Annotated in this window: 43 protein-coding genes, 2 pseudogenes and 2 riboswitches (1 of these 47 running past the window's edge); of the genes and pseudogenes, 39 read left to right on the top strand and 6 right to left on the bottom strand. The window is 45.5% G+C overall.

Annotated features, from left to right (window positions below; translation table 11 throughout):
* The 6 genes from U2P91_RS12675 to U2P91_RS12650 all read left to right on the top strand — a co-directional run.
* A protein-coding gene (locus tag U2P91_RS12675; RefSeq protein WP_322519767.1) for a 4-hydroxybutyrate dehydrogenase crosses the window boundary here: on the top strand, positions 1-1,076 show its 3' portion. Its footprint begins 43 nt before the window's first position; the window shows 1,076 of its 1,119 coding nt (coding positions 44-1,119); its start codon lies beyond the left edge, outside the window; it ends in the stop codon at positions 1,074-1,076.
* Between the two features lie 234 nt (positions 1,077-1,310).
* Positions 1,311-1,865: an XRE family transcriptional regulator gene (locus U2P91_RS12670; protein ID WP_322519766.1), complete on the top strand. Its 555-nt coding sequence runs from the start codon at positions 1,311-1,313 to the stop codon at positions 1,863-1,865.
* Positions 1,866-2,183: 318 nt separating this feature from the next.
* Entirely contained in the window at positions 2,184-3,401 is a 1,218-nt protein-coding gene (locus tag U2P91_RS12665; RefSeq protein ID WP_322519765.1) for an acetylornithine/succinylornithine family transaminase, read from the top strand.
* A 191-nt stretch (positions 3,402-3,592) separates the two neighbouring features.
* Positions 3,593-5,077: an APC family permease gene (locus U2P91_RS12660; RefSeq protein ID WP_322519764.1), complete on the top strand. Its 1,485-nt coding sequence runs from the start codon at positions 3,593-3,595 to the stop codon at positions 5,075-5,077.
* A 29-nt stretch (positions 5,078-5,106) separates the two neighbouring features.
* Positions 5,107-6,252 carry an iron-containing alcohol dehydrogenase gene (locus U2P91_RS12655; RefSeq protein WP_322519763.1) on the top strand — a complete coding sequence of 382 codons (1,146 nt, stop codon included), beginning with the start codon at positions 5,107-5,109 and terminating at the stop codon, positions 6,250-6,252.
* 12 nt (positions 6,253-6,264) lie between these two features.
* A complete protein-coding gene (locus tag U2P91_RS12650) occupies positions 6,265-6,513 on the top strand; it encodes a TIGR04076 family protein (RefSeq protein ID WP_111887069.1) in 249 nt (82 codons plus the stop codon).
* A 73-nt stretch (positions 6,514-6,586) separates the two neighbouring features.
* On the opposite strand, the gene U2P91_RS12645 is transcribed toward U2P91_RS12650, so the two are convergent.
* Positions 6,587-7,528, bottom strand: coding sequence for a LysR family transcriptional regulator (locus U2P91_RS12645; RefSeq protein ID WP_111887068.1), 942 nt, complete (start codon positions 7,526-7,528; stop codon positions 6,587-6,589).
* A 102-nt stretch (positions 7,529-7,630) separates the two neighbouring features.
* Positions 7,631-7,811: riboswitch (cobalamin riboswitch) on the top strand.
* A gap of 88 nt (positions 7,812-7,899) precedes the next feature.
* On the opposite strand from U2P91_RS12645, the gene U2P91_RS12640 reads away from it, so the two are divergent.
* The 9 genes and pseudogenes from U2P91_RS12640 to U2P91_RS12595 all read left to right on the top strand — a co-directional run bounded on the left by U2P91_RS12640 (position 7,900) and on the right by U2P91_RS12595 (position 17,004).
* The gene (locus U2P91_RS12640; RefSeq protein ID WP_322519762.1) at positions 7,900-8,742 is read left to right on the top strand and encodes a nitrogenase iron protein NifH; all 843 of its coding nucleotides are present in this window, start codon (positions 7,900-7,902) and stop codon (positions 8,740-8,742) included.
* Complete coding sequence (locus U2P91_RS12635; protein ID WP_322519761.1) at positions 8,739-10,325, top strand: nitrogenase component 1; 1,587 nt, start codon at positions 8,739-8,741, stop codon at positions 10,323-10,325. The genes U2P91_RS12640 and U2P91_RS12635 overlap by 4 nt, the downstream gene beginning before the upstream one ends.
* Positions 10,326-10,359: 34 nt before the next feature.
* A complete protein-coding gene (locus U2P91_RS12630; RefSeq protein ID WP_322519760.1) occupies positions 10,360-11,448 on the top strand; it encodes an ABC transporter substrate-binding protein in 1,089 nt (362 codons plus the stop codon).
* A 36-nt stretch (positions 11,449-11,484) separates the two neighbouring features.
* A complete protein-coding gene (locus tag U2P91_RS12625; RefSeq protein ID WP_111887064.1) occupies positions 11,485-12,522 on the top strand; it encodes a FecCD family ABC transporter permease in 1,038 nt (345 codons plus the stop codon).
* Positions 12,519-13,292 carry an ABC transporter ATP-binding protein gene (locus U2P91_RS12620; RefSeq protein ID WP_111887063.1) on the top strand — a complete coding sequence of 258 codons (774 nt, stop codon included), beginning with the start codon at positions 12,519-12,521 and terminating at the stop codon, positions 13,290-13,292. Before U2P91_RS12625 ends, U2P91_RS12620 begins: the two co-directional genes overlap by 4 nt.
* A 96-nt stretch (positions 13,293-13,388) precedes the next feature.
* Positions 13,389-13,688, top strand: a pseudogene (locus tag U2P91_RS12615) (CGGC domain-containing protein); the annotation flags it as partial.
* A 53-nt stretch (positions 13,689-13,741) separates the two neighbouring features.
* Positions 13,742-14,416 (top strand): TsoY family (seleno)protein, encoded by a 675-nt coding sequence (locus tag U2P91_RS12610; RefSeq protein ID WP_111887062.1) that lies wholly within the window; start codon positions 13,742-13,744, stop codon positions 14,414-14,416.
* 384 nt (positions 14,417-14,800) lie between these two features.
* A pseudogene (locus U2P91_RS17980) lies at positions 14,801-16,003 on the top strand (YeeE/YedE family protein).
* Between the two features lie 107 nt (positions 16,004-16,110).
* Entirely contained in the window at positions 16,111-17,004 is an 894-nt protein-coding gene (locus U2P91_RS12595) for a LysR family transcriptional regulator (protein WP_111887060.1), read from the top strand.
* 42 nt (positions 17,005-17,046) lie between these two features.
* Here the strand turns inward: U2P91_RS12595 and U2P91_RS12590 are convergent, their stop codons facing one another.
* Positions 17,047-17,259: a sulfurtransferase TusA family protein gene (locus U2P91_RS12590; protein ID WP_111887059.1), complete on the bottom strand. Its 213-nt coding sequence runs from the start codon at positions 17,257-17,259 to the stop codon at positions 17,047-17,049.
* A gap of 86 nt (positions 17,260-17,345) precedes the next feature.
* Here U2P91_RS12590 and U2P91_RS12585 point away from each other — a divergent pair, with 86 nt between their 5' ends.
* Genes U2P91_RS12585 through U2P91_RS12565 form a run of 5 tightly spaced genes read left to right on the top strand, consistent with a single transcriptional unit; the run spans position 17,346 to position 21,871 of the window.
* Positions 17,346-18,065, top strand: a complete 720-nt coding sequence (locus U2P91_RS12585) for a glycosyltransferase family 2 protein (protein ID WP_162624402.1) — start codon at positions 17,346-17,348, stop codon at positions 18,063-18,065.
* 38 nt (positions 18,066-18,103) lie between these two features.
* On the top strand, positions 18,104-19,363 hold the full coding sequence (locus U2P91_RS12580) for an ATP-grasp domain-containing protein (protein ID WP_111889671.1): 1,260 nt from the start codon (positions 18,104-18,106) through the stop codon (positions 19,361-19,363).
* Positions 19,364-19,423: 60 nt separating this feature from the next.
* A complete protein-coding gene (locus U2P91_RS12575) occupies positions 19,424-20,386 on the top strand; it encodes an ABC transporter substrate-binding protein (protein WP_242988597.1) in 963 nt (320 codons plus the stop codon).
* A complete protein-coding gene (locus U2P91_RS12570; RefSeq protein ID WP_111887057.1) occupies positions 20,376-21,158 on the top strand; it encodes an ABC transporter permease in 783 nt (260 codons plus the stop codon). Before U2P91_RS12575 ends, U2P91_RS12570 begins: the two co-directional genes overlap by 11 nt.
* The gene (locus tag U2P91_RS12565) at positions 21,155-21,871 is read left to right on the top strand and encodes an ABC transporter ATP-binding protein (protein WP_242988596.1); all 717 of its coding nucleotides are present in this window, start codon (positions 21,155-21,157) and stop codon (positions 21,869-21,871) included. Before U2P91_RS12570 ends, U2P91_RS12565 begins: the two co-directional genes overlap by 4 nt.
* Here U2P91_RS12565 and U2P91_RS12560 read toward each other — a convergent pair.
* Complete coding sequence (locus U2P91_RS12560; RefSeq protein ID WP_111887055.1) at positions 21,849-23,501, bottom strand: ArnT family glycosyltransferase; 1,653 nt, start codon at positions 23,499-23,501, stop codon at positions 21,849-21,851. The two genes, U2P91_RS12565 and U2P91_RS12560, sit on opposite strands and share 23 nt — an antisense overlap.
* A gap of 258 nt (positions 23,502-23,759) precedes the next feature.
* Between U2P91_RS12560 and U2P91_RS12555 the strand changes: the two genes are divergently transcribed.
* From U2P91_RS12555 to U2P91_RS12475, 17 genes are all read left to right on the top strand, one after another.
* Positions 23,760-24,698, top strand: a complete 939-nt coding sequence (locus tag U2P91_RS12555; RefSeq protein WP_111887054.1) for a rhodanese-like domain-containing protein — start codon at positions 23,760-23,762, stop codon at positions 24,696-24,698.
* Between the two features lie 76 nt (positions 24,699-24,774).
* Positions 24,775-26,064, top strand: coding sequence for a YeeE/YedE family protein (locus tag U2P91_RS12550; protein ID WP_322519759.1), 1,290 nt, complete (start codon positions 24,775-24,777; stop codon positions 26,062-26,064).
* Positions 26,065-26,127: 63 nt separating this feature from the next.
* Positions 26,128-27,825 (top strand): FAD-dependent oxidoreductase, encoded by a 1,698-nt coding sequence (locus U2P91_RS12545; RefSeq protein WP_111887051.1) that lies wholly within the window; start codon positions 26,128-26,130, stop codon positions 27,823-27,825.
* Between the two features lie 51 nt (positions 27,826-27,876).
* Positions 27,877-28,662: an ABC transporter permease gene (locus U2P91_RS12540; protein WP_111887050.1), complete on the top strand. Its 786-nt coding sequence runs from the start codon at positions 27,877-27,879 to the stop codon at positions 28,660-28,662.
* An 11-nt stretch (positions 28,663-28,673) separates the two neighbouring features.
* Positions 28,674-29,717, top strand: coding sequence for an ABC transporter substrate-binding protein (locus U2P91_RS12535; protein WP_111887049.1), 1,044 nt, complete (start codon positions 28,674-28,676; stop codon positions 29,715-29,717).
* Between the two features lie 12 nt (positions 29,718-29,729).
* The gene (locus tag U2P91_RS12530) at positions 29,730-30,500 is read left to right on the top strand and encodes an ABC transporter ATP-binding protein (RefSeq protein ID WP_111887048.1); all 771 of its coding nucleotides are present in this window, start codon (positions 29,730-29,732) and stop codon (positions 30,498-30,500) included.
* Positions 30,501-30,555: 55 nt separating this feature from the next.
* Positions 30,556-31,689, top strand: a complete 1,134-nt coding sequence (gene rffA, locus U2P91_RS12525; protein WP_111889669.1) for a dTDP-4-amino-4,6-dideoxygalactose transaminase — start codon at positions 30,556-30,558, stop codon at positions 31,687-31,689.
* A 107-nt stretch (positions 31,690-31,796) separates the two neighbouring features.
* Positions 31,797-31,981, top strand: a riboswitch (cobalamin riboswitch).
* A gap of 146 nt (positions 31,982-32,127) precedes the next feature.
* Positions 32,128-32,907 (top strand): AAA family ATPase, encoded by a 780-nt coding sequence (locus tag U2P91_RS12520; RefSeq protein WP_111887047.1) that lies wholly within the window; start codon positions 32,128-32,130, stop codon positions 32,905-32,907.
* Positions 32,898-34,187: a nitrogenase component 1 gene (locus tag U2P91_RS12515; RefSeq protein ID WP_111887046.1), complete on the top strand. Its 1,290-nt coding sequence runs from the start codon at positions 32,898-32,900 to the stop codon at positions 34,185-34,187. The genes U2P91_RS12520 and U2P91_RS12515 overlap by 10 nt, the downstream gene beginning before the upstream one ends.
* Positions 34,174-35,346 carry a nitrogenase component 1 gene (locus tag U2P91_RS12510; RefSeq protein ID WP_111887045.1) on the top strand — a complete coding sequence of 391 codons (1,173 nt, stop codon included), beginning with the start codon at positions 34,174-34,176 and terminating at the stop codon, positions 35,344-35,346. Before U2P91_RS12515 ends, U2P91_RS12510 begins: the two co-directional genes overlap by 14 nt.
* Positions 35,347-35,376: 30 nt before the next feature.
* Positions 35,377-36,477 (top strand): ABC transporter substrate-binding protein, encoded by a 1,101-nt coding sequence (locus U2P91_RS12505; RefSeq protein ID WP_111887044.1) that lies wholly within the window; start codon positions 35,377-35,379, stop codon positions 36,475-36,477.
* Positions 36,478-36,484: 7 nt separating this feature from the next.
* Positions 36,485-37,495: a FecCD family ABC transporter permease gene (locus U2P91_RS12500; RefSeq protein WP_111887043.1), complete on the top strand. Its 1,011-nt coding sequence runs from the start codon at positions 36,485-36,487 to the stop codon at positions 37,493-37,495.
* Between the two features lies 1 nt (position 37,496).
* Positions 37,497-38,267, top strand: a complete 771-nt coding sequence (locus U2P91_RS12495) for an ABC transporter ATP-binding protein (RefSeq protein WP_111887042.1) — start codon at positions 37,497-37,499, stop codon at positions 38,265-38,267.
* A 23-nt stretch (positions 38,268-38,290) separates the two neighbouring features.
* The gene (locus U2P91_RS12490; RefSeq protein WP_111887041.1) at positions 38,291-38,950 is read left to right on the top strand and encodes a class I SAM-dependent methyltransferase; all 660 of its coding nucleotides are present in this window, start codon (positions 38,291-38,293) and stop codon (positions 38,948-38,950) included.
* A 31-nt stretch (positions 38,951-38,981) separates the two neighbouring features.
* On the top strand, positions 38,982-39,431 hold the full coding sequence (locus U2P91_RS12485) for a MarR family winged helix-turn-helix transcriptional regulator (RefSeq protein ID WP_111887040.1): 450 nt from the start codon (positions 38,982-38,984) through the stop codon (positions 39,429-39,431).
* 200 nt (positions 39,432-39,631) lie between these two features.
* Complete coding sequence (locus tag U2P91_RS12480) at positions 39,632-42,010, top strand: ABC transporter substrate-binding protein (protein ID WP_111887039.1); 2,379 nt, start codon at positions 39,632-39,634, stop codon at positions 42,008-42,010.
* A 5-nt stretch (positions 42,011-42,015) separates the two neighbouring features.
* A complete protein-coding gene (locus tag U2P91_RS12475) occupies positions 42,016-45,480 on the top strand; it encodes an EAL domain-containing protein (RefSeq protein ID WP_111887038.1) in 3,465 nt (1,154 codons plus the stop codon).
* Positions 45,481-45,508: 28 nt separating this feature from the next.
* On the opposite strand, the gene U2P91_RS12470 is transcribed toward U2P91_RS12475, so the two are convergent.
* Positions 45,509-46,780: an EAL domain-containing protein gene (locus U2P91_RS12470; protein WP_111887037.1), complete on the bottom strand. Its 1,272-nt coding sequence runs from the start codon at positions 46,778-46,780 to the stop codon at positions 45,509-45,511.
* 224 nt (positions 46,781-47,004) lie between these two features.
* Positions 47,005-47,790 (bottom strand): hypothetical protein, encoded by a 786-nt coding sequence (locus tag U2P91_RS12465; RefSeq protein WP_111887036.1) that lies wholly within the window; start codon positions 47,788-47,790, stop codon positions 47,005-47,007.
* A 422-nt stretch (positions 47,791-48,212) separates the two neighbouring features.
* On the opposite strand from U2P91_RS12465, the gene U2P91_RS12460 reads away from it, so the two are divergent.
* Together U2P91_RS12460 and U2P91_RS12455 are read left to right on the top strand one after the other, a co-directional pair.
* Complete coding sequence (locus tag U2P91_RS12460) at positions 48,213-51,797, top strand: MBG domain-containing protein (RefSeq protein WP_322519758.1); 3,585 nt, start codon at positions 48,213-48,215, stop codon at positions 51,795-51,797.
* A 249-nt stretch (positions 51,798-52,046) separates the two neighbouring features.
* A complete protein-coding gene (locus U2P91_RS12455) occupies positions 52,047-55,280 on the top strand; it encodes a leucine-rich repeat protein (protein WP_111887034.1) in 3,234 nt (1,077 codons plus the stop codon).
* 57 nt (positions 55,281-55,337) lie between these two features.
* Here U2P91_RS12455 and U2P91_RS12450 read toward each other — a convergent pair whose 3' ends face one another.
* On the bottom strand, positions 55,338-57,497 hold the full coding sequence (locus tag U2P91_RS12450) for a lectin like domain-containing protein (protein ID WP_111887033.1): 2,160 nt from the start codon (positions 57,495-57,497) through the stop codon (positions 55,338-55,340).
* Positions 57,498-57,671 lie beyond the last annotated feature (174 nt).

Genomic DNA, 57,671 nt, shown 5'->3' with positions numbered 1-57,671 from the left:
ACTGCCACGAAGTGGGGGCGCATTTTCAGATCGGTAAAGGGGATCTGGTTTTTATCAGTGATCGAACCGATGAACACTATTTTAAGGATACCATCAGTAATGAAGCTTATCGTGTCAATTACCGAAAATATGTAAGTGGCGAACCCACCGATGTAATGGTGGAAAAGATTTACGCAGATATAAAAGACTATCAGTATACCCGGGTATTTGGTATCGGCGGCGGTACCATCCTCGATGTTGCTAAGCTGTTTGCGCTTAAAAATACTGTGCCGGTGGTGGACCTGTTTAACAAAGAACTGGAAATTATCAAAGACAAGGAATTAATCTTAATTCCCACTACCTGTGGCACTGGTAGTGAGGTCACTAATATTTCTATTCTGGAACTCACCGCCATTTCTTCAAAATTTGGTCTGGCGGTGGATGAACTCTATGCTGACTACGCCGTGTTAGTGCCGGAACTGCTTAATGATTTGCCGATGAGCGTTTTTGCTACTAGTTCCATTGATGCCTTTATTCATGCCATCGAATCTTACACCTCCCCCAAGGCCAACGCCTTTACTCGGCTGTATTCGAAAAAGGCCATGGAAATGATTCTCACCGGCTATCAGACTATTGTAGAACAGGGACCAGAAGCCCGAAAATCCCTGCAGAAAGACTTTATGATCGCTTCAACCTTCGCCGGGATCGCCTTCGGTAACGCGGGTTGTGCTGCGGTTCATGCCATGAGTTACCCCCTGGGGGCAGTTTACCATATCGCTCATGGCGAAGCGAACTACGCGATGTTTACCGAGGTTTTCAAAACCTATGCTGCCATTGATCCCAACGGCAGCATCAAAGAACTCAATCTTTTTCTGGCTGGATTTCTGGGCTGTGAACCCGCCTTTGTTTACGAAGAAATTGAGAAGCTGCTTAATCATATTTTGTTAAAAAAAGCACTCCGGGACTACGGCGTGACCAAAGTAGATCTGGAAACTTTTACCGAAGCAGTAATGACCAAACAAACCCGGCTGATGGCCAACAATTACGTCCCCCTCGCCCGAGAACAGGTGCTAGGAATCTATACGAAACTCTATTAGTTACCTTTAGTGCGATACAGCCGTACCGACCAATTATTAATCTGTTTTTCGCTGCGGGATCGAACAGTTTATCAACTGTTTGCCCCGATGCGTACAACATGATGTAATAATTATCGGTACTGGGTCAGTGCTGATCTATATTCATATGACCGCAACACAAAGATTTATGGTATCCATTGATTTTAGCTTTCTGTTAAGTTAAACTTAGCCTTAAAGAAAGACGAGGCGAAGAGGATGGATTACTTAAATAAAAATATATCAATTAATTTAAAAGCAATACGCCGCGAAAAAGGCATGAGTATGGATGAGGTGGCCGAACAAACCGGGGTTAGCAAAAGTATGTTGGGGCAAATTGAACGGGGGGAAGCCAATCCTACAATCGGGACCCTGGGAAAGATCGTCAGCGGACTCCGGGTGGATCTTTCAGATCTGACCCGAACCCCGGGGATTGGTGTCTATGAGGTCAACCGACAAAAACTGATTCCCTCCAAAGAGGTGCCCGGTCACTACGCGGTTTACACCTATTTTCCCTATGAAAAGAACCGATTGTTTGAAATCTATGAAATTGAAATTGAACCCGGTGCCTGTTATGTCAGCGGCGCTCATGGGCAGGGAACCAACGAGTACATCGTCGTGCACGTGGGTGAATTGACCTTAGAAATTGATAATTCCTTTTATCAGATTAAAAAAGAAGATGCTATCTGTTTTGGCACAGCGATGAAACATACCTATTGGAATAAGGGAAGTGAGCTGCTGAAATTTATTACGGTATTCGTCTTTAAACAGTAGAATATGCTCACTGTTTAATCACAAAACAACTTTCGGGTCAATGTTGAAAAAGTACAATATACTGCACAAATTATTATCTTTTAATGCCTTATAACCCTTTAAATAGCGATTTTTAAAAAATATTTAAATAAAATCACTGTGTGTATTGACATTATAATGCACACATGTTATATTGTACTTGTCAATTGACAGAACGAAGGCGTTCGAAACATGATGGTTCATGTTCCGGCGTTTTTTTTGTTTATCCGACAAACGAAGATGTTTGTCAGAAATAAAGTACTTATGTAGCGTTAATGGAAAAGGGAAAGGAAAATTGGAATGAAACTTAAAGACACCGGACTTACAAAAGAGGAATTAAAGCAAAAAGTTAACACCTATATGATTGAAACCTATGAACGGTTTGATTTTATCGCCGAAACAGCAAAAGATATGTATATTTATGATGAAAATGGCGAGGCCTACCTGGATTTTTATGCCGGTATCGCCGTCAACAGCGCTGGCAACTGCAATGATAAAGTAGTTGCAGCGGTTCAGGATCAGGTGGCTGATGTGATTCACACCTTCAACTATCCTTATACCATCCCCCAGGTGCTGCTGGCCGAAAAAATCTGTACCAGCATTGGTATGGATAAGATCTTTTTCCAGAACTCCGGAGCTGAATCGAATGAAGCGATGATTAAAATGGCCCGCAAATATGGGGTCGAAACTTATGGCCCAGAGCGCTATAACATCGTTACTGCCAAGATGTCCTTTCATGGTCGAACCTTCGGTGCTATGAGTGCCACCGGGCAGCCGGACAACGCTTGTCAAATCGGCTTTGGGGATATGACTCCCGGTTTTAGCTATGCTGAATTTAATAATCTAGCGTCATTTAAAGATGCTGTCAACGACAATACCATTGCCATTCTCATTGAACCGGTCCAGGGGGAAGGGGGAGTCCATCCGGCAACAACGGAGTTTATGGAAGGACTTCGGGCCCTCTGTGATGAAAAAGGTTTGCTTTTATTACTGGATGAGGTTCAGACAGGCTGGTGCCGAACCGGAGCGATTATGTCATATATGAATTATGGAATTAAGCCTGACATTGTCTCAATGGCAAAAGCCATGGGCGGAGGTATGCCAATCGGTGCGATCTGTGCGACTGCTGAAGTGGCCAAAGCCTTTACCATGGGCTCTCACGGGACTACCTATGGTGGACATCCGGTTTCTACCGCCGCTTCTCTGGCCCAGATCACCGAACTACTCGATCGTGACCTGGCCGGCAATGCCCGGGAAATGGGGTACTACTTTATGGAACAATTAAAGGGACTGCCAAAGGTTAAAGAAGTCCGAGGACAAGGTCTTTTAATCGGGGTAGAATTTGAAGACGGCGTTTCGGGCGTGGCTATCAAACATGGCGTGCTGGAGAAAAAACTGCTAATTACCGCCATTGGAAAAAACATCATCCGCATGATTCCACCGCTGATTGTATCAAAAGAAGACTGTGACAAGGCTTACAGCATCATCGAAGCGACGGTCAAGGAATTGGTCAACTAATTTTAATCAAATTAACTAAATAAAGTTTTAAACAATGGGGTTTTTACAGCTTTCTAGTATCGGTCTAAATGAGACCGACACCAGAAAGCTTGTGAAGATCCTATTTTTTTATTGACAACCACGCAATTATCTTAACAAATCAAATTTGAAAGGGGTGTATGATCCAGAATTGCGATCATACGAAAAGAAAAATGAGTGGAAAAACAAACAAGTCGAAATTTGACAAGGTTTTAAGTACCAAAGATATCTTTGTGCTGGCCTTTGGTGCCATGATTGGCTGGGGCTGGGTAGTGAATACCGGTATCTGGATAGAAACCGCTGGCGCTCTGGGAGCGGCCCTGGCTTTTTTAATCGGGGGGATTATGGTCGTCTTTGTGGGACTGACCTATGCAGAACTTACAGCTGCGATGCCTCAATGCGGCGGTGAACATGTCTTTAGCTATAAGGCCATGGGACCCACGGGTTCCTTTATCTGTACCTGGGCTATTATTCTGGGGTACGTCAGCGTTGTGGCTTTTGAAGCTTGTGCCTTTCCGACGGTCATCCAATATTTGAGCCCTAATTTTTTACAAGGGTATATGTATACAGTGGCTGGATTTGACATTTATGCTTCATGGGTGGCCGTTGGGGTGATTACCGCTATTATTATTACCGCCATTAATATTCTCGGAGCTAAAACAGCAGCCAAACTCCAAACTATTTTTACTGCATTAATTGCCGGGGCTGGACTCCTTTTAATCGCTGGATCAGTGATTAATGGTGATCCTTCTAATATTGCCGGAAACATGTTTGGTGGCAGTATTGAACTGGGCACCACCGCTCTGGGGAGTGTGCTTACGGTAGCGGTTATGACGCCTTTTCTCTTTGTCGGTTTTGATGTAATTCCGCAGGCAGCTGAAGAAATAAATGCCGGATTTAAGAAAATTGGCGGGATTATGATTCTTTCGATTCTGATGGCAGTCGCCTTTTATGCCCTGATCATTCTGGCCGTGGCTTATGTGATGCCTGCTAGTGCAATGGCAGATTCAACGCTCGTAACGGCCGATGCGATGGGATTGGCTTTTAACAGTGAAATCATGACCAAGGTATTGATTGTTGGTGGAATGGCCGGGATTATTACCAGCTGGAACTCCTTTTTAATCGGGGGCAGTCGGGCGATGTATTCCATGGCTGAATCCAATATGATTCCAAAAGTATTTGCTAAACTTCACCCTAAGTATAAAACTCCAGTGTTAGCAATCGGCCTAATTGGCGTATTATCGGTAATTGCTCCTTTCTTTGGACGAAAAATGCTGGTCTGGATTGTTGATGCCGGAAGTTTCGGGGTCTGCCTGGCCTATGCCATGGTATCCTTGTCCTTCCTGATTTTAAGAAAAAAAGAACCGGATATGAAACGACCATACAAGGTCCGATTTGGCACCTTCGTGGGAATTGTGGCAGTTGCTTTATCGGGTATGATGACCCTGTTATATGTGATTCCGTTGCCTTTTGCTTCCACTGCACTGGTAGCAGAAGAATGGATCATGGCTGGTGGCTGGGCCGTATTGGGCGTACTCTTTTATGGCTACTGTAAATTCAAATATGGTGATGAGTTTGGCGCTCATATTGATGTAGAGTATGTCGATGTCGATGAAAAGCCTGCCTTTGCCGCTCGCGTTGGTAGTGTAACTGAATAGTCTTGTCGGGAGTTATGAAAGGAAAAGAGATGAATAGTTTTAGTTTTAAAATACCGCAAGAAATAATCTGCGGGGTGAATAGTATTGAGAAATTACCGGAGCTTTTAAATAAGCAGGAATTAAAAAAAGCGATGGTGATTTCGGGACCGCATCTGAATAAGATGGGGGTGGTTAAGAAGATTACGGATATTTTAGAGCGGGCCGGGCTAACTTTTGACAGTTTTACCCAAACGGAGGCCAATCCTTCAGTAGAAACCGTCGATAAGGCCACCAAGGTGTTTGTTGACAGTGGGGCAGACTGTATTATTGCTTTGGGTGGCGGTTCCCCCATGGATGTAGCTAAGGCGGTGGGGATACTGGCGAAGTTCGGTGGCTCCATTGGTGCCTATGAGGGGGCTGACAAGGTCCCCGGTGCGATTGTGCCGCTAATTGCCATTCCCACCACTGCTGGCACCGGTTCTGAGGTAACAGCTTTTGCGGTGATTACGGACCGTTCCCGGAATTATAAGCTGACGGTCTTTAGTTATGAACTGATTCCGGCCTATGCAGTACTGGACCCAACCTTAGTTATGACAACCCCGGAAAAAACGGCGGCAGCCTGCGGAATTGATGCTCTGGTTCATGCCATTGAGGCTTATCTATCGAAGGCCGCTTCACCTTTTTCTGATGCAATGGCTGAAAAAGCCTTGGAATTGATCGGTAATAATATCCGTTTGTTTGTGGCAGATCGAACCAATCCAGAAGCAGCAGCCAATATGCTTTATGGTAGCATGTTTGCCGGGATCGCCTTTGCCTGGGCGCGGCTGGGTAATGTCCATGCGATGGCCCATCCCCTGGGCGGTTATTTTGATGTCCCTCATGGGGTTGCCAATGCGATACTGCTGCCAACGGTGCTGGAATATAACGCCCTAGCCGATACCGGACGTTATCAAAAAATTTATGACGCGATTAAATGCGGTGAAGGATGGGAGGATTTTACGTCTCAGACTTTGGTCGATGAGATCCGTAGCTTAACTTGTGCACTGGGGATTCCCAAAACCCTGGGTGAGGTGGGCGTCACGGTCGATAAGATCCCTGCGATGGCTGTAGATGCCATGAAAAGTGGTAATATTCTGGTTAATCCCAGAAGTACAACCCTGGAACAGATTGAAGCGCTGTATCGACTGGCGTTATAGAGGAAGGACAACATGGAAGTAATTGAACAGAAAATAAAACTGGTGGTTGAGGAATCGGGTTGCCCGATATATTCGGCGGGGGATGAAGTCATTTTTGACGGACCCCAGCTGGATAAGGACAAGAGTGGAAATTTCTGCATGATGGCACTCAGTGCAGTGTTTCCCTTTGTCTATGCGGCTCGCAAAGGTGTGATTACCGATGCGCCGCTCCAATGCCCGGACTGTGGAGAAAAAGTGGTGTTTAGAATTAGAAAAGCCTGAAGAACTCAAAGTGTATAAAAAAAGATCAAAGGGATCAAGTATCTGTCCTTTTGATCTTTTTAGTTATTTTGCATCAGTAAGAATTGCATTCTAGTCCATTGATTTTCGCTTTTAAAGTCGTAATATAGCGTATTCCAATATCACTTAAGGTATGTTCCCTGCGCATAATATAACCTGCGTGTAAAATTTGATCACTTTCGCAAAACTCGATCGTCTGAATCTCATTTAGTTTTGAGTGCATCTTATCGCCATCGCTGTTAGTCAGATCCGGACCGATGCTAAAACAATCAGTGCCACGAACCAGGGCGATTTTTGTGCAACGGTCAATGACATGAATGTTTTTATCCAGGATTTCATTAAATAAAATTTCTTCAGAAAAATGAAGCAGATTGTCATCACCCTGATCATAGGTGACAAAAGGGTATGGTTTTAAGTCATCAAGGGTTAGCAATTCTTTCTTAGCGAGGGGATGTAGTTTTCTTATAAAAACATAGGATTTAATTTTTCCCAGAATATGAAAGGAGAGATTGCTGGTATCTAAAAGTTTTTGCATCGTATTCAGGTAATGATCATTAATGCACATAACGCCGATTTCGCTGCGACGGGTGGCCACGTCGTGGATGACCTCATGGGTTGGACATTCCCGAATGGCAATATCATAGCGATCCAAGCCGATTTCATCAACGATTTTGATAAAAGACATGGTCGAAAAGGGCAGTCGCTGGGTGGAGACAGAAAAGCGCATCGGGATCGATTTCTGATGCTGATAACGTCGTTCCAGATAGTCGGCTTGCTCAACGATATCTCTGGCATGGTTTAGATAATCTTGTCCTTCATAAGTTAATTCAATCCCACGGCTGTTTCGCTTGAACAGGAGAATTCCGAGACTCTGTTCGACTTCTTTGATTGCAGTGGATAAAGTGGATTGGGAAATATAGAGGGCCTTAGCCGCCGCCGAAATTGATTGATGCCTTGAAATTTCGATCATATATTTCATATTTTGTAGTGAAATCATTGGTTTCCTCCTTGTTTGTTTAGCCCTATACTATCAAAAATATTGATAGCTGGCAATTGGAAATTAGAAGAACCGCTGAATTGTTTGCTCCTCTTTCTTGTGATATAATACGACTTAATTGAATAACAAAGTGTAGTATGAAAATCGGTTAAAGTCCGATGCGGTACCGCCACTGTAAAAGTGAGCCGCTGTAAATTGATCAACACTGGAAAGAAATTTCTGGGAAGTTGTTACAGCAGGCGATGATCTTAAGCCAGGATGCTTCTATATTTTGTGATAACCAAGCCTAACGGATTATTGGGTGAGGGATTTATTTTTATAATAAACTCTTCTGTCTAATAATTCAGAAGAGTTTTTTTATTGGAGGAAAAATGAAGATAAAACTAAAACGGATCGCATTTTATGGCAAGGGAGGGATTGGTAAATCGACGATTGCCGCCAATGTATCGGCAGCGCTTTCAAAAGCTGGGAAAAAGGTTCTCCATATCGGCTGTGACCCGAAATCGGATTCGACCCGGATTCTGATGAAGCGACGGATTCCCACCGTCTTGAAAACACTCAAGGAAAAAGGAGATCAGCTGAATAAAGCAGATATTTTATATAAAGGAGTTTATGGCGTTACTTGCGTTGAAGCTGGCGGCCCGGAACCGGGGGTCGGTTGTGCCGGGATGGGCATTTCGGCGGTGATCGAGACCCTGGAAAAGCTGGAAGTCTTTGCGATGGACTGGGATCTGATTGTCTATGATGTGCTGGGTGATGTGGTCTGTGGTGGTTTTTCCATCCCCATGCGCAAGCAATGTGTTGATGCGGTTTATATTGTGACCTCATCAGAATTTATGTCGTTGTACGCTGCCAATAATATTTTAAAGGGCATCACGCACTACGAAACCCCGAAGCAAAAACTATTTGGCGGCTTTATTCATAATCGCTACTCGTCCCAAACCGATAAAGATGTGGTTGATCATTTTATCAAAATGACCGAAAGTCGTCTGATAGCCTCTATTGAACAAAACCAGGCGATCAAGCTGGCCGAGTATCAAAGAAATACCATGATTGAGGCCGATCCCCAGGCCCCTCTTTCACAGGTAATTAAGACCTTGGGGAAGGATCTGTTTTGCGAAGTTCCTGCCAGTGACTCTCGTTCCCTTGATGATGACGCAATGGAAGCCCTCTTTGATTTTGTTTCCGCAAAGAACCAGGAAATCAGCAGATGAGTAGCATCACCATTGAAACGTCGGTCTATAATTTAGGTGATATGGAAATGGCAAAACGAATTTTTGCGATACCGGACACCTTAGTCGTGGCCGTCGGACCGCCAACTTGTATCCGTATTTTATATTTTAGGGCTTTGGAATGTGGGCAGTTGTCCAAGCTCAAACTCGTTCCCATTCGTGCATTGGATTATACCTTTGGGGATTATCTGGAAAAAATTAAAGGCGTTGTTGAAGCGGCGTTACGAAAAGCCTGCTATCAGGGTATTATTCTTTATGTTTCATGTCCCGATTTGCTCAGCCAAACCGATTTTGATACGATGATCGAGGGACTTGATAATCCCCATCAGATACCTGTCGAGATTTTCAAGCGTGGTCCCATGGAGAAACGAAAAACCAGTCCATCCCAACGTTTGGATAAGATTGCAGCAAAAATTGCGGACTTTGTCAAGACCCGGCCACTGGTTTTATCAAAAAATGCAGCGGTTTGTGAATTACCGCCGCTGGCCGCAGATTATACGGGGGTACTTTCTTTATTCCCCGATGATGAGGCCGTTTGTCAGTTTTTAATGACGGGCTCCGGCTGTGCAAACTGTCCTAGTTCCATTGATAAACTGAATCACAATCCGTTTATTTTTTCCCGATTTAATGACTTGCAGGCGGTTAATGGCTGCACAAATGAGATCGGTGAAGCCATTACAAAGCGCTTTCAAATGAATCATCAAACCAAAGATATAAAATTATTTCTATCCATTGGCACACCGGTTACCTTTATGACCGGGATGAATGATCATTTTTTACAGACCTGTGATCTGTTTGAAATGACCTGTGCAATAGATACCAACGGTTTTCAGACGGCCGAAGAAGGGGTAGCAAAGGCCTTGTTAAAAATCGCCAAAGCAACGTTAAAAAAAGTTGAAAACCGAAAAAAACGGCTCAATATTATTGGCTATAATCCATTTTTGTTTGGGAAAAGGCAACACTTTGATGAAATTGAAACCTGCCTGACGTCGCTGGGTTATGCGGTGAACTTTCTCGGCTATGAGAGTCTGGGTTCCTTTAAAACGGCAGCAGAAGCTGAGCTGAATCTTGTTTTTTCCAGACACGGTCTGAGTTTGGCAAAATGGATGGCGGAGATGTTTGAAATACCCTATCATTTTGCAATGCCGATCGGCATTGACGGCTTTAATCAGTGGCTGAGAGCTGTCGGTACGTTATTAAAAACAGTGATCCCGGAATCGTATTACTTAAATAAAGAGCCGCAGCCGTGTCCGGCTTTCCGGGTGCTGCTGCTGGGCGAAAATGAAATTCTGGATCAGCTTGAGGCAGCGATTCCAAACGATTTTGGGATTATAACCATCCGGGCAAATAAAATTACGGATCAGGAATTATCGCAAATGACCGTTACCCATGTCATTGCGGATCCGCTTTATCAAAATAGAATCAACACGATATCATATAAATTTATTCCCATGCCCTATCCCAGCCTTAGCGGTAACGCGTTTATCGAGCTGGATTATCAATATATGGGACAAACAGGCTACGCTTATTTAAAGCGTTTCTTTGCAAATGAAGTAACGGCTTAAATTAAAAATAAAAAAATACCAAGGAGTAGAAGAGATGAAAAAAAGAATGTTACTGGTTATCTGTATCGGTCTGATTATGTGTATCGCCATTGCCGGTTGCAGCAGTCAGGCAAAGGAGTCGGAAAGTAAAACCGCCGAAAAACTGACATCGGTGGTAGATCAGGGTGGTAATGAGGTGCAATTACCGGAAACCATCACCAAGGTTGCCATTACCCCGATTCCCTGGGCGTCGGCAATATGGGCCATTGATGGTGGCAGTCAGCGGATTGTATCGATTAATCCCAGCGCGATGGCTGCGTACAAAACCAGTTTTATGCCAGAACTTGATCCGTCTTTTGCCACTATTTCAACAGCTGAAATTACCAAAGACTTTACCATCAATGTGGAAGCGCTAATGAATTTAAAGCCAGAAATCGCCTTTATCTGGAACGATCAGACGGCTGAAGCCGAACAATTAAAAGCGGTGGGAATTACCCCGGTAATGCTGAATTATGCGGAAAATCTGGAAGACTTAAAAAAGGATTTACTGCTGGTTGGTCAGGTTTTGGGAAAAGAAGATGAAGCTGAAAAACTGACGGCTTATCACACCGAGGTAGAAAATTATTTTATTGACAAGAAAGCTGAACTTGACAGTGTTTCAAAAAAGAAAGTAATGTATTTACGTAATAGCAAACTTAGCGTGGCAGGAGCAAAAAACATCAATAATTATCTGTTAGAGTTAACCGGTGGTGCGAATGTCGCTGCCGGACTGGATAAACAATGGTCAGAAGTAAATATGGAGCAAATCCTTCAGTGGAATCCGGAGATCATCTATCTGTCAAATTTTGACGAAATCGTACCGGAAGATCTGTATCAGAATAAAATTGAAGGTCAGGATTGGAGCAATATCGATGCGGTTAAAAACCATCGGGTTTACAAAACCCCGATGGGAATTTATCGTTATGATGCCCCTTGTGTTGAAACACCTCTGATGATTAAGTGGATGGGCAGTATTCAACAGCCGGAACTATTTAAAGATTATGATATCCGTAAAGATCTGAAAGCCTTTTATAAAGCGTTCTTTTCTGCCGATCTGACCGATGAAAATATTGATACGATTTTGAAAGTCGATGCCAACAGTTAAGTCGGCTGCAACCGCAAAATCAGAAAGTTGTAGTAAATGTTAAAAGATATCAATCTTAAAGAAAAGCGCTTGAATTTTTCAGCTTTGCTGGTGCTGTTAGTTATCATTTTGGGAGCCCTGGTGATTGTTTCATTATGCATGGGACGCTTTCCCATTTCAATTCCGGAAGTGATCCATGTGCTGGCGGCCAACATTTTACCGCTACCACAAGTCGGGGATGCGAATGTGGAGAGCGTTGTTATGACGTTGCGTTTCCCCCGGGTGGTGGCAGCGATTCTGGTGGGTGGTTCATTGGCTTTGTCAGGGGCGGTGTATCAGGGGGTTTTTCAAAACCCTCTGGTATCGCCTGATTTGCTGGGGGTATCTTCCGGCGCCTGCGTTGGAGCCGCCATTGCAATTTTAATTGGGATCGGAACCATTGGTATTCAGATTGGTGCCTTTGCTGGCGGCATTCTGGCGGTGGCGTTGACAACAACGACTCCGAAGCTGATTAAAAACAGCTCCAATATGATGTTGGTGATGTCAGGGATTATTGTTGGGGGACTGATGAGTTCAATTATGGGGATTATTAAATATATTGCCGATCCGGAAACGGAATTGGCTGAAATAACCTATTGGCAGATGGGCAGTATCGCCAAGGTATTGCCTAAGAGTATCCTGATGGTGGCACCGGCGATGATCCTGGCAATTATCATTATCATGGTACTGCGTTGGAAAATCAATGTGCTGTCACTCGGTGAGACGGAAGCCCGAAGCCTGGGGATCAATGTGAAAACCACCCGTCGGATTGTCATTATCTGCGCCACCTTATTGACAGCCAGTTCTGTTTGCATTAGTGGAACAATCGGCTGGGTAGGCCTGGTGGTGCCACATCTGGGGCGATTGATGGTCGGTCCCAATAACATGAAATTATTACCGGTTTCTTTCGTTTTGGGAGGAATCTTTTTACTGATGATTGACACCATTGCCAGAACCATCACCAGCGCCGAATTACCGCTGAGTATCTTAACCGGTTTGATTGGCGCACCATTCTATTTTTATCTGTTAAAAAAAGAGAGGATGAATCTGTCATGAATTTAAGGATCGTTGAACTGGGGTTTGCCTATCCTAACGGCAATCAGATATTTACAGAGGTCAATTTCAGTCTGAAAAAGGGTGAAATATTTACCATTTTGGGTCCCAACGGTGCCGGTAAATCGACCTTGCTGAACTGCATCGGCAATCTGAGTGAGCCAACACAAGGAGGGATCTTTTTAGAAAAAGACAATATTAAAGATCTGTCGCTGCGCCAATTCGCTATGCGGATTGGCTATGTGCCCCAGATTCACCAGCCGACCTATGCCTTTACCGTTGAAGAATTTGTTGCCATGGGCAGAACCCCCTATTTAAGTGCCTTTAAAAAACTGAGTCTGCAGGATCAGCGGATGATTGAAGAAGCCATGGAATTGGTCAGGATCACCGATCTCCGGAACAAAGCCTATACGCAGTTAAGCGGTGGGGAACGACAGCTGGTGACTATTGCCAGAGCCATTGCCCAGGAGCCGGACTTTATTTTACTGGATGAACCCACCGCCCATCTGGATTTCGGGAATCAGATTAAAACCATGAAACTGGTTAAAAAATTGTCGGATCAGGGTTATGGTGTTATTATGACAACTCACAATCCGGATCAGGTGTTTTTTATTGGCGGACGAGTCGGGGTGCTCAATCGCTCGGGAACCTTTGAAATCGGAGTGGTGGATCAGTATTTATCAGAAGATTTGTTAAGTCGTCTCTACAATGAACCGGTCCATCTATTTTACTCCAACCAGCTCAATCGCAATATCTGCACGGCTGGTGCTTAGTAACTTCAATGCGTCAGAGCCGATGGTTCACAGGGGATTGCTCCGGGATCATTCATTTCGTTGCATAAACAATTGACACCGCTTCTTGATCAATGTATGCTAGTGATAAATAGGGTTATCATTGTTCACTACCTGCGTTTTAAAAAGGGAGAATTTACGAAAGTTGGATTAATTCGCTGTCAACAAACTGAAGATATGTGTCCCGGCACTACTGATTTTAAGGTGATGCGGAACAAAAAAGCGGCCTTTGAGGGAATTGAAGACGATATTGAGATCGTTGGCTTTGTCAGCTGTGGTGGATGTCCCGGGAAAAAAGCCGTGACCCGGGCGGCGGAAATGGTGAAGCGCGGCGCGGATACTATTGTGCTCTGCTCTTGTATCACCCGGGGTAATCCGAACAACTTATCATTGGTGGCGGTTTTGAGAAACGCAATGACTTAAGCCCGCTTTTGAGCAGTTTTGCCTTTGTCATGATTGGTGTTGGCTTTGCCGCATCGGCAGCTATGAGCCATAATCTAATTGTTTCGGTAATCGGGATCATCGGTGCTATTTCGTTTTCAACCTTTGCACTACTGGTTTTAGTGGTAATGCTGACGCTAGGGATTCAAGCGATCTTAAAAGACGGGATTGCCTTGGAAGGCGCACCAACCCTCTGGATGCTGATCCCGATTATGACCTTGTTGGGGATTACCAGTGTCCGGGTTATCTCGGGTATTTCTCATAATCTGATGGGAACAGAACCCCATCCAGCGGTGATTTTAGTATTCTTATCCGTTTTTGTCTCGATTCAGGTATTGTTTGGACTGATTGGTTATCAAGCGCTACACAAAATGGGTTATTTTAAAACATTTATTAACGGCGATCAGAACAGTGTGGGTAGTTATGCGCTGATCTGTCCGGGTGTTGCAACCTTTGTCATGGGGATGTTCTTTATTGAATGGGCCCTGGTTAAAACGGATGTGATCACAAAATTCAGTATTGCCTATTTTGCCATCATACTGCCACTGGTACTGGTTCAATTAAAAACCATTCATGTGTTGTTTAAAATCAATCGTAAACTGCTATGTAGTGGTAAAAACTGTAGTGCAAAAAATTCCGATTCGGTAAATCCTGCTGTGATCTAAATAGAATTACTGTTAAAAAGTTAGCCCCGAATGGGGCTTTTTTGATGCCCTTTTATTTAGAATCGAATTTCGATTCGGTAACGCGCAATTGTGATTTATCTAGACACTCGATTTTAAATGAATTATTCAAACAACTTAAAAATAATCAGAGTGACGGTAATCCGTTGCAAAAACAGTGGAATAAGTGTAAGATAAGCATAAAGTAAAATTTTGGTTAAGAATGCTATCATTTATCCGGCCTTGATTTATAACGAGCAAAAAAACATGTCAGGTTTAGTTTGAAATCGGTTTTAAAACACAAGGAGCAATAGTTTGGTCAAAGCGACAGATCATAAAAAAGATGAATTTTCCCAGCAGTTTTCAGCGGGCTCTATTTTGTTGTTGATGCTGCTTTTAATGGGCCTTTTTTTATTTCAGTATTCAATGGTGACTGCTTTTTTCTGGATTAGCGGCATTGCTTTTGGTTATACATTGCAACGCTCCCGCTTTTGTTTTGTGGCGGGGCTTCGGGACCCAGCTTTGACAGGAAGCACCGCCATGACTCGGGGGGTACTGGTGGCGCTGGCAGTAACAAGTATCGGGTTTACCGCGATCAAATATTTTTATTATATCACCGGCCAGACGATTCCGGGACAAAGCTATATTTCGTCCATTGGTATGCATACTGTTATCGGCGGTACTATTTTTGGCATCGGAATGGTGATTGCCGGGGGTTGTGCCTCCGGGATGCTAATGCGTATCGGCGAAGGGTTTGAAATCCATCTAATCACCCTGCTCGGCTTTTTTTTCGGCACCTTGTTGGGTAATAATCATCTTGAATGGTGGCAAACTCATTTGATGTGGATAGAAGACGGGGTGTTTCTACCGGATGTGTTCGGGTGGGCGGGTGCATTGATTATCCAGCTCCTGGTGATTGGTCTGCTGTATGGATTAGCCATGAAATGGGAAGAAAAGCAGGAGCTATAGTGGTAGTTTGTACAAAAATGTATTTTCTGAAAGTCCGATACAGAGGATTGCTCGAGTATGATAAAGGCTGAAAAATGGGGAAAAACGATGAATGCAGAAGATCAGAAAAAATTCAGAAAGTGGTTTAAGCCAGCCTGGTCCTATGTGACCGGGGCGGTGTTATTATCGATCCTTCAGATAATTACCCTGATAGTCACCCAGGAACCGTTGGGTATTACCAGCGCCTTTTCTTACTGGGCCATGCGTTTGCAAGGGTTTTTGGGCTTTGGAACGCCCGAGCATTTAGGGACGGTTCTGGGGTTAATGGGAACAACAGAGACCTTGTGGTTCGAGGAGAATCTGGTAACGCTACGAAATCTGGGAATTATTTTGGGGGCTTCATTATCAGCTTTACTGGCGTCACAATTTAGACTCAAGAAAATAAAATCGGGGAAACAGGCAATGGCAGCAGCGCTAGGCGGTCTGTTGATGGGCTATGGTTCAAGTATCGCATCCGGTTGCAATATCGGAGCATTTTTCAGTGGGATTGGATCGATGTCCTTATCCGGCTGGGTATTCGGTCTTTTTTTATTTATTGGTGCGCTAATCGGCGGAAAACTGCTGATCCGATTTTTGATTTAATTAAAAAAACCAGGAGAAAACCCCGGAAAGAACAAATTGCTAATGTTCAGAAAAGCAAACTGTGATAAAATGATAACAAAGAACTAAAAATGAGGAAGTGATAATTCTTGCATATTGAATATCTTGAAAATTTTTATCAGGTGGCAAAAGCTAAAAGCATTTCAAAGGTGGCCACCGAAAACCATATCTCTCAATCGGCATTAAGCCAGCAGATTTCCAAGCTGGAAAAAGACTTTGACAGCACTCTGCTGATTCGCAGTAACAAAGGGGTGGAATTAACAGAAAAAGGGAAGATTGTCTACCAGTATGCAGGTAACATTGTGCGAACGCTAAACATGATGCGCACAAAACTGGAAGAAAGCGATCAAGTTTTAAAAGACATTAAAATTGAAGCCTTCTGGACCATTGCTAATTATTCATTGCCCTGTGTGATGTACAAGGTCAAGAAACGGTTTCCCCAAAACAATTACGAAATCCGCTCCAATAAAGCGTTGGTAATCGAGGAAAATATCATCAATAATATCTGTGATCTCGGGGTTATTTACGGTAAGCCTAAGAATGAACGGCTTTCTTATTACAAAATCGGTATCGATAAGCTGGTACTGGTTGCCCCGGCCGATCTTGAGATTCCTGACATCATCAGTCTGAAGGATCTGCCTGATTATCCGTTGATCATTCTCAATGACAGCATGGATTTAACCCGGGTGATATTAAAAAAAATGCAGCAGACCGGCAATAGTGATACGCCCCTGAATATACTCTACAAAAGCGATTCCATCGAATCGGTGAAGGCTTCGGTGATGAACGAATTCGGAATTGGCTTTTTGCCCTATATTGCCATTAAAAAAGAGTTATACCGCAAGCAGATCAAGGCCATCGCGATTACGGATATGACCATCGAGTATGAAATGTATCTGATTTATGACGAAACAGAGAACAACCATGTAATTATCGATTTTATCAAATATTTTAAGGATATCGCCAGAAAAAGTCTGTGTTAGTTTTTAACAGGATTAAACGCATAGTCAAGACAAAGACGAGGCTTAGGATTTGGTGATAAAGATTTCCCAGACACCGACAATGATCTCATCTGAGCTAACCTGATGTTTTTTAAACTTATTGGTTACGGATTCCAGTGCGCAACTGTGATCGGTAATGATTTTGATGGTTTCGCCGGAGTTGAGTTTTTTAAATTCTTTTTGTGCTTTCAGAACTGGGATGGGACACATTTCTCCCAGACAATCAATGGTTATCATGGATCGACCGCCTTCTCTTTTTTGCATAGTATAACATATTAGGATATCTTTAGGTAGGGTTATTTATCAGCCAGCAAGGAGTCAAATTGGATAAAGCAGTTAAATTAGATCAGGATGTTAGCATTGTCATTCCGGTATATAACAGTGCCCAATCGATCAGAGAATTAATCCGTCGGTTGGTGACGACTCTAGAAGCAAGAGAATCAACTTTTGAGATCATTCTGGTGGATGATTGTTCTAAGGATGATTCCCGCGAAGTGATCCGGGTGCTGGAAGCGGTCGATTCCCGGATTGTTTTAATCGCCCTGGATCAGAATTCCGGTCAGCAATCAGCCATTAAGACCGGGCTGGCCCAATCCCGGGGACGTAAGGTCATCACCATCGATGACGATCTGCAACAGCAGCCGGAAGACATTATGTTGTTGCTGGATGAAATAAAGAAAGGCTTTGACGTGGTTTACGGCATTCCGGACCGGGCCGGATATCCGTTTTACCGGCAATTGGGATCCAATCTGGTGGATCTTTTTTTTACTCTGATTTTAAAAAAGCCCAAAAGAATCCGGGTGGGTAGTTTTCGCGTGCTCAATCGAGAAACCGTTGAACAAATAATTAAAGATCAAACACCCTTTGTTTACATCACGGCGATCACCCTTCGGTTTACCAAAAATATCGGGAATGTCAAGGTGGCTTTTAAGCAACGGCGCTATGGAAAATCAAATTATACGATTAAAAAGCTAAGCCAGTTGTTATTGCGATTGTTTTATTATTATGGTTGCCTTAACAGCGACTACCAGCGAAGAAAATAATGATATCGATAAAATTAAAAATAAAGGACGGAAAAACGATGCGACTGCAAATTTTAGGTGGTGGTAATAATCAGTTGGGAGCCATCCGCCGTGCCGCTGAACTGGGACACGAAGTGGTGCTGGTGGACTATTTAAAAAATCCGCCGGGTCGGATCTATGCGGCCTTCAATGAGGAAGTCAGCACCTTTGATGTAAAAAAGAACTTAGAGATTGCAAAAAAGTACCGGGTTGATGGGGTTATGACGATGGGCACCGACCAGCCCGTTTATACCGTTGCCCGGGTGGCCGAGGCCTTGAAGCTGCCCGCTTTCCTCGATGTGCCGACAGCCCGGGCAGTTACCAATAAAGAAAAGATGAAGAAGATTATGACCGACAACCAGATTCCCACGGTGCCTTATCGTTTTCTAACGAAAGAAGCCCGGGCAGAAGATCTGGGCAAAACCTCATTTCCAGTGGTGATCAAACCCCTGGACAGCCAGGGTCAGCGCGGGGTTTTTAAGCTTTACTCTCCAGCAGAGGTCTTAAAAAATTTGCCGGTAACGCTTTCTTTTTCCCGCGAAGAAAAAGTGCTGCTGGAGTCCTTCTATCAGAGTGATGAAATCACGGTCAGCGCCTGGGTAGACAAGGGGGTACCGGAGATTCTTACCATTACCGATCGGGAGAGCTTTTCCTTCGATCGCAACATCGGGATCTGTTATGCCCATGAATACCCAAGCCGGCACCAAAACCGGGCGGCAGAAATCCGCGATCTGGTTTTAAAAATCACCCGGGCCTTTGCAATTGACGCTGGCCCTCTTTATATCCAACTGCTGGTGGGGGCGCAGGGGATTGTCGTCAATGAGGTCGCTTGCCGGATTGGTGGTGCCCATGAAGACATTTTTATTCCCTATTTGACCGGTTTTGATATTCTCGATCGCGTCATAAATTTCTCCCTGGGGATCGATGATTTATCGGCTGATGATGATCAGCCGCTGATAAACTCAGAGCCTGTGATTGAGCGTCGGAGTGATCATTTGTCGGTGCAGTTGTTTTTTGCCAAACCAGGAAAAATAACCAGTCTCACCAGTCTGGAGACCCTGAGAAAGATTCCCGGCGTGATTGCCGCGGGCTACAATGTTAGCACCGGACAGACGCTAAAAACCATTGCTAACGCCACCGCTAGAGCTGGTTATCTGGTGATTGCCGGAACCTCGGAACAGTCTTTGCATAGCTCCATTAATCAAGCCTTTCGTGATCTAAAAATTATTAACGAGCAAGGTCAGAACCTGGTGATTCAACCTAAAGACTATCTTGCGTGATCATAGCAAGCGGCAGGAATAAGTGTTAGTGTACTGACTAATAAAAAAAGGGGGAAACAATTGAAAAAGTTTGTAATTATCTTATCTATGATGGCGCTGTTACTGACAACTAGCTGTGCCAAAACAGAAACGGCTGGTGGGGAAAAAACCATCCGCATCGCCGAACAATATGGGATTGCCTATGCACCAGTCCAAATTATGAAAGCACAGGGACTACTGGAAAAAAATTGCCCGGGGATTGACATTTCATGGGAACAAATGAGTAATACCGCGGCCATTCGGGAAGCGATGGTAGCCGATCGCCTGGACGCCGGGTTTATGGCCATCCCGCCATTTCTGATTGGCTGGGATAACGGCATGGACTGGAAAATTGCTACGGGCCTCTCATCGGTGCCCACCGGGCTGGTAACTAAAACCAGTGTCAGTGGTCTGGCTGAGCTGGGCGAAAATGACCGCATTGCACTACCACAACCGGGCAGCGTTCAGCATATTCTGCTGGCTATGGCCTGTGATCGGGACTTTGGCAATCCCCAGAAGCTGGACAATAATCTGCTAACCCTGTCGCATCCGGATGGGATGAATGCCTTACTTTCAGGTAGTGATGTGACCGCTCATTTTACCTCCACCCCGTATCTGGAAAAAGAACTGAGCACCGAAGGATTCCATCAGATCCTCTCCGGTAACGAAGCCTTTGGTGACGAGTTTTCATTTATTGTGGGCGTGACGACTAAAAAACTCCACGATCAAAACCCGCAAGTTTATGCTGCTTTTAATCAATCGGTCGCTGAGGCGATTACCTTTATTAATGACCATCCCCAGGAGGCAGCGGTAATTCTCAGTGAAGCCTATAAGCTGCCGGAAGCGGAAGTGCTGGCATATCTGAGTGCGGCTGATACAAAATACAGCACCACCGTCAAAGGTCTTCAGACCTTTTCGGATTTTATGCTTAAAACCGGCTATCTGAAAAAAAGTTACGAAAGCCCGGAGTCGGTCGTTTGGGAGCATACCGATTATGAAGATTAAAGCGCTTTTTTTAAAGCCTTATTCAAAATATATCTGGATTGCGATCATGCTGCTGGCCTGGGAATTAACGGCAAAACTCTCGCCAGTGAGCCCTTTGGCGTTTCCATCTCTGGAATTGATTTTTGCTTCATTGATTGACTCGATCATCAATGGTGACATCCTGCTACAGATGCTTTTTTCCCTGGGCTTGATCGTAATCGGCCTTGGGATTGGTGTGGTTTTGGCTTTTCTGATGTCATTTCTGTCAGTGGTGAGTCCGGTGTTTGCCAGTTTTACCGACACCTGCGTTTCCATTTTTCATCCCTTACCGGGAATTGCCCTGTTGCCACTGATCATTCTCTGGATTGGTACTGGCAGTATGGCCGTTTTGTTTATCATCGTCCATTCGGTTTTATGGCCGATGATTCTCAATATGACTGCCGGCTTTAAGGCCATTCCCGAGGTGTATAAAAAAATCGGTCAGAACTATGAGTTTAATACCTTCCAGAGCATCCTCCGGATCTTTATTCCGGCGTCGCTGTCTTATTTGCTTGCTGGTCTTAAAATTGGTTGGGCCAGGGGTTGGCGGGCGGCCATCTCGGCCGAAATGATTTTTGGGGCATCTGGGGGTATCGGCGGGATCGGCTGGTATATTTTTAATAAACGGGTTTTTATGGATACGGCCGGTGTATATGCCGGGCTTCTGATAATCATTGCAGTGGGAATTTTTGTGGAAGATTTTGTCTTTGGGAAAATTGAGAAAAATACCATCAATAAATGGGGTGTAGCATGAAGCCAATCATTGAAATTCGTTCACTGAACAAATCTTATGAGGACTATCAGGTCCTTTATAATCTCAGCCTAAAAATTTGGCCGGGAGAATTGATCTGTGTCATTGGCCCTTCCGGCTGCGGCAAAAGCACGTTGCTTAACCTGATTGGTGGATTTGTCAAAGGTGATCAAGGAGAGATTCTACTAAATGGTTTGTTGGTCGAAAAACCCAGTCGCAAATGTATTATGGTGTTTCAGGAGTTTGATCAGTTGTTTAGCTGGCAGACAGTCCGACATAATATTGAATTTCCGCTGAAAAAAGCGCCGGATCGGCTAACGAATCAGGAAATACGAACCCGTGTGAACCATTATCTGGCGATGGTAAACCTGTCCGATTTTGGTGATTATTATCCCAATCAGCTTTCCGGCGGGATGAAGCAGCGGACGGCTCTGGCCCGGGCCCTGGCGTTATCCCCCCAATTATTGTTAATGGATGAGCCCTTTGGCAGTCTGGATGCCCAAACCAAACGGGATCTCCAGGACACCCTGCTGAAGATTAAAGAGAAAACCCGGGCCACCACAGTTTTTGTGACCCACGATATCCGGGAAGCTCTTTATTTAGCCGATCGGATTGTCGTGCTAAGAGCCGGTACCGTGGCAGCGGTAATAAAAAATCAGTCCCGCAATGTCAGTGAGACCCGGGTGGCCGAAATTACGGCCCTGCTTTCACCCTGAAAATATGGATCTGCCAGGGCTTCGTATCAATCAGGGGAGCCAGATTGGTGCCGTAGCTGCTGTTACTAAATACTGTGATTTCTTCGCAGTGCTCAGCGAGAAAGGTGGTCATTTCAGCAAAAATCGGGGTGATATCGCCGTACATTACATCATAGGCGGGATGATTTTTGGTGATAAAGGTCAGTTCATCATAATAGATGATGTACTCAATCTGCTGTTTGGCAATGTAGTCGGCAAAGGTCATTCCCCGGTCATCGAGGTATTGCAGATTGCGATAGTCAATTAGTTGGCCATCGGCAAAGGCATACTCGGCGTTTAAATTGCCGAGAATTTTCGGACGTCCGGGAATGGCAGCCTGGATTTGGTTGAGATAGACAGAATAGGGACTGGCTGTGGGTTGCAGCCCAGTTAGTGTCAGCACAGCGGTTATCAGGACTAACAGTCCGGGTAATGGCTTTTTTTTATTTTCTGGTAGCTTGGGTTTGCTTAACATTTGTTCGGGATAGCATTGGTCAGAAATCATTTCGAGTAATAGCACGGTTAGTAAGTACATGAGCGGAAAGACAAAGACAATGCTGGTGACATTGTATCGGCCGATTAGAAAAATCCCCAGATTAACCCCAAAAACGATCAGTAGGGGGAGCTTCAGTTTTTGATAACGCGGGCAAGATCGGTGCTTTGCTAAGAGCAGCAGGCTAAGTAACAGCACCAGCCCAAAGACGATCAGTTGAAAACGGATATTGGGCATATAATACTCGATGCTAAATTGGGTAAACAGGTGCCGATAAAAAATCAGAAAACCCTGTAACTTGCCCGGTAATCCATCACCAACTCCAAAATTTTTACCTTGCTGGAGATAGTGTACCAAATAATCCGGATCCATAATCAGGCTGATGCCGATAAAAAAAAGGGCAGACAGGGCTATTACCAGAACCACTAGAGTTAGATTCTTAAAAGTAATTTTTTTCTGATAGAGAAAGTAAAGATAGCACAGTCCGATGGTTAAAGCGACTATAAAACTGTTGGGATGGACGCCAATCCCTAAACCGACAATTAACCCCAGCCACAGATCATCCGTTAAGTGATGGGTAGCGATTCGGTTAATCAGAAGATACAAGGCCAACACCAGAATAAATAGAATAATAATTTCCTGCCGGGCCAGATGGGAGGCGTAAAGATACTGAATGTCCAGAGATAACAAGAGGGTGGCTAGCAGTGCTGTACCATCAGAAAGACAAAAAAGCCGGCTGAGCTGATAAAAAAAGTAAAGGGTTCCCACTGAAAAAAGCAGAGAAATTAGTCGGAAGGTAAAAATCTGATATCCGAACACCTGCATAAACCCGGCCTGGAGCAGATGAAACAGTAGCCGGATGGCATGGGGATAGCGCTCATAAATGTTAAAAAAAGGCTCAGTGACACCGATATCACCGGTTACTGCGATATGTCGGGATAACCCGCTGAGCCACGACTCGTCAGAATGAACATAGGGAAAAGTAGTTAGCAACACCAGATTGACAAGAAAATAAAGCCCCAGATACCAATAGATCGCCTTATTTGGCCGGGCCAGTTGTTTAAGCGCTGTTTTTATTTTTAGCGCATTTTTTTTTTGTTTATTATTGCTGCTTTTCATGAAAGGTACCTCAAATGGATTTGCAGATACAAGCCAGAACCGGCCAGTTGCTTTTAACTGAGTATAACACAAAGCTGGGAAAGGATCACGCGACAAACAGCAATTCTACAATTAGACGGTGCGGTCAGTCATGAGTGCAACGTTTTGTTGACTGCCATTAATAACATTAATACAGCATTACAAAGTCCGTGAACCAAACCCCTTGATTATCGGTTACAATGTTGTTAATTAAATAATTAACGATCTGGAGGAAAAGAAATGTTAAAGAGAAGTCGTATTTTTGTATTAATGGCCTTAATCGCCACCATGATGTTTGTCAGTGCCTGTACGCCGGCAACAACCGGAAGTACCCAATCAGGTGACAGTAACGAACCAAATGCAGTGGTGACAGCTACCAATGAGTATTTTGCCAACATGCCTGAAGACATCAATAAAATTGATCAGGTTGCCTTTATCGATAAGGTAAAAGCTGGCGAAGAGATGACTATCATCGATATTCGCAGTGCCGATGCTTATGCCGAGGGACATGTAAAGGGAGCCCTTAGTATGCCATGGGGTCCCAACCTGGCTGAAAATCTGAATAAGATTCCTGCTGATAAGCCGGTTATGATCTATTGTGTTACCGGACAAACCGCAGGACAGACGGTGTTACTTTTAAACCTGGCCGGATTTGAGACAAAATCGGTAAATCTTGGTTATAAGCTGGGGATTTCCAAGGTTGAAGGTGTTGATGCCGTGATTGAAACAACCCCCAACGCTTTTGATGATTCTGTGAAAACGGTAATTGATCCTGATATTCAAGAAGCCATTGTTGCTTATTATGCCGGTCTGACAGATGTGAAGGATACTAAATATGCCAACTACAAAATTACCGAGGATGATGCGAAAGCCGCGATGGACGCCAAAGACGAAACCATCACCTTCCTGGATGTCAGAAAAGCAGAAGATTTTGCCAAAGGCCATATTGAAGGCGCAGCCAACATTCCTTTTGGTAAAGGCATGGAAACTGAGTTTGATACCCTGCCCACTGACAAAACCATTATTGTCTATTGTTACACCGGACAAACCGCCGGACAGACCGTAGCGGGACTACGATTACTGGGCTATGATGCCGTATCCCTCAATTCTGGCGCTGGAACAGCTGCTACCGGAACCGCTGGTTGGGTGAACAAAGGCTACCCACTGGTTACCAATTAATTGATCATTCAGATACTAAATATGAAGTGGCATCTTGCCACTTCATGTTTGTTTTAACCTAATAGGAGGTAAAGTTATGGATATTTCCAATCGAGTCGACATTCCCAAAACAATTGATATAAGTAAAAAGCAACGCGTACAGCCTTATATTGGTCTGGTTTTATTAATTGCAGTTATTCTTTTCGGGGCTCTCAAAAGCAATGTGGATCAGAAACTGACCTTGTTTCTAATCACTGGTTTAGCACTGGGTTACATTTTAACGCGGTCCCGCTACGGTTTTGCTGGCGGATTTAAACGGATTTATGTGACTGGCGAAGGCAGTCTCAGTACCGCACTGCTGGTAATGTTTGCTATTTCTATGGTGCTGGCCGCTGGAATTCAGTTTTCTGCCACGATGATGGGGATCGATCCCCCGGGACTTAGTTCTGTCAAGTTTTTAAATGTTTCCGTTCTATTGGGTGGTTTTCTCTTTGGTATTGGCATGATGTTAGCCGGGGGCTGTGCTTCTGGGACACTTAGTGACTTAGGCGAAGGAGCCGGCCGGTCGATGATCGCGATGACGACTTTTGTGCTGGGCTCTCTGCCCGGACTGATGGCCCAGGATGCCTTAAACAATTCCGCCATCGGACAGATTGGGATGAAGCTTTATCTGCCGGATGTGATGGGCTATGTGGGAGCGGTGATCTTCTCAGTCGCACTTCTGGGTATACTCTATCTGGTAGTACGTAAGTATGAGAATTTCCGCAAAAAAGAAGGCTACTATGAAAAGACCGTTTATGAAGATCAGGAATTGCCTATTCCTAATAAAGAACCGTTTAAACTATTTAGTTATGCCACTTTTCACAAAATTTTTGTACAACGTTGGAGCTTTATGACTGGCGGTATTTTGTTGGCGATTATGTTTGGATTCATCTTAATCTCAACCGGACATAGCTGGGGCGTGACCGGACCGTTTGTGACCTGGGGCGTGGCTTTCTTACAGATGTTTGGGATTCATTTTACGGCACCGGTTTTTGCAGACTATGTAGCAACTGCCAATGGTGGAATCTTAAATGATCCCGGTTCCTTGCGAAATATCGGTATTATTCTAGGTGCGGCCATCGCTTTTCTTCTGGCAGGACGCTTCGCATTTGACCGACACTTTAAATTAAAAGATGTTATTTATTACTTTATCGGTGGTTTTTTAATGGGCTTTGGTGCCAGACTGGCTGGTGGTTGTAATATCGGTGCCCTGTTTTCAGGAATTGGCAATTTTTCACTTTCCGGATGGGGATTCTTTGTGACACTGGCTCTGGGTGGATTTTTAGCCCTGAAAGTCTTTGCTGGAAAAGTTAATATTATTCCCCCGGACCGACATCAGAAATAGTAGCTTGGCAGAAAAACATAGAACGTTGTAAATGCAAAAAATCTACATATAAGGAGAAGACAAATGGGTAAAAAAGTAGTTATTATCGGTGGTGTTGCTGGAGGTGCTTCAGTAGCGGCGCGAACACGAAGACTGGATGAATCCGCAGAGATTATTATGTTTGAAAAAGGACCAAACGTATCCTTTTCAAATTGTTGTTTGCCCAATCACCTCAGTGGTATGATTGAAAATAGTGAAGATCTGGTGTTGATGACACCGGATGTCTTTAAAAAACAATATAATATTACCGCCCGGGTTAACCAGGAAGTTGTTGGGATCAAGCCTGAGCAGAAGACCGTTCAGGTTAAGGATCTGCTGGCCGGGAAAGAATATGAAGAAAGCTATGATGTCCTGTTTATGGCACCTGGGGCCAACCCAATCGTACCTAAAATTTCTGGTTATGACAAAGCCCATGTTTTTTCGGTCAAAAATGTGGTAGATATTGATAAGATCAATAAGTTTGTTCAGAATGGCGTCAAAGATGTGGTTGTTGTCGGTGGTGGCTTTATTGGAGTAGAGGTTGCCGAAAACCTGAAACTGGCAGCGGCTGGTTTTAATGTTACCCTGGTAGAAAAAGCTGATCAGATCATGTGTACCCTCGATTACGACATGGTCCAGATTCTCCACAAAGAGCTGATGGACAATGGGGTAGAACTGATTTTAGAAGATGCCATTGCGACCATTGGTGACGATGCAGTCGTTTTGGAATCCGGAAAAACGCTAAAAGCCCAGGCCGTGGTAATGGCCATCGGGGTCACTCCAGATACCCGACTGGCCCAGCAAGCCGGACTTGAAATTGGTGAAACTGGAGCGATACTGGTGAACCACCACTATCAGACCAGTAACCCAAACATCTATGCGGTAGGTGATGCCGTTGAAGTGTATCATCAGTTGACCCACAAGAAAACAAAGTTGGCGCTCGCTGGCCCAGCTCAGAAACAGGCCAGAGCGGCTGCCGATCATCTGTATGGGATACCAACCCGAAATAACGGCGTTATTGGTTCATCCTGCATCAAGATTTTTGAAATGAACGTGGCCTCTACCGGTTTAACTGAATCCATGGCAAAAAGATGCGGTATTCCCCATGACATGGTTTACTTGATTCCCAGCGATATTGTTGGCATCATGCCTGATGCGAATCCCTTCTTTTTTAAACTGGTTTATGAAGTGCCTACCGGAAAGGTGATCGGGGCCCAGGCTGTCAGTCGGGGTAATGCCACCAAACGGGTGGATGTCGTTGCCGGGATGATTTCCATGGGTGCTACCTTAGAAGATCTTAAAGAACTGGAGCTCTGCTATGCACCAGCCTTTAGTACTGCTAAGGATCCAGTAAATTTTGCCGCCATGGTTGCCCTCAATATTCTCAATGGCGATTATAAGCAGGTACCGGTGACCGCGGCTCGACAATTGGTAGAAAGCAATGCCTTTATCATCGATGCCAGAGAACCGGATGAATATCAAAAAAGTCATCTGATCAATGCAGTAAATATCCCCTTAAGTCAATTCCGTCAGCGACTGGCTGAGATTCCCAAAGATCAACCCGTTTACATCCATTGCCGTAGCGCCCAACGTAGCTACAACATGGTTCGGGCGCTGGGACAGCTGGGTTTTGACAATATTTTTAATATTTCAGGTTCCTTCCTGGGAATTTGTACCTATGAATATTTCAATGATCAGATAAAGAATCGCAAACCCATTGTAACGAACTATAATTTTTGTTAAGATAAGACTTAAATAAACAACAGGCTAAAGGCCCAGAAATCAGGAGGACGCATGCAGAACAAGAAGGATTTTGACAAAAACCATCGGATGCTGACGCTTTTGACCTGGGCCTTTATTTTTCTGGTTTGGTTTATCATTACCCGGTTTAATCTCGTTTCAAGCCTGATTGTGCCATCACCCGGGGAAGTGGTCCAGACCTTTTTTGCGATTATTAAAGACGGTTATAATGGTATTAGTCTATGGGAACATCTGGGCATCAGTCTGTTTCGGCTTTTTATTGCTTCAGTATTGGCCATTGTTACGGCTGTGCCACTGGGATTATTTAGCGGCTACTTCAGTAAGTTTGGAGCGATTGTGGATTCCGTCGTACAGTTTTATCGACCATTGCCGCCACTGGCTTATTATGTAGTGCTTATTCTCTGGTTGGGGATTGATGAGTCATCTAAAATTACGCTTTTATATCTGGCTGCATTTGCGCCTATTTACATTGCCTGTGTGTCGGCGGTGTCCAATATCCGGGTTGAGTATCTGCTCAGTGCCAAGTCTCTGGGAGCCAGCGGTAAGGATTTGTTTTTTCAGATCGTTTTTCCGGCCTGTTTGCCGGATATTTTCACCAGCATTCGGACGGCGGTGGGGGTAGCCTATACCACCTTGGTATCGGCGGAGATGATTGCGGCCACATCCGGTCTGGGCTGGATGGTTATTGATGCTTCCCGGTATTTAAAAAGTAGCGTGATTTTTGTTGGCATTATCATTATGGGGATATCAGGAGTCCTAATTGATCAAGGGCTGAAGGCCCTGGAAAAGAAAATTGTCTTTTGGAAGGGATATCAATAGGAGGTTAGGAAATGAAAAGAGTAATAAAGAATAAGGTCTGGGTGCTGGCAGTGCTGGTAATTATGGTTGTAGTGGCAGGGCTGTTTAGCGGCTGTCAAAGTCAGAATGATGGGGGCGCCTTACCAAAGAAAGTGAATATCGGTTATCTGCGGGTACCCAATGATGAGACGGTGAGTAAGACACGCGATATCTTTGACGCTTATTTTAATGAACTGGGTGTACCCTATGAGTTTATCGTTTTTGACTCTGGCGTAGATGCCAACAAGGCCCTGGCTTCTGGCAGTATCGACTTTGCCACCATGGGAAACACCAATGGGATTATTGCTTTGTCCAGGGGTATTGATGTGGAACTGATCTGGATTCATGAGGTGCTGGGGGAAATCGAAGGTCTGGCGGTGAAGAATGGCTCTAATATCACTAAACCAGAAGACCTGGTCGGTCAGAAGATTGCCACCCCTTTTGCCAGTACCGCTCATTATAGTCTGCTTAATTATTTAAAAGAAGCTGGCATAAAAGATCAGGTGCAACTGCTTGACATGCAAACATCGGAAATTGTGGCCGCCTGGGAGCGGGGTGATATTAACGCTGCTTATACCTGGCAACCCACCCTCGGTGATCTCGAAAAAAATGGCAGCATCCTGGTTAACAGTGCAGAGATGGCAAAAAAAGGCTATGTCACAGCTAATGTCTGTCTGGTTCGAAAAGAATTTTCTAAAAACTATCCGGATCTGGTCGCCGGTTTTGTAAAAGGCCTCAGTGAAGGTGGAGATCTTTACCGCAGCAATCCGCAGGAAGCGGCCGAAAGTGTAGCGGCTGAACTGGGTATCACCGCCGAAAATGCTTTGATGCAGATGACCGGTTCAATCTGGCTGACGCCGGAGGAACAACTGGGATCAGATTATATGGGGTCTGTCGGTAAGCCCGGGAATTTTTCTAAAATCATGAAAGATACTGCGGATTTTCTGCAAAGCCAGAAATCCATTGACAATTCACCAAGCCAGGAAGAATTTGACGCTTTTATTAATTCAACGTATATTGAGATGTCATTAGAATAAGGATGGATTAAGATGAAAAACGAGCTGATTATCGAAATTGACAATTTAACCGTGGATTACCCCAACGAAAACGAACCCGTCCGCGCCCTGGATGGGGTAAATCTGAAGATCAATCAGCATGATTTCATCTGTGTCTTGGGACCTTCGGGTTGCGGAAAAAGCACCCTGCTTAATGTTATTGCCGGGTTTACCCTGCCGAGTGAGGGCACCTTTTTAATGCAGGGTCAGCCGGTTTCAGGGCCGGACCGTCAACGGGGTGTGGTTTTTCAGTCGGCGTCTCTTTATCCCTGGATGAGTGTCCGTAAAAATGTCGAGTTTGGCCCTAAAATAAAAGGGCTTCCCAAAGACGAGATCACCCGGATTGCCAACCATTATCTGACCCAGGTGCATCTGCTGGAGGTGGCCGATCAGCCGCCCTTTCAACTGTCCGGGGGGATGAAACAGCGGGTGGCGCTGGCCCGGGCACTGGCCAATGAGCCAGCGATTCTGCTACTGGATGAACCCTTTGGCGCTTTGGATGCACTGACCCGGATTCATATGCAGCAACTGGTGCGAAAAATCTGGAAGGATGATCAGAACACCATTTTTATGATCACCCATGATGTGGACGAAGCCCTGTCGCTGGGCACCCGCCTGCTGGTGATGTCCAAAAGTCCCGGCACCATTATTCAGGAATTTACCGTCGATTTTTGTGACCGGGTTGATAAACGCACCGGACGGGTTCAAGTGGATGCAAGCTATTTGGCCCTGAAAGAAGAAATCCTGGATTTGATTGACGTTTAAAGAACCGGTCAAGTCCCCAATCATTCACCAGATTAAGACAAAAGAGGAAATGACCATGATACCATTTAATATGCCCCTTTATTTGGGAACCGAAATAAAATATATAAAAGCGGCCATCACTAAAAATCATCAGATTGGTGGGGATGGCCCTTTTACGAAAGCCTGTTCGGACTGGTTGTGTCAAAACGCCCAGATCCCCGGGGCTTTTTTAACGAACTCCGGCACCGCGGCTCTGGAAATGACGGCCCTGCTGGCCGGCATCAAGCCCGGAGATGAGGTGATCATGCCGGCCTTCACCTTTGTGACCACCGCCAATGCCTTTGCCCTGCGCGGTGCCACCATTGTCTTTGTTGATATCCGGCCGGATACCTTAAACATTGACGAAACCCTGATTGAAGCCGCTATCACGTCCCGCACGAAGGTGATGGTGCCGGTCCATTACGGTGGCATTGGCTGCGAGATGGATGCGATTATGGCTATTGCCAGACGCCACGATCTGTTGGTGGTGGAGGATGCGGCGCAAGGTGTGATGGCCAGCTACAGAAATAAAGCCCTGGGAAGCATCGGAGATCTGGGCTGTTACAGCTTCCATGAAACCAAAAACTACACCATGGGGGAAGGTGGCGCCCTACTGATTAATCGCGAGGATCTAATCGAGCAGGCCACAATTATCCGCGACAAGGGCACCAACCGCCATGATTTTCTGGCGGGCCGGGTGGACAAATATTCCTGGGTCGATCTGGGTTCCTCCTATTTACCCAGCGAACTCAACGCGGCTCATCTTCTGGCTCAGCTGGAAGCCGCCGAAATGGTTAACCGGCAGCGGCTGAACCTGTGGCAGCACTATTATGAACGGTTAAAACCGCTGGTTGCGGCTGGCTATATTGAGCTGCCGGTAGTGCCGGAACACTGCCAGCATAATGGTCATCTGTTTTATATCAAAACCGCCAGTCAGCAGGAACGGAACGATCTGATTCACTGGCTCAAGCAGCATCAGATCTGTACCGCCTTTCACTATACCCCCCTCCATGAAACCCCCGGCGGCCAGAAATTCGGACGCTTTCACGGTGCCGACCGCTTTACCAGCAACGAAAGCCTGCGGTTGCTGCGGCTGCCATTATACTTTAGCCTTTCGGAGCCAGAGCTGGAGCGGGTGGTCGCAGAAATTGTCGCCTTTTATAAACGTTAACCCTGCAAGATATCGGCGATATTGTCGTAAAATCGGCATCAGAAATGTTTGTTGAGACTAAATAAAAGACTTGACGCGGTAACTGGTTAGTTGTATACTAGGCATACAATTAAATCAGAAATAGAGGTGGCTGGCATAGCAATGCCGGCATAATAGGGAAACAGGTGAAAATCCTGTACGGTACCGCCGCTGTATAAGAGGAGTTTTTCCAGGAATACCACTGATCATTTGGGAAGGTAGGAAAAATGAAGACGCTTGAGTCAGAAAACCTGCCTGTGTGGATATTCTTTTATTCTGCGTGATTACAGAATAGGTGAAGAACAAAGAAAGGCGTAGCGATGCCATTTCTTTGTGTTTTAAATTCAGCATAAATACGGAGCTGCAGTTGTCATTATGATAACTGCGGTTTTTTTATTTAGGAAAAAATGGAGGTAAATTTTGGAAAGAATAGCGATTTATGGTAAAGGGGGAATTGGAAAATCAACCACGGTGTCCAATCTTTCCGCGGCTTTGGCCCAAAAAGGGTTAACAGTGATGCAGATCGGGTGTGATCCTAAATCAGATTCAACCATCAACCTGACTGGCGGAAAACGCATCCCGACAGTGCTGGAAGTGATTCGGGATAAGGATATAGCTACGAGACTTTCTGATCTTGTATTTACTGGCAGTGGCGGGGTCCTCTGTGTCGAAGCTGGTGGACCAAAACCTGGAATCGGCTGTGCCGGTCGGGGAATTATTGCGGCCTTTGAAAAACTGGCTGAATTGAAAGCCAATGATGTTTATAACCCGGATGTCGTCATTTACGATGTGTTGGGAGATGTGGTCTGTGGCGGTTTTGCCATGCCGATCCGTAATGGCTATGCCGACAGCGTTTGCATTGTGACTTCGGGAGAAAGCATGTCGCTTTATGCCGCCGATAATATTGCTGCTGCGGTGCGATCTTTTGGTTCCCGGGGATATGCCAGTCTGAAGGGGCTGATCCTCAATAAGAAGGGGATTGTCAATGAAGCGGCTATTGTTGCTCAGTCCGCCCGGGAAATTGACACCGCAATTCTCCACACGATTGAACGCGATCCACTGGTGCAACAGGCCGAAGCCTTACATCAAACCGTGATTGAGGCCTTTCCGGAAAGCCCTCAGGCGCGATCCTATGCGGCGCTGGCGGATAAATTGTTTGACTGTGAAAAAACCGCCGGGAGGGCAGCAGCATGCGTTTAAACAGACTGTCAGAAATTAACCATAATAAGGATATTTATGGGGCGTCGGTGGCTATTTCATGTGGGGTTTTTTGTCCAACCTTCGGGGTGGCCGTAGCAGCGCCGCTGATCAGAGAAGCGGCTGTCCTGGTCGTCGGAACGGCTGAATGCACCTGGTATGCCCGAAACAGCTGCATCTACCACAGTGAAGAACCGGGCTACGAGCGGTTTTTTGCCGGTGTCTTTGAAGACACCGATATTATTTTTGGCAGTCGCGATGGCATCCTGACAGCCTTGCTGCAGATCGCCAAAGATCCCCGGATCCGTTGTATTTTTTTAGTCAGCACCTGCATTCCTGAAATTATCGGTGAAGATCTGGAAGCCATTAGTCAAGCCGCCGAAAAGGAATGTGGCATTCCGATTCTGCCCATTCATGTGGCCCATTATGACCGAAACTGCAATGAATTTGGGGTGGCGGTGTCCCAGACCATGAAAGCAATGGTCCGGCTGATGAAACCGCAAACGGTCAAACCGGGAACGGTTAATCTGTTGGGACGAAATTTTCATGCCGGAATCGAAGGCTCTCTGAAGGATTCGGAACTGCTGGGACTGCTTACGCAAAACGGGATTACGCTTCATCTGATCATTCCGGAACCCTGTAACATTGAAGCCCTTCAGAGCGCCCCGGCGGCGGCCCTGAATATCGTCACCAGCGAGGTCGGTCGGGAACTGGCAATGGCCTTGGAAGACCAGTTTGGCACTCCCTACGTTTTCTTTGAACCCTCTTTTGAGCTGGATAAGATCCGATCAGGTTACCAGCAGCTGGCAGGACATTTGGGTATCTCGATTCAAAAAATAATTGAAAAAGCTCATCAAAACGCCGTTTCGCAGCTGCAAGAGGCGCGGCAGGTGCTGGCCGGAAAAAGCTTTGTCAATGGTGGTCGGCCGCCGGATGCCTTTGAAGCGGCGGCATTTCTGACCTCCCTGGGAATGGTGCCACTGCTGATTAACGCCTATCGGCTCACGGATAACAGTCAGGAGCAGATTGATCGGATTCTCGATCAGGGTTGGGATCCCTATGTGAATTACGTAGCCAATCCCAATGCGGCAGTCAGTCTGATGCCGGAACTTTTACCGGATTTATACATTGGTTTTGGACCGGTGGATTATTTAAAACAATTGGGAATCTTGCACCTGGAACGACTCGTGCCACCGGGAAAAATTGGCTATGAAGCGATCACCTGGGCACTGGCGGCGGTCAAATCAGTTTTAGCGGGAGGTGCACCGGATGTATCTTTCTAACAATTATCCCGTCCCATCGGAACGGATGGGTTTGCTGTGGGCCCTCAGCGGCGTCAGGGAGCTGGTGATTGTGGAGTTCGGGCCGGAGGGCACGACCCGCTATTTGCTGGAATCGTTAAAAGAATTCGGGAATGCGGCGCAGGCCAGCTTTTACACCACCACAATGGATGAGGATGTCGTGGTGTTTGGTAACTATGACCGGCTCAATCAGGTCTTGATGGAAATTGATCAGCGCCTTCACCCCGAAGTGATTGTGGTTCTGGATTCATCAGTGGCCGCGGTGATCGGGGTGGATCTTGATGGCATCTGCCATGAAATCAAACCGCACATTGACGCCAAACTGATAACAATTAAAGGAGGTGGTCTGAAAAACGACTGGACCGTGGGGATTGAAACGGCATTGCGTTTACTGGGTCAGATAGCCATTAAAAATCGGCCTAAAAAGAATCGGTTTAACATCATCGGCTGCTGTGCCGATGAATACAATCATCTGGCCGAAGCCGCTGAAATTAAAGACATGATGGCAAAGTGTTTTGCTATGGAACTTAATTGCAACCTTTCCGGAAACACCAGTGTCGCCAGTTGCAGAAATATCGGGCAGGCGGTGGTAAATCTGGTGCTCCGGCAGGAGGGACTGGCGCTCGCACAAGATCTGCAGCAGCGGTTCGAGATTCCCTATGTTGATGGCCGGCCTTACGGGTTGGTAGGAACCCGGGCCTGGCTGCAGAAGATTGAACGTGTTATTAACCAGAAGGCCGATTATGCCGCCGTTCATCAGGCCGTAACAGCACTGAAAATAGCCAAGGAACAGGTCATTCAAAAGAATTCGGGAAAAACCATCGTACTTTGTGGCCATGAAGATAGCGTCCGGGGTTTAGCTGAGTTTTTTAAAGACGAGCTGAATCTTGAAGTATATTTTCTAAAGAGCAGTTGGTGCTCCCGTTCCACCGAGTTGTCGGTGATCAGTCAGTCGGCCTATGAAAAACTCAGAAGTCATCAGGACGTTCTGGTTCTGGCAGATGGGTTGCAAATCAGAGACCTGCCGAGCGTGGATCGGATTCAGGTTGCCCATCCCAAAATTGCCGGGTTCACTGAAGATCAGCCGGGTTTAATGGGTTTTCGTGGAGCGGCCTATCTGCTGAACAAACTAACTAAATAAATTGATTAAATCTTAAAGGAGACAGGAAGAATGAAAAACAGATTAAAACGTGTCTTAATTATCAGTATGTGTTTGCTGATGGTCAGTCTGTTAGCGGGCTGTGGCGAAACAAAAAAAGATGAAACCAGTGAGGCTTCAAAATCAGAGCGAACGATTACCGATCTGGCTGGAAAAACAGTCACCCTGCCAGCCGTGGCAGAAATCAAAAATGTGGTGATCATTGCGCCACCGCTGTTATCCACCTATGTCAGCAACGGATTGAGTACCGACAATATCGTTGGTGTCAGTGCGATCGCGCTGACCGAAATGAATAAAGTTTTATTGGATTACTTTGTTCCCAATAATAAAGAAATCAACACGACCTTTGTATCATCTGCCTATGAATCTAATGCCGAAGAACTTCTAAAGCTTGATCCGGATATTATTTTAGTCTATGGAGATACCCAAAAAAAAGGTCTGGAGACGATTCAGGTCCCCGTGGTGGACTTTTTTATAAAGAATCAGGTTAACGAAGACTGGTCGGTCCAGATTGATCAGTTGATGCGGGAAATTTTTGGTTTGGAAGATGACAATTCGCTACAACAGGAATGGGATATCGCCAATAAAAAGGTCGATACCATTCTTGCTGAAATCGGCAGTGTCGAAAAACAAAAAGGTCTGATGATTATGAGTAACACCGGAGATAAGATTACTGTTCGTGGTGCCGGTACTTATGGGGATGACTGGTTAGTGAAAAGTGGATTGGTTAATGCTGCGGCTGAGCTAAGCGGTGAAAACATTGAAGTAACCATGGAACAACTGCTAGCCTGGAACCCTGATATTGTCTATGTTTTTCGGGGATTACCGGCAGATCAGTATTTATCAGGTTCGATTGCCGGCCAGGACTGGTCTCAGATTCAGGCTTTCAAAGACGGTAAAATCTATAATACTCCGGTGGGGATTATGAACTGGGGTACTCCTTGTGCTGACTCACCGCTGATGATTCAATGGCTGGTCAGCAAAAACTTTCCCGAAAAACTGTCAGACAATGAATATCAAACGATTCTGAAGGAGTTTTATGAGCGCCGTTATGAAATTAAACTCAGTGACGAAATGATCCAGTCTATCTTGATTCCTGGTAGCGGTAAGTAAGATTTCAATGAAACCAATCACCAGGAATAACACATTTATAGTATTGCTTTTGGGGTTACTAATCGTTTTTTCTTTTGCTTCACTATTTTTAGGTCGGTATTATGTCGAGCCGGAGCATGTTTTAAAGCTGCTCTGGTCCGGACTGTTAGGCAGTCCTCTTGATAGTGTTGATAAAACGGTAGTACTTGACATTCGGCTACCGCGGCTTTTTATAGTTATTCTGGTGGGCGCTGGTTTGTCTGTCAGCGGGGCGGCTTTTCAGGGCTGTTTTCATAATCCTCTGGTCAGCCCTGATGTATTGGGGGTTAGTGCCGGGGCCGGTTTTGGTGCCGCCCTGGGAATTCTTTGGACTAATGGGGTTACCACCGGGGTTACGGCTGCGATGGCTTTTGCTTTTGGGCTTTTAAGTGTAGTAGTAAGCCTACTTCTTTCGCGGTTAAAAAACGAATCCTCAATTTTAGCGCTGGTCTTATCCGGGATCATTGTTTCGGCCGTGTTTAACGCCCTGATTTCGCTGGTCAAATTTGTGGCTGATACCGATTCTCAGTTGCCGGCGATTACCTTCTGGCTAATGGGAAGCTTTTCAAACACGACCTTTGAAGACCTTGGTAAAATCATTGTACCGATTTTGGTTGGCATTGGGGTACTAATCGCTGTTCGATGGCGGATAAACGTTTTAACATTGGGGGATGAAGAAGCCAAAACCTTGGGGATCAACCCCGGAAAAACACGTATGATCATTATTGCCGCGGCTACCATTATTACGGCATCGTCGGTGGTGGTAGCGGGCATCGTCGGTTGGGTAGGCCTGATTATTCCAAATTTGTGCAGAATGATTGTTGGCTCAGACCATAAATATCTGATGCCGGCATCCTGTTTATGTGGCGCGGTATTTTTATTGACAGTGGATTTTATTGCCCGGGTTTTAACCCCCTCTGAAATCCCCATTGGAATTCTGACAGCCATTATCGGAGCGCCTTTTTTCGCGCTGGTTTACAAGAAAACAGAGGGGTGTTGAGATGCAACTGGCAGTAATTAAGGGTAGCTATGGCTATCATCCGGAAAATAAGGTGCTTTCGCAAATTAGTTTTGAACTTGCACAAGGGCGGATTATGACTATCCTGGGGCAAAATGGGATTGGCAAAACTACCTTGCTGAAATGCATGATGGGCCTGCTCAAGTGGCAGGAAGGCGAAACCCGGGTTGATGGCCAGGTGTTTACCTCAATGCTGGATCGTGATGGGATTGGCTATGTTCCTCAGGCGCATAAAACTGTTTTCGCTTTTTCGGTTTTTGATATGGTCACCATGGGACGAAGCCGTCATGTGTCGATCTTTGGGATGCCTTCAAAGCTGGACCGGGAAAAGGTACTGGAGGCGTTGTCCATAGTCGGCATCATCGATTTCAAAGATCAACTTTGTTCTCAATTAAGTGGGGGACAATTACAACTGGTTTATATTGCCAGAGCATTGGCTAACGAACCGAAAATTCTGATTATGGATGAGCCGGAATCCCATCTCGATTTCAAAAACCAGTTTTTGGTTTTAAAACTGATCCAGCGGCTCAAAGACGAACAGGGGATCTCCTGTATCATCAATACCCATTATCCTGAACACGCCTTACGGATTTCAGATGATACCTTGCTGCTGGGAAAAGGTCAGTATGGATTTGGACCGAGTCACGAAATGATTACTGAAGCAAATATCAAAGACTATTTTGAAGTAAATGCAAAAATTTATACCATTCCGGGGCTGAACAACCAGAAAAAAGCCTTTACGGTAGTGGATTAGAGAATTAATGAAAGAGGAAAAAAATGGCTACTTTTGATGAAGAAATAAAAACGGTCTGGAATCAGCATGCAAAACATTATGATAAAAAACATAATCAGCGCGAAGATCGCGATATTTGGAAACAAATTCTGGTGGAACATATTGGTAAAGATAAAAACCAGAGAGTTTTGGATATGGGAACCGGCACTGGTTTTTTGGCGCATTTAGCAGCAGAGGCGGGTTATCGTAGTGTGGGTATTGATTTTGCGGAAAAAATGGTGGCACAGGCAAAAGAAATTGCTAATGAAACTAACCTGGACATTGACTTTATTCAGGGAGACTGGAATGAGCTTCCTTTTGAGAATGATAGTATTGACGTGATCGTTAATCGTCTGATTATGTGGACGGTTTTCACGCCGGAAGAAACCCTGAGGGAGTGGTGGCGGGTTTTAAAACCAGGTGGCAGGATTTTGTGTTTTTGTCCAGAAGATACAAAAGAAAGGATGCCAAGTCATTATACCGAAGCGATTGAAAAGCTGTTACCACTGCGTAATGCCAATTCAGTACAGTTTGCGCAAACGCTGAAAACGACTGGGTATCAGCAGATCAGCATTACTGAATTACCGGAATTATGTGGTGATAAACTCTTTAGGCACTGGGCCCTGATTAAAGGTGAAAAGGAAATTATGTCGTCAACTAATTGAATTATGCCAAACCATCGGTTATAATTTATTCATGAAAGAAGATGTAAATGCTGTAATTAGTGAATATATAAAAATGGTTGAAAAGATTGCCAATGGAAAGACTAACGTTCTTGACTTTGGAGGTGATCTGGTTTTTTATCGCGGGGAAATTCATATGATCAAGATGATCGGCGATTTTCCGGGAATCTTTGTATCGGAGATGGCGAGAAACTTTAATATTACCCGAGCGGTGGTTTCCAAAACCATTAAAAAGCTGGAAGCGAAGAATGTCGTCTATAAGGCAATTGATGAAACGGATAAAAAGAGGATGCGGCTTTATCTGACAGAGAAAGGAAAAGATGCTTATCGGGCGCATCAAAAGTATCATAATCATTATGACAGTCCACTTTTTTCCTACCTTGATGGACTGGCGAGGGAAGAACTTGAAGTAATTGACGCTTTTTTAAAACGGGCAAATTTACTGATTGACAATCATTTTTAGCAAACGGCACCGGGACTTTAAACCAGAGTCCTGGTGCTGTTTTTATTTGCAGTGAAGAGTATTCATCAATGATTCAAATTGCGCAAGTATAAATGAAATAAAACAAGTGATTGCTAAACGAAAAATAAGAGCGTATACTGATTGTAATACATTTAAAATAATTAGTCAGGAATCGAAAATATCAGTTTAAAGGAGGAAAAATGAAAAAGTCTATTATTACTTTAACCCTTGTCTTGGCATTGGCACTGGGAGTTAGTTTTTTTATGATGCCAGCAGCATCGGTTCAGGCTAAGAGAACGGTTGAAATTGGGGTCTTGTTGCCGATTACGGGGACCTGGAAGGCCACCGGAACGGCTGGCGAAACAGCGTTAGATGCGGCGCTGCCATTTGTCAATGATTATCTGGCTGACCGTGGGATGCAGATGGTACTGGAGATTCGGGATACCCAGAGTAACCCGGATAAGGCCTTAAGTGAATTGGAAGCACTAAAGGCAGCGGGAATTACCACGGTGATCGGACCAATGATCAGTGACGAGGCCCTGGCGGTAGTACAGTATGCCAAAGACAACAAGATGCTGTTGCTAAGTCCATCGGCAACTGCTACCGAATTATCTCAGCCGGACACTTTCTTTCGAATGGTGGGTACCGATGCCAGTCAGGTTGATGGTTTGACCCGGATTATGAATACGGTTTACAAAAAGAAACATCTCATCACCGTTTTTGTGGATGATACCTATGGCCGGGGATATGATACCTATCTCCAGCAAATGGCCCCGGCTCAGGGGATGGATGTGATCGGAACGGTTGCCATAGCCGCTGAAAATCCAGATCTTGCCAGTGTAGCGGAAAGCGTGAAATCACTGGCAGCTGGTGCGGATGCGACCAATACCGCCGTGGTGATAATTGCCCCCAGTCAGACTGGCGCAGATCTCATTAAAAAGGTAATGACTGATGATCAGCTGTCGGCTATGAAATGGTTCGCCAGCGCTGATATCATCGGTAATCCAGCAATTTTAACGGATCTTCAGGTAGCTGCCTTCCTGGAAAAAACCGGGATGGAAGGGTTGACCCTTGGAGATAAGGGGGTTTCTCTGGATGCAATGCCGATAATCAGCGAATTGCTCAATGGTGCCACTGATTATTCTCCCTATGCCATCACCACCTGGGACGCCCTGTGGTTGCTGGCAGATACCTACGCTCAGGCGCCGGAACTGGATGAGGTGAGCGATTTTGATACCCTGAAAGCTAATCTGGTTAGGGCTGCGGGCAATTTTAGAAATGCCTTTGGTTCCTTTAATACCATGGATGAAAACGGGGATACCCGCGGCTCTAAATACTTGCGCTATATCTGCATTAAAGATGGTGATAGCTATAGCTGGAACTGTAAGGGACATATTGTCGATCTGGGAAAAGGTGAGCCGATTATTCAAACCATTGACTGGAAAGTGGCCGCCGATGGAGGCAAGGTTCAGGTTGGGGCATTGCTGCCATTGACGGGTAACCGCTCGGAAAACGGTGAAGATATTCAGATGATTCTGGATCAGGCTATCACACGTTTCAATACCTATGCAGCATCGGTGGGATCGGATCTGGAATTAGCGCTGGTGGTGGAAGACACCGGCAGTGATAACGAACAGGCTAAGCAGGCGGCCCAAAAGCTGGTCGATCAGGGCGTTACAAGTATCATCGGTCCGATTAACAGTACCGAACTGGAAGCGGTTAAACCGATCATCGATGCGGCGGGAATCGTGGCGATTTCACCGTTATCCTCCAGTGCTTCATTAAGCGTGACCGATCGGATCTATCGGCTGGTCTTAAATGACAGCATCGAAGCCAAAGCCCTGTCGGGCTTGCTGAAACAGGATAGCATTGACAAACTGGTTATCATCCATGCGGATGATAGTTATGGCACGGATATGGTGGAACTGATGAAACAGGCCTTTGTCGGTGATGTGATGGCTGTGGCTTACGATCCGGCTAGTGATGATTATAGCGCGACGCTGGCCCAGGCTGAGGCGGCTGTCGAAACCGGGGATGCTGCTAGAACAGCCGTATTAACCGTTTCATATGCTGAGATTGTCGATTTGTTTGGCCGTATCGGCGACGCCAGCCCGCTGTTGCAGGTGAAATGGTACGGAACTGACAGCTCAGCCCTTTCCAAGGCAGTGCTGGCTGATCAAACTGCCGCTCAAAATGCGGCTTCGGTTGATTATACCACCATCGACTTTAGCCCCTATGGCGATAAGTTTGATCCGCTCTATTATGTTATCAATAGCAAACTGAAAACCGATGAACCACTAAAGGAAAGTCTGATCAGTTCATTTGATGGGATCTGGCTGTTGGGTTGTGCCTATCTATCTGAAGGCACTGCTGCAACCCCGGAAACAATCAACACCTATGTCGATAATAACGGCTTCCGCGGGGTTGGCGGGGTATTGCGGTTGGATAAAAACGGCGACCGTCAAATTGGCTATTATAAATTCTATCATCTGATACCAGATGAAGCCGGATATTTATGGGAGAATAATGGGATTTACAGTCAGGATATACTCAAACCGGGCGTTATGGAAAGGTGGTGAGCAGGATGGCGTTAGATAACTTATTTAATCGCATAAAATTAAAAGAATCGTCAACTTTACCGGAAAAGGATCAATGGTACCTCGAGAATCGTCGTCATGCTCAGGAAATGATGAAAACGGGAAGTTGGACCTACGAAATTGGGAATGATACGGTCTATTTTACCGATGAGTATTATCGTATTTTTGAGACAGCTCCTGATCAATTAGGAGAAAATGCGGAGTCTTATTTTCAATATGTCAGCAAAGAAGATGTGAGCAAGGTAAAGAATTCACGTGAGCTGGCATTTTTGGGAAAGGATCAGGAACTGGAGTATCAAATTATCACTGGCCAGGGAAATGAAAAATTTGTCAAAGAAAAAACCCGAACCCTGGTGGATGAAATGGGTAAGCCCAAAAAAATTATTGGTGCGCTTCAGGATATTACCAGTGAAAAAATTATTGAAAACAGTTTAAAAGAACTGGGTGAGAACCTGAATTTAGGCCAAAAGGTTGCTGGCTTAGGCAGTTGGAAATACAATGCGGTAAAAAATGAACTCTTCTGGTCTGACGAAATCTATCGAATTTATGATCTCAAACCACAAGAGTTTAGAGGGACCGTTATTGAATTAATTGACTTCACCTATCCGGAAGATCGTTGTGTTTTAGAAGAGCTAACCCAAAAACGGTTAGCCCGTGAAAAATTTGATCTCCAATACCGGATTCAATTAAGAAACGGGACCATTAAATACCTGCGTCTGGTAGGGGAACCCATTAAGAACAAAGATGGACTTAATACAGATCTGGTAGGAACCATCCAGGACATCACTGAGATAAAAAAACTGGAAAATGAAATTATTTTTATTAAAAAAAATCTTGAGCAAGCGCAGCGACTGGCAAAAATTGGAAGCTGGGAAATGAATGTCAGGAAGGAGGAGAATTTCATGTCAAATGAAGCGCTCCGCATTTTTGGCATCACAGCCGGGGAATTTGAAGGGACCTTTGAGGATTTCATGAACCGGGTGCATCCTGAAGATCGTGATATCATTATTGCTTCCATGTCTGGTCAGTTAACTGAAGATCCTTTTGAACTTGAATTTAGGGTAATTAGAAAAGATGGGACCTTTCGTGATGTTTTTCAAGTAGCAGAATTTAAGCTTGATGAAAGCGGTCAGATGATGCGGGCTTACGGGACCATCCAGGATATTACCGAAAAAAAAGAGTTCGAACGCGCCATCGAAACCAAACAGCAGGAGATCGACAAAATACAGCAACGAACAAGAATGCTCATTCAGGAGTCCGGGATGGTTTTTGAGATTATTGACGAGAATGGCATTATTAAATATATCAGTGATACCTCTCAAAAAGTTATTAATTACAATCCCGGGAGTATGATCGGTAAAAGTGTCTATAACTATTATGACCACGATGAAGCGGCTTATTTAAAGGGCCTGATTCATAGCGCCATGGAAAATAAAGAGAGCCCGGAAACGGGGATTATAACCTTTGGTAGAAAAACCGAGAAGCCAATTTACCTTGAGGTTCATATCCAGAATTTTCTGGATCATCCCATTATTCAGGGATTAGTTCTGGATTTTCGGGATGTAACTGATCGCATCATCATGCAACGGAAAATAGAAAAGCTGGCATCCTATGATGAAACAACCTCTCTGCCCAAACAAAATCAGTTTAAAAAAGAGCTAGCTGAAAAATGCCTAAAAGCGACAATTGACCAGCAAAGCCTGATTGTGTTAATGCTGGATTTTGAAGGGTTTAAAGAAATCAATCATTCGATGGGATTTAATGTCGGGCAACAGCTGATTGTTCAGATTGTCATGCGACTACGGGGGCTTTTGGGAAAAGATACCCTGATTTCTCGGTATTCGGAAGACCAGTTTGCCATTGTCATTGAGAAATTAATTAACCTGGAGTCCTACGAAGCCAGAGTTTTGGAAGTTATCAATTTTTTTGACCGTCCCTTTAAAATAGATATCTATGAATTTGATGTCAATGTGAATGTGGGAGTCAGTGTTTATCCGCTCGAAATACAAGCAAAAGACGGGGAGCAAGAGGACGAGTTGACGACAGAAACTCAAGCGCCGGATGAAATTGAACAGTTGGTTCAGTATGCCAACATCGCCCTGGTTTGGTCTAAAAAAGAAGGCAAAAACGGCTATCGGTTTTATTCCTCAGAGCTCAACATCCAAAACTATAAACAGCTCCAACTGCGCCACGATTTACGGATGGCCGTTAAACGCGATCAGTTTATGGTTTTTTATCAACCCATGGTACGGATAAAAAACAATGGGATCTTAGCCGTTGAAGCCTTGATTCGATGGAATCATCCGGATTGGGGAATTGTCTCGCCGGAAGAATTTATTTTCCTGGCCGAAGAAACCGGCGCCATTGTAGAAATGGGGAAATGGGTGCTTAGGAAAGTTTGTGAAGATCATCGTTATTGGATGATGAAGGGCTACGAACCAGTCTATGTTTCGGTTAATTTCTCCAGCATCCAGTTTTACGAGCGTGATTTTGTCAACAATATTACCGCTATATTAGCAGAATATGAGATGGATCCCAAATATCTGATCGTCGAACTGACTGAAAGCCTGATTATCGAAAATGCTTATAAAGCCATTGATGATATTGAAAAACTCCAGTCGGCGGGTATTCAAGTCGCACTGGATGATTTTGGTACCGGTTATTCTTCGCTAAGTTACTTGCAGTACTTTAATATTGATATCATAAAAATGGATGCGTCCTTTTTAAAGAATATTATGGCAGATAGGACAACAGCCATCATTGCCCAGGCGATTATTAATCTGACCAAGGAGTTGCGCATTAAACTGGTTTGCGAAGGTATCGAGAATTGGGATCAGCTTTCATTTCTCAGAGAAAATAATTGTTTTTCAGGGCAGGGATACCTTTACTCACGACCCGTTCCCTTTTTGAAAATTGATGAACTGCTGGAAAAAGGAAAGTGCCGACCGGTTCTCAGCAACACAACATTTAAACCCCGAGTTGAAAGGCGACGCTATTTCAGACAGGCCTTTCGTGATCTATTACGAACAGATCTGACAATTTTGAGAATTAAAGACAAAAAAATGAACGTGGGAAATTCAAAGGCCCTGATTAAAAATATTGGTCCCGGTGGGCTTTGCTTTATATCCAACATCCAGTTTCCACTGGAACGGGATTTCACCCTCAAGTTTAGCACGACTCTTTTAGGAAAAGAAATCATTGCCTTGGGGACCCCAGTTTGGAGCCAGGAAGCGGAGGGCAATCTCTTTGAGTATGGGATTAAGTTTATAATGGATGAAGCTGAAGCCGAGGAACTGACCCGGATTCTTTATGAGCTTCAGGTAAAAATGAAAAAGAATATTCTTTTTTCAGACGGCAGCTTTACCGATAAAACAGCCTATAACTATTTTAACGATCTCACCGGACAGCAGATCCCGGCGAAGGTCGATTTCAGCCAATATAAAAAAAGATGAACCCGCGGGTTCATCTTTTTTATGCCGTTTAAGGGCTAACAGGGAGGGGTTGCTGGGTTTCCAAAAAATCGACGCAGAGGATGTATTTTTTGGCTGCCAGTCGAAAAACCCGGGAATAGGTGATGCAGAGATTCCCGGTAGCCATCGAGACATAGGGTTCGGAAATGTAGGTATCCTGTTTGCGTTTGATCAGATTATAATAGAAGTTTTTAATTGAGTGATCGACCCCCATCTTAGCAGAATGAAACACCAGTTTTTCGCAGGCACCCATGTTTTTGGCACCAATTGTGTCGCTGCATTGAATTCCGGATTCATCCAGCACATAGGCACAATCCACCGCTTCTGTGAGGATCAGGCATTGGAGGAGCTGGTTGTCAAATTCATTGGGGTGATCCACCACCGCCAGAGCTTTGATCATCCCATTAACGGTTTGGGTGTAAGCCATACACTTCTGATTGTAATCCTCCAGCTCCTGGAGCAACAGGGCTTTATAGTTGTCTACCACCAAAGCGGTTTTAGCAATCAGTTCAGCTTTGAGAACAAAATCATCGCTGGGTTTGGCAAAATAGAAACCCTGGATTACCTGACCGCCCAATTTTAACACCTGAATCGCTTCGGTCCGGGTTTCCACCCCTTCGGCGACAATCAGGGCACCAATCTTATTAGTCAGATTTACCAGCGATTTAAAGACTTCCTGCTTGTGATAAATGCGATCGATATCCGCAATAATGGAGCGGTCAATTTTGACGATGTCTGGTTTTAAGCCGGCGATACGGTCCATATTGGAAAAACCGGCACCGACATCGTCCAGAGCGATCAAAAAGCCCTTGTTTTTATAGGTGGTCACAAATTGGGTCAAGCCTTGGGCGTCCATAGCTTTTGACTCATTGATTTCGATGACGATATTTTTAGGACTGATGCCGCTGCTATTAACTTGTTCCCAAAGGTAATTGGAGCCGCCCACCTTATCGATGATGGCCGTGTCCAGGTTGAGAAATAAGAGCAAGTCCCGATTTGTCTGATGATAATCCCGGAAGGCAGTAAGAACTGCATCCCGGCAAGCCCGATCCAGTGGGGTCGTCAGCCCGACTTTAGCAGCAGCGTCAAAAAGCAGCTTTGGTGGAATAATTTGGGTTGAACCCGGAATAATCCCCCGGATCAAGCCTTCCAATCCCAATATTTTTCTCCCAGTGACGGACATAATGGGTTGAAAATAAGCCATTAGTCTCTTTTGTCGGATGACTTCACTGATATTAAATGTCTTTTCTGTACAGATAATTTTGTGCGTTGTTATTTCCAATTTCTTCTCCAGAATTTTGCGATTTTCGTCTCTTTGATAAGTTGCTTTTACTATCCGATCCCGCAGCGAACAAGCGTTTAACAATTGGTCGGTACGGTAGTATAACGATACAGCAGTATGACTTAATTGTACTGTGTTATCCAGATTAATTCAACCTATTTCGCAGTTTCAAAAGTGTAGCAGACATCGCTTTCGGCTTACGCCAGACAATGGGAAGATAAAATTTAATGATCGTGGTGGGTATGGTTGCAAGTGTGGCTGTGAACATGGGGGGCCGTTTCCTTGGATTTGATCTGAATAAAATCCTCATAGGCCTTATGGATCGCATCGTAATTCTCAAAGATGCTGATCGTGTTAATATTGTCTTGGACAGCTTTAAGCAGCTCATGGACGTGATGGCGTTTTAAGTAATCCGGGAGGCTCACATCGAAATTTACATAGGACCCGATGGCCAGAGCTTGTCCATAGAATTCGGCTAATGCCTGCATGTGGGCAGTCAGATCAAAAGAAAGCAGGCTTTCGTATTCCGGGACAGTACCACAGAGATAAGAAAAAAGTACCGCTTTGTTTTCAACGCTGGTCAGGTTGTAGTAAAGGTAAAACCCCCGGAACCAGGCCCGGACTTCGGCCAAGAATAAAAAACAGGCGGAATCGGGGAATTGGGCGGCCCGCAAATTAGCAACACCGTATTTTTCTTTAATATCAGCAAAGTCAATCAATCGGGTGTATTCGTAGGCAATGGCTTGGCCGTATTGCTGGGTTTCATCAAAAAGATCTTCATGGAGTAGTAAATAGTAATGATCATCCTGCTCATCGGGTAGTACCAGCAGTTTTAGGCTGTCATCAAGCTCTTGTTTGGATGCTTTAATAATAGCCTGGTCGCATTTGGTATTAGCCAGTTTTAGCCGCTCATGATAAAGATCGGTGGTGACGATGATTTCCAGGGGATAATCTTTTTGTACCTGATAAACGAGATTATATGTTTGGATCATGTTTTGGATAACGGACATAGGGTTTCCTCCTTAGGTGTATAAATAGCAATGAAATAGTTTGAGGTAAAATAAATACCTGGCACGATGATGCCGTTATCCCAATAAGAACAACAGCCTATCGATAATAAGAAATGCTTACTTAGAATTAGTATAACCGCTTACGGCGATGGTGTAAATGGTAGAAATCAGTACACGTTGATTGGCTACGAAAAAAAACAGCCGCCGTTCGTTTAAATCAACCAAAAATGACAGCCTGAGGCTAGCGGTTTCTTTTCAGTTAAAGAACGGTTTAAAAAAGCAATGTGGAAATACGCCTTTTTAGTAGAAAACTACGCCTTTTCATCGGCAACTTATGTGTTAGGATATTCTTATAAAAAAATATAAGTTTAAATCATCCAGAAGTTAAATGATGCGAAATGATAAAATAGGAAGGTGAAAAGATGAAACAATTGCAGCAGCTTATTTTAGGATTGGCAATTGGACTTGTTATTTTGTGGGGTGGAGGACCGGTGTTGGCGGCTGGGCCAACGGTCAGTACGAAAGCGGCGGTGACGACCGATAAAACGGCGACCTGGTCATGGACTGGCATGACTAGCAGTTATCGCTATAGTCTTGATAATGAAACAGACTGGCAGGCGACGACGGAAACCAGCTTTAGTCCCAGTGGGCCATTGTCCCGGGGGACTCATATCCTTTATGTTCAGGAAGACCAGAGCGGCAGCTGGAGTGAGAGCAGCAGTGCCAGCCTGTATTGCTTGGAAACTGAGTCAGATGCCACGGTACTTATTAGTGATGGGGTTGACTTGACCGCCTTTTCGGATTTTGTCAATGCTGTCCCAGCTAATGGTGTTGTCAATGCCAAATTGACAGCGGATATCGCACTCAGCAATACTGAGACCAATCCCTGGAAGCCGATTGGTAAAAACATCAGCTATCGTTATCAGGGTGTCTTTGATGGTCAGAACCATGTCATCCGCGGGCTTTACCTGAGCTTCGGCAATGACTTTAGCGGTCTTTTTGGCATGAGTACCGGGACTATTAAAAATCTGACACTTACAGATTCAACGATCAGCGGTGGATATGATGTCGGAGCAATTATCGGGTTGGCCAATTCTGGCAGTCAGATCATTAATTGTCATAATACCGCCACCGTCAGCGGCACACAACGGGTTGGCGGGATCGCCGGGACTTTTATGGGCAACTTGGAAAACTGTTCCAATAGTGGAACAGTAACGGGGGTTAAGGGCAGTATTGGGGGCATTGTCGGATTTCAGCAAGGTATTATGCTTAACTGCTTTAACACTGGTACAGTAAAAAGTACCAGTTCGGATGTTAATGATTATAATATCGAAATTGGCGGGATTAGCGGTGACTCATTTTTTGGATCGACCAGTGATTGCTACAATAGCGGAGCAATTATTTTTGCTAGCTTTGGTACCAAGTGTAAGCAGGGATCGATTATTGGTCAAAAAAGTTCGTCTGTAACGGTTTTAAATTGCTATTATCTGAAAAATACAGCGAGTAATGGCATTGGTAGTAATAGTACTGATATCGACACCGAAACGGCCAGAAAAGATACGACCAGTTTTACCAATGGTGAGGTCTGCTACGACCTGCAGGCTGGCCAGTCAAGCCTTAGTTGGGGTCAGACCTTAACTGGAAGTGCTGATCCGCGACCGGTTTTAAGCACCCAGTCCGATAAAAAGGTCTATCGGATAATATTTGATTATTCAGATGCTACAGCTGATCTGATCAGCTATCACAATCAGAACGATAGCGTCAGCACCCTCCAGTCAGTTGATTATGCCTTAACCCTTGATGGGGCCCCCTTTACCGACAGTAATTATCAGGTCGGCAGCAACGATGTGACTTTTACCGCCATAAAACGCGAGGCTTTTAGCGGGGTAAGTGTAACCCCTTATAACGAAAGCTTTGACGGTAGCAACCATTCGCTTGTAACTGTCAGTGGTGCCCCGGAAGGAGCCGCCATAACCTACAGCTCAACCGGTCAAGAGGGCAGCTTTTCAGATACGTTGCCAGAGATGAATGAGGTTGACAGTGTTGATGTTTATGTTAAAATCAGTGACTTTTATCACTATGATTTTTTATGTGGAAAGCTGACTGCCATCGTCACGAAGGCCAGTGCCCCCACAGTGGCACCGGTTGAAAAAAATTATACTTATGGTATCACCAATCTCGACGAGAGTATTGACGTAACAACCTTGTTGCCAGCTAATCGGGGGACGAGTAACTATGTTCTGGGCACACTCAGCGATAACCAGGGCATTCTAGACGGAACACCTAGTATTGGCGTTGATGGCTGTATTAACTATCGTATTAAGGGAGGGGCGGTTGGTGATACGGCAACGATTCCAGTTATTATTGACAGCAACAATTACGACCCAATTACAGTTAGTGTGAAAATAAATCTGATTGATAAGCAAACCCTGATAATTGACGGTATCTCAGTTAGTAATAAAACCTATGATGGTAATCCACTGTTGCCAGCGGGAAGTGTGACAATCAGTGATGCGGGTGGCCAGGCGGTCGATCCCGGGCCGCTAACCTATCGTTACCATAGCACAGATGGTGACAGTTACGACAGCAGTATCGCTCCGACCAAGGCGGGCAGCTTTCAGTTGGATATTTTTGTGCCAACTGAGAATCCAACTTATACTGGGAATTTGGGGCCGATTTCTTTTAACATTCTACCGCGACCGATTGAGGTCAAGGCCCAAAACCAGACCATCACAGCCGGTAGCGAACGGCCAGCCGATGCGTATAGTCCCCCTGATCTGGCTGAGGGTGATACCCTGACAGGGGTTAGTTTTGCCTGTGATTATCTAAAAAACGATATTGCTAAGGGAATAGCGGGCAACTATCCGATTACCCCCAGCGGAGGTGTTGTCAGTGGTGGCAATGAAAACTACTTGATCACCTATAAGCCGGGTGTACTGACGGTCAATCCGGCCAGCACTGGTGGCGGTACTGGTGGGGTGGTGAGCCCGACGCTTCCGGAAGTTAGTTTAAGTACCCATCCGCTTTCCTTTGATGCCGAAGGTCATCTGGCGATTGATATCGCCGGATTGCCGCCAGGGGCCACGGTTTATTACAGCGGCGATGGTCTTTCCTATGCGACGATCCCGCCGGTAATGACCGGAGCTGGCAGCTATCCTTTATGTATAAAGATAACTTGTCCTGGTTACACAGATTACCAGACTCAAGCACAAGTGACTGTTACCAAGGCAGTGACTACGCCGCCAGCCGATATAACCATAATCCCGCCCGACGATCAGTCTGGTGGTGTAGCTTTACTGGCGGAGGGGCTACCATCAAACCGGGGTGCAACTCAGTTTGAAATCATCGGGGTATCTGATCCCGATCAGCTACTGGGGAATACTCCAGAGGTCGATCAGAATGGTCAGCTTAGCTATTGGTTACGGCAGGATGTAGCAGCCGTTCGCTATGATGTATCCGAAATGGCTAATAATCAGATGACAACCGGGGCAACGATTTCAATTAAGGTGTCAATGGCCAATTACGAGGATTTGACCCTGAAAGTGATGATTGGTAAAGAGCTAGAGGAAGCAATTGGAATTCGCTACCTCACCCATATCCAGGACATCGGCTGGGAAACCGACTGGGTTACTGAAGGGGGTTTATCTGGCACCTCCGGACAGTCCAAACGATTGGAGGCACTGAAGGTCGAGCTTATCGGCGATGTGCCGGAAGGAGCCAGTATAGAAACCGCAGCACATGTACAGAATCAGGGGGATCTGGGTCCCTTTACCATGGGCACCGCTGCCGGTACCAGCGGGCAGGGCTTGAGGCTTGAAAATATCTGTCTGACCCTTGAAGATCTCTCCGGCTATATCCTTCTTTACACGGTACATGTACAGAATCAGGGCTGGTTGCGGGATGAAGACGACAGCAGCAGTTGGTTTAAATCTGGTGAAATCGCCGGAACGGCGGGTCAGGGGCTGCGACTGGAAGGGATTAAGATTATGCTGGTAAAGACTGAATAAACCGGATAGTTGTTTAATTTATGATCAGCGTTGAATTAATTACACAGCTTTGGTTGTATTACATGAACCCGTAGTTTTTGGACTGCGGGTTTTTGCTAGTTAAGAACGGGTTGTTATAGTGTTGACTGTTGATTTTAAAAATCTACTCCTTTTTACATTAAAAATACGCCATTTAAAAGATAGAATGGTTTTTATAGAAGTGGTAAAATTAAGACAATATTTTAAATAGATGAGAATGGCAGGAGAAAAATGAATAATAAATTTGTTTACCAGTGTGCTTTGATCACAATACTTTTTTTATGGTTACCGCTAACGGCTTGGGCTGCTGATAATCCCGTGGGAGTTTCCTACCGGGGCCACATTCAAGATCAGGGCGATTACCCACTTGACGGCAGCTGGGTCGACAGTCCCGAAATCATCGGCACGGTTGGTCAGAGCAAGCGGATTGAGGGCTTTGAAATTAAGTTGACGGGAACCGTTCCCGAGGGGATGGAATTGCGTTATAACGTCCATGTTCAGAATAAGGGCTGGCTGTATGACGAGAACGATTCCGCCGATTGGCCCAAAGACGGTGCCTATGCCGGTACTCGGGGGGACGGCCTGCGAATTGAAGCGGTCAAGATTGTTTTGACTGATCGCGCCGGGAAAGCGTTGACGGATTACAGCGTTCAGTATCGCGGCCATGTTCAGAATGTTGGCGATTTGCCGGCTGATAAAACCCAGTGGCTGGCCGATGGTGCGCAGTTAGGCACGGTCGGGAGTTCGCTGCGTCTGGAAGCGCTGCTGGTACAGGTAGTTAAAACCGCGGTTGATCCACCGGAACCAATTGAGCCGACGGTTTATGACAAGGTCGGTACTTACGGCCCGACCACTGGCACTGAAACAGTGGCCGGTGATGTAATTGTCGCAGCCGATGGGGTAACTCTCCAGAATCTGCTGATTCAGGGTAATCTGACCATTAGTGAGGCCGTGGGGGACGGCAACGTCACCCTGAACAACGTCACAGTTAAGGGCGATACCGTTGTCCACGGCGGCGGGGTTAACAGCATTAAGATCAACGGCGGTGCGTACAGCCGCATTATCATGGAGAAAACCGCCAGTGGAGCCGTGCGGATTGTGGCCACGGATGTAGATGGGCTGGCGGTCGTGATCGCTGAAGACGCTACCGGGGAAACGATTATTTTGGAAGGTAAGTTTGACAGCGTGGAAGTCAATGCCCCCAACATGACCGTGACCACCCAGGGCGCTACCACCACTATCGGGACGATGACGGTGAGTGCCGGGGCCGCCGGTAGTACGGTAACCGTCGCGGCCGGTACCACGGTCAGTGATCTGGTGCTGGATGGCAAAGCGGCGGTTAAAGGTCAGGGCAATGTGGTCAAAGCCGAGGTTAAAGCCGACGGAGTGGTCTTTGACAAGAAACCAGGTGCCGTTACGGTGGAACCGGGCGTGGTGATTCCACCGGTCTTTCCGACGCCGGATAGTGGCGGCGGCAGTGGTGGGGGAACACCCCCGGGGCCGATTGCTGTTACCGCGGTAAGTCTGAATAAATCGGCTTTGATCTTGTCTTTCAATGATACTGAAACCCTGGCGGCCACGGTAGCACCGGCGGATGCGACGAATAAAACGGTCACCTGGACAACCAGCGATACCACCATTGCCACGGTGGATGCCACCGGGAAGGTCACCGGGAGTGCCAACACCGAAGGGGAGGCTACCATTACCGCCACGTCGGCTGATGGGACGCAGTCGGCTAATTGCACCGTAGCCGTGACCAGATTTAAGGTGACCAAAACCGCGGATGGCATCGGCACGATCACCGGGATGAACGGCAGCAGCACGGACATTGTGATCCCGGAAACCATTGGCGGGTTGACCATTACCGCCATTTCTGATCAGGCCTTTTCCGGGTGCAGCAATTTATCCAGTGTGACGCTACCATCGGGACTGACCGCCATCGGGACTGAAGCCTTTAATAACTGTTCCAAGTTGACGGATATCGAGATCCCTAAAGGGGTCATTTCGATTGGGAATGCTACCTTTGGTTTTGATGCGGGCAAAGCACCAGCCAGCCGCAGCTATACCTTCCGGGGCGATGTGCCGGGGGCGATAGGTGCCAGTGCGATTCCGATCACCGTTACTCACATTCCGACGATCAAGTATTATGAGAATTATATCGGCTTTTCAACAGTGGATTGGGCTGGGTATACCAAAGCGGTTATTCTAGAAAAACCAACTCTGACTGACCCGACGGCCACCAATACCGGCACCCCGACGGTTGATTTAAGCTGGGCAGCAGTTACCAATGCAACGGGCTATCAGGTCTATTTTAGTAAAAAAGGTGATCTTTCAGATGCTACTATTACCCCTGTGACCGAAGCAAAAGCAAAAATCGAAACCGGGTTGGAGCCTAGGCAGCTCTATTATTTCGCTGTCAAGGCTCAGGATGTCCACGGTGAATCGCTGCTGTCGGAAGTAAAATCAGAGCGGATTCCGGCTTTTGAAGTAACAGGGGTCACTCTGGATAAAGCTACCCTGTCGGTGGGGGTGACCAAAACGGCTCAGCTGAACGCTTCGGTAGAACCGACCAATGCCACCGACCAGACGCTGGTGTGGATGTCTGACAATCTCGCGGTGGCCACGGTGGATGTCAACGGGTTGGTTACCGGGATCAGCGAAGGAACGGCAACCATTAAAGCGACGACTCCCAATCATACATTTTTTAAAAATTGCACAGTGACAGTGACCGAGGGTTATGACGTATTAGTTACCGACAACAAAGCCACCATTACCAAATATTATGGCGATAATAAGGATGTGGTGATTCCGGACACGATAGACGTTAATGGAACACCGGCGGATGTTGTCGCTATTGGGGCCTCTGCTTTTTATAATAGTGGTGTAACTCGGGTAACCATCCCCGCGAGGGTAACCAGTATTGGTGCAATAGCTTTTAAAAATTGCGCAAATCTGACAACGGTCACATTTAAGTCTGGTTCCCAACTGTCAATTATTGGTAATTCAAGTTTTATGGGAAGCTATGCCTTGAGCAGTATCGTACTGCCAGACACGGTTACCTCAATTGGCGACTACGCCTTTGGTGACTGTAGTGATTTACGAACCCTGACGTTGCCGGCTTCCCTAACAACAATCGGTATCAATGCCTTTTATTTCACGGGATTAACGGCTATTACGATTCCAAGTCAGGTCACCAGCATTCCAATCTCAGCTTTTTATGGTTGTCAGGGGCTAACAACCATCGATTTGCCCGTCGGATTGCAAACCATTGGAAATACGGCATTCGCTTTGACTGACTTTCAAACCCCGATAGCCCGAACCTTTACCTTTAACGGGGATGCCCCGACGTTGGGAACGGCTGCTATTCCGCCGACGAGCGGCTCCGCCATTACCACTATCAAATACCCTGCTATTTATACTGGCTTTAATAGTTGGACAGATTATACACTCGAACCAATTAGCTAGTATACCAAACAAAAAGCAGCGACGTATCGTCGTTGCTTTTTTGTTTGGTGATTTTTATCAATTCATTTCCAAAAACGGTTCGCCGTTATCACTATCGTCATAACCACTGGCATAAGTGCCCTTGGGGACGACCTCGATCTGGATTGCTTCGAGTCGATAGCCATAGCCGGAAGTGCCGGCCATCTCGCCATTTTTACCCCAACCCATCCAGCCAAAGTTCTGACAATGAACACGGTAATAGACATCAAAGCGATCAGCATCGGCACCGACTAACTGAATCTCGATGGCTTCAAGGCGATAGCCGTAGCCAGTGGTACCGCTGACCTCACCGTCATAGCGCCAGGGTGCCCAACCGATATTCTGGATATGGGTGTGGTAGGCAATGCCGAGGTCATAGTTAGTTTCACCAAGCTGCATCTGGATCGCTTCGAGACGGTAGCCATAGCCTGAAGTGCCACTTATTTCGCCATTGGAACGGTTGCCTTGCCAACCAATGTTCTGAACATGGGTACGGTAATAACAATTAACCGTTGGCTCAGTTGCAGTTTTGATCTGAATCGTATAGGTGGCCGTCTTGCCGCCCACGGTAACGGTCAGTACCTGATTAGCACTGGCTTGGGCGCTGTTAAAACCGGTAACGTTGGCCGTTGTGACAGTTTCTACCCGGGTGCTGCCATCACTGTAGGTTCCGGTAACCTCCAGACCAGCTAGATCAAGAGATTCTCCGATTTGATAAATCAGTTTATTGGCGGGTTTTGTAATAGCAATCGTTTGGAGGGTAACGCTTTGTCCGCCAGTGAAGGCTTTGATACAAACATTTGAATCATCGTAGTAACCAATGTCATACCAATTGCCGGTTCCGACAGAACTGATAAAGCTCTCCCCGAAATTAGCTGAGGCACCACTATTGTAGTTAGGTACCGGTGCTTCAACCGGAACAGGATAATCCGATTGGGGTGTGGTATATTTAATTACCACCGCAAACAATTGAGAAGCCGTCAGGTTCACCGGGGTGTTTAAGTCAACAGTATAGTAGCCTTGATTGGTAAAGGTTGTCGTTTGCGTTGCTCTTAATTGACCACTGCTGGGATTGTCAGGGGAGACGTTGGTATAGATTTTTATTTCTGCAGTGGTGTTGGGGCTTAATGAATAGGTGCTGATGGCAGTAAGGTTTTCGCTGGCAACGGCGGAAAAAATATTAGCTCCCCAGGAAGATTGGTCACCGGTGGCATAACCCCGGGACATGGTGTTACCAAGGGGATCAAATTGGTAGACCCGACTGTAATTACTAGTGGACTGAGCACTATGGAAGGCCACCACGTTATTGGCAGCATAGGTGTCATAATAAGAAAGATAGAAATAGCCACCGTCACCCCAATCGGTGCCCCAGCTATTTCTGACAATCCAGGCGCCGTTACCCGGTGGAATCTTGCTAAAAAGGTTACGGTCGAAATTATCATTCCATCCGACAATAGCGACATCGTGGTTTGTTTGGGCGTAGCCATCGTAGTAAAGGGCAAATGACTGCTCATTATAGTAACTGGGAAAGTCAAAGGCATCGGCAAAGATGGAGGTGGACAAAGCACCACCGGCGATGATCGTTTCTTTAACAGCAACCTGAGATTTAGGGAGGTAGTCTATCTGCTGTACATGATGAATCGGAGTCAGACCAGTTTTTTTAGTCGAGTCGTAAGGATCGCTGCTTTCACTGACCGGACCACTCCAGCGTGCCAGGTAGGCAGTAGCCATGTCGCTGTTACCACCATCATTGGGTCCATAATCGAAGCCATGATTCCACATCATGTTATTTTCGGAAAGATCCTCAGTTTTTATCGGTTTGAGGTAGGATTCCAAAGAACCCAGACTGGCAAAGGTCCAGCAGCTTCCCCACTGTCCTTGATTGCGTACTGCTGTAACCCGGCCGGTGGTGCGCAGATCATAACTGATGGGAAGGGTGGCTGAGGTATCAAAGCTGTTTTCCTTAAGACTATCCACTCGGTTAAGCGGCGCAGGAATGTGGCCGAGTCCATACCCATCCGTGGTAGCGGTGCTAATTTCACCGGCAGCCAGGTCAGTCTGGTATTGCACAAAGTCCGGATTTAATGGAGCAGTTAAGGGTGGAGCCATGTCATTTGCCCAAGTGATCGGGGACATGACAATCAAACAGACCAAACCGACGAAGATTAGCGATAGTCGGTGTTTTAATCGTGTTTTCATGTGGATACATCCTTTCTAAAACAGATTTGGGCAGTTGGAAAGAGTATAATGTACACGCTTGTCAAGACACGAAATTAGAAATTTTTAGATAAATCTCCTTTCGCGTTTTGATTAGGCAGCCAATGCCATATTTTCATAGAATACAGCTGCCGGTGTTTTGTAATTGAATCGCTG

It is taken from the genome of Acetobacterium sp. K1/6 (assembly GCF_034438075.1).
In the GTDB taxonomy this organism is placed as follows: Bacteria; Bacillota; Clostridia; order Eubacteriales; family Eubacteriaceae; genus Acetobacterium; species Acetobacterium carbinolicum.
The sequence above is the reverse complement of the archived record's forward strand: the minus strand, read 5'-3'. Positions and strand labels throughout refer to the sequence as shown.

Excerpts from the sequence above, each read along its gene's own strand:
- U2P91_RS12620 (WP_111887063.1), top strand. The coding sequence starts at position 12,519 with ATGAATTTAAGGATCGTTGAACTGGGGTTTGCCTATCCTAACGGCAAT.
- U2P91_RS12450 (WP_111887033.1), bottom strand. The coding sequence starts at position 57,497 with ATGAAAACACGATTAAAACACCGACTATCGCTAATCTTCGTCGGTTTG.
- U2P91_RS12660 (WP_322519764.1), top strand. The coding sequence starts at position 3,593 with ATGAGTGGAAAAACAAACAAGTCGAAATTTGACAAGGTTTTAAGTACC.
- U2P91_RS12515 (WP_111887046.1), top strand. The coding sequence starts at position 32,898 with ATGCGTTTAAACAGACTGTCAGAAATTAACCATAATAAGGATATTTAT.
- U2P91_RS12650 (WP_111887069.1), top strand. The coding sequence starts at position 6,265 with ATGGAAGTAATTGAACAGAAAATAAAACTGGTGGTTGAGGAATCGGGT.
- U2P91_RS12545 (WP_111887051.1), top strand. The coding sequence starts at position 26,128 with ATGGGTAAAAAAGTAGTTATTATCGGTGGTGTTGCTGGAGGTGCTTCA.
- U2P91_RS12655 (WP_322519763.1), top strand. The coding sequence starts at position 5,107 with ATGAATAGTTTTAGTTTTAAAATACCGCAAGAAATAATCTGCGGGGTG.
- U2P91_RS12460 (WP_322519758.1), top strand. The coding sequence starts at position 48,213 with ATGAAACAATTGCAGCAGCTTATTTTAGGATTGGCAATTGGACTTGTT.
- U2P91_RS12665 (WP_322519765.1), top strand. The coding sequence starts at position 2,184 with ATGAAACTTAAAGACACCGGACTTACAAAAGAGGAATTAAAGCAAAAA.
- U2P91_RS12480 (WP_111887039.1), top strand. The coding sequence starts at position 39,632 with ATGAAAAAGTCTATTATTACTTTAACCCTTGTCTTGGCATTGGCACTG.
- U2P91_RS12560 (WP_111887055.1), bottom strand. The coding sequence starts at position 23,501 with ATGAAAAGCAGCAATAATAAACAAAAAAAAAATGCGCTAAAAATAAAA.
- U2P91_RS12465 (WP_111887036.1), bottom strand. The coding sequence starts at position 47,790 with ATGTCCGTTATCCAAAACATGATCCAAACATATAATCTCGTTTATCAG.
- U2P91_RS12530 (WP_111887048.1), top strand. The coding sequence starts at position 29,730 with ATGAAAAACGAGCTGATTATCGAAATTGACAATTTAACCGTGGATTAC.
- U2P91_RS12505 (WP_111887044.1), top strand. The coding sequence starts at position 35,377 with ATGAAAAACAGATTAAAACGTGTCTTAATTATCAGTATGTGTTTGCTG.
- U2P91_RS12635 (WP_322519761.1), top strand. The coding sequence starts at position 8,739 with ATGAGTAGCATCACCATTGAAACGTCGGTCTATAATTTAGGTGATATG.
- U2P91_RS12640 (WP_322519762.1), top strand. The coding sequence starts at position 7,900 with ATGAAGATAAAACTAAAACGGATCGCATTTTATGGCAAGGGAGGGATT.
- U2P91_RS12535 (WP_111887049.1), top strand. The coding sequence starts at position 28,674 with ATGAAAAGAGTAATAAAGAATAAGGTCTGGGTGCTGGCAGTGCTGGTA.
- U2P91_RS12580 (WP_111889671.1), top strand. The coding sequence starts at position 18,104 with ATGCGACTGCAAATTTTAGGTGGTGGTAATAATCAGTTGGGAGCCATC.
- U2P91_RS12670 (WP_322519766.1), top strand. The coding sequence starts at position 1,311 with ATGGATTACTTAAATAAAAATATATCAATTAATTTAAAAGCAATACGC.
- U2P91_RS12490 (WP_111887041.1), top strand. The coding sequence starts at position 38,291 with ATGGCTACTTTTGATGAAGAAATAAAAACGGTCTGGAATCAGCATGCA.
- U2P91_RS12565 (WP_242988596.1), top strand. The coding sequence starts at position 21,155 with ATGAAGCCAATCATTGAAATTCGTTCACTGAACAAATCTTATGAGGAC.
- U2P91_RS12500 (WP_111887043.1), top strand. The coding sequence starts at position 36,485 with ATGAAACCAATCACCAGGAATAACACATTTATAGTATTGCTTTTGGGG.
- U2P91_RS12570 (WP_111887057.1), top strand. The coding sequence starts at position 20,376 with ATGAAGATTAAAGCGCTTTTTTTAAAGCCTTATTCAAAATATATCTGG.
- U2P91_RS12550 (WP_322519759.1), top strand. The coding sequence starts at position 24,775 with ATGGATATTTCCAATCGAGTCGACATTCCCAAAACAATTGATATAAGT.
- U2P91_RS12510 (WP_111887045.1), top strand. The coding sequence starts at position 34,174 with ATGTATCTTTCTAACAATTATCCCGTCCCATCGGAACGGATGGGTTTG.
- U2P91_RS12625 (WP_111887064.1), top strand. The coding sequence starts at position 11,485 with ATGTTAAAAGATATCAATCTTAAAGAAAAGCGCTTGAATTTTTCAGCT.
- U2P91_RS12590 (WP_111887059.1), bottom strand. The coding sequence starts at position 17,259 with ATGATAACCATTGATTGTCTGGGAGAAATGTGTCCCATCCCAGTTCTG.
- U2P91_RS12540 (WP_111887050.1), top strand. The coding sequence starts at position 27,877 with ATGCAGAACAAGAAGGATTTTGACAAAAACCATCGGATGCTGACGCTT.
- U2P91_RS12495 (WP_111887042.1), top strand. The coding sequence starts at position 37,497 with ATGCAACTGGCAGTAATTAAGGGTAGCTATGGCTATCATCCGGAAAAT.
- rffA (WP_111889669.1), top strand. The coding sequence starts at position 30,556 with ATGATACCATTTAATATGCCCCTTTATTTGGGAACCGAAATAAAATAT.
- U2P91_RS12475 (WP_111887038.1), top strand. The coding sequence starts at position 42,016 with ATGGCGTTAGATAACTTATTTAATCGCATAAAATTAAAAGAATCGTCA.
- U2P91_RS12630 (WP_322519760.1), top strand. The coding sequence starts at position 10,360 with ATGAAAAAAAGAATGTTACTGGTTATCTGTATCGGTCTGATTATGTGT.
- U2P91_RS12455 (WP_111887034.1), top strand. The coding sequence starts at position 52,047 with ATGAATAATAAATTTGTTTACCAGTGTGCTTTGATCACAATACTTTTT.
- U2P91_RS12485 (WP_111887040.1), top strand. The coding sequence starts at position 38,982 with ATGAAAGAAGATGTAAATGCTGTAATTAGTGAATATATAAAAATGGTT.
- U2P91_RS12555 (WP_111887054.1), top strand. The coding sequence starts at position 23,760 with ATGTTAAAGAGAAGTCGTATTTTTGTATTAATGGCCTTAATCGCCACC.
- U2P91_RS12645 (WP_111887068.1), bottom strand. The coding sequence starts at position 7,528 with ATGATTTCACTACAAAATATGAAATATATGATCGAAATTTCAAGGCAT.